Origin of the sequence: Bythopirellula goksoeyrii (genome assembly GCF_008065115.1) — a bacterium.
Classification (GTDB): domain Bacteria; phylum Planctomycetota; class Planctomycetia; order Pirellulales; family Lacipirellulaceae; genus Bythopirellula; species Bythopirellula goksoeyrii.
In genome coordinates this window covers 4071386-4129056 of sequence record NZ_CP042913.1, presented here as the reverse complement: position 1 = coordinate 4129056, position 57671 = coordinate 4071386, and the positions used below count along the sequence as shown (strand labels likewise).

Below are 57671 nucleotides of genomic sequence, written 5' to 3'. Positions count from 1 at the left end.
CCGGAGCGCCTAGCGCGGCGGCATTGGCCAACATCTCCTGGATGCCGTTCGCTTCCGAAGTGTCGGTGCCCGGCGTGTAGCGGAAATGGAACGCCGACGGACGTCCGTAGCGCCCGGTAAGCCGCTGAATCTCGAATACCTCCCGGGCCGAGACCCCGTCGCGCATATAGCCGAGCGTCGAGCCCATGCCGATGGCCCCGGCCGCAAGCCCCGCGTCGATTATCCGCAGGATCTCGTTTCCCCTCGCCAAGTCCGGCCGCGTCAGGGACCAGCCGTTTTTATTCGAACCGCGATGGTTCATTGCTTCCGGCGTGTCAATTGTCGTGATACCGTCTAGGACCCGTGCCCGCGCGAATTCATGGGCGGACGCGCAACCGAAGTTGATGGGGTTCTTGCCTTCGCGCTCTGCGTACCAGTCGGCCACATGCTCGCCCAAGGTACCCATCTCGAGGTCCATGACCGTGGTGCGACCGTCGAGAAGGGCCAGCTTGTTCCCCATCGGCCGCGGCCAGTGGAAGTGGGTATCGATGAAGCCTGGTGCCACGACATGGCCGGACGCGTCAATCTCGCGGGCGCCGGTAATCGCATCGCCCGTGATCGCGACGATCCGTCCGTCCTTCACCCCCACGTTGGCGACCTGGTCGAATCCTGTTTCGGGGTCCATGACCCGACCGTTTTTGATTACGAGATCCAGAGAGTCGTCCGCTGCATTGGCATAAAGCAATGAAGGAGCAACGACACTCGCCGCCGTAACCATGGCAGCCTCTTTTGTGAACTGTCGTCGTGTTACGGACTCGCCCAATTTGTCTGTTACCTGGGATTTCATCAGCGTTATCCTGTTCTGGGAAAAGCGTTTATCGAGATTCGTGCCGTACAAAACGCCCGCACGAGATCTGTTCCGCCAAAATGCGGCACTAGTCAATTCGATTTGGTTCAGAGACTGCGTTAGATCATAGCGCTCACCATCACCGAGTTCGCGATAGCCCGCGTCGTCCATGTAGCTCAGGTGGTAGCTGCTATCTGCGTAACGTCATTCATAGGCGAGGCTTTTTAAAAAATATTTTCACGCCTGTGATTATACGCTTGCCGTCTCCTTGTTGACAGCGGTGGTGATGCTGTCCATGATCCGGTCGGTGTCCAACTGCCAGGCGGCCCTATCCCGCACACTTTGGCGATCCATCGCCTGGGCTTGTTCGATGGCCGCCATGAAGACCGCCAGAGCCCGCACGTCATCGTCCGATTCCGCACACTGACGCCTGTTTCACCTGTCCGTACGAACGAGGCTCCCGTCCGCACCCCGACGGTCGGGCAGCCCGCCAGCAAAATCTCCTGGAGCGCAAGCGGGCCGTGGTCATCGTCCGCCAGGTACGCACACGCCCGTGAGCGACTTGCTGCTTCGAACAATTCCTAGCGCAGGTACTGACCGTAGTGAATCTGAATGTGGCTCGGGAAGACTTCAGCAAGATGCTCAAGCAACTGCGGCCGGTGCTCATTCTTGGCATGAATGAGCAAGTCATACTCATCCGGCAGCGCCTCGCCTGGCCAAGGATCGATCGGGTATGGCCACAGGATGATGGGCCACTGGTTGGCTCGCCCGCGGTGCTTTCGGATCAAGTCCGCGTACCATTCGGTGTGGCAGAATATCGCTCGGCAGTTGGCTGCATCCAGCAGAGCTCATTCTTCGGCATCAATCCGTGGCGATCCGGAATGCTTGAACAGCATGTTCGGACCATGCACGAACGGCAGCCCTTCCGAATCCCACCAAGCCGCGTAACGACGGTCGGCCCTGTCCAACCTTGAATATTCAGGCGTCGCGGTAGCACGTGCCGACCGAAGCGTCTTGCACTTGAACGATTTGGGAGCGCTATTAGCGCACCGAAGGTCGATTGCGCGTTTTGCATATTGATTTCTCGGCTTCAAGCCTTCCGCTGAATGGCGCGGGCATTTCCTCGGTTTTTGCGGCGTTTTCCAGCCAGGGGTTTCCAATTCGCCTCCGCCGACAAATCCCAGTTAAGGATGATTTGAACGTTTTTTTCTGTTGCGTGGACTGCCGTCTCGCGGACCAATCTTGTACGCTGTGTAGTGGTCTCCGCACAGCGAAGAACGAAGGAGTAAGCGATGTGGTTACGAGCACTCTACCACTAACAAGCGTTCCTCAGCATCCAAAGCCATGAGGGTAGAGACTTGGCGCAGAAGGCCTCGGCGTGGTTTTGGGCGAGTGATATGGAGATGACGAATATGTTCGATGACGACGCGTCCAGCCTCGCGCGGCTGTGCGACACCGGCCTATCCCTAGACTCGCAGCGAGTCGCCCTCATCCAGGGCAAGCGGTCGATGACGTATGCAGAGCTCGAGCAGCGCATCAATCGGGTCGCCAATGGGCTGATCTCGCTCGGAGTCGAGCGGTTCGAGCGCGTCCTCGTCATCTTCGAGAACGACATCCGCTTCCCCGAAGTCCTGCTCGGTATCGTCAGGGCCGGCGCCGTAGCGGTCCCGGTCAACTTCAAGTTCAAGCCGCCGCAGCACATCGACCTGGCTCGAGACTGTGGGAGTCGCATCGTCTTCGGCAGCGCCGGGACGGTCGAATCCGTCGTCGCCTGCCTGGCCGACGGGGTTGCCGAGGTCGGTATCGTCGTCGATGCCGACCGGGGTCCGCTTCGAGGCTATGACGACTGGCTGGCCTCATCTTCGCCCGAACGCTGCGATCATGGGTCGGCCGGCAGCGACGTCTGCATCCAGGCGTACACCTCGGGCTCGACCGGACGGCCCAAGGGGGTTCTTCTCTCGCACCGTGGCCTACTGCGTAACGTTCAGCTCCAAGCGGAGTCCAACCGGATCGACGAGAACTCACGGGTCTTGTTGTCGACGCCGCTCTTCCACATGAACGCCACTGCCGCGGGGCTCTTCCCGTGCCTGAGCCAGGGCGGCTCGGTGGTCATTCTCAAGGAGTTCGACGCGGAGCGCGTGATCGATGCGATTGAGACGCATGGCTGCACGTACACCACCGGTGTACCGGCCACCTACAAGCTGATTCTTGCTGCCGCGCGGCAAAGAACGCACGTGGATGCCTCCAGCCTCGAGTTCATCGCAGTGGGATCTGCTCCCATGACACGCGCGCTTCTCGACGAACTGGTCCAGACCATGCCTGGTGTCGATGTGATCGAAGGGTACGGGCTGACGGAGTCTGGGCCCATCATCACCCTCAACCCACGCGGCCGAAACAAGCTGGGCACGATCGGTCCCGCTCTTCCGGGCTTCGAGTGCAAGGTCATCGACTCCGACGGGAACATTTTGCCACAGGGAGAGGCGGGGGAACTTGTCGTGCGGAGCGAGTGCAACGCCCTCGGCTATTACAACCGGCCGGACGCCCAGGCGGAGCGCTTCCGGGACGGCTGGGTCTATACCGGGGATATGGTGTCGTGCGACCCCGACGGCTGGTTCACCTTCAGGGGGCGCGTCGACGACCAGATGAACGTGGGAGGCGAGAACGTCTTCCCGGCCGAAGTCGAGAGCATCCTCGCCACTCATCCGGAAGTGCGGGACGTCTGTGTCGTTCCTGTCCCCCACGAGGTGAAGGGCCAGGTTCCGGTGGCCTTCGTCGTGCGCAACGTCGGGTCGAACCTCAGCGAGAAGGAACTCATCGACTACTACATAGCGCGCGGACCCGCATACTCCCATCCGCGCCATATCTACTTCATCGACGAGATGCCGCTCTTGGCGACCGGGAAAAACGACCTGCAGGCTCTTGAAAGGCAGGCTCGCGAGCTAGGCCCGTAAAATTTACGGCGTTTCAGAGCGTCATGTCTTGGTGCTTACCGAGGCGGGACGTAAATAGCGTCGTGATGATTTCACTTTTAAAAACTAGGAGAAGAACATGGCAAACAAAATCGTACCTAAAGATGAGCTAGTCAATTACATTGGGACCAAGGTTGAACCAACCGGATGGTATGAAGTTACGCAGGAACGCATCAACGAATTCGCCCACTGCACAGGCGATAACTACTTCATGCATGTTGATGTCGAAAAAGCGAAAAAAACTGATTTGGGTGGAACCATTGCTCACGGCTTGTTGACGCTGTCGTTGACACCTTATCTGATGCATAACTTTCCAGTACCCGAGAATATGCCTCATGGTCTGAACTATGGGTATGACAAGGTTCGTTTCCTGGCGCCGGTGCGCACAGGTAAGCGGGTACGCATGCACGGCGTGGTTCAGGATGTCCATTGGAAGGATGAGCACAACTGCAAGTTCAAGGTTGGTGTGACCGTTGAAATTGAAGGTGAGGAAAAGCCAGCGCTCTACGCCGAATGGATACTTTACTACGAAACCGTCGACTAAGATTACCGCTGAATCTGCTCGCTAACCCGATATTACAGGGTGATCTAACCATCATCTAAGGAGACGTACATGACCGATACTTCCAACCTTCCGTTAGACGGAATTCGCGTTATAGATTTCACACAGGCTGAGCAGGGCCCCGTTGGCACTCTACAGCTCGCTGATTTCGGTGCCGATGTGATCAAAATCGAGCGCCCGGGCGTGGGTGATCTGAGTCGGCATACGGTTGGCGGGACTTCTATAGAGGCGACGAACAATCCAACCTATGTAGCCATGAATCGCAACAAGCGTTCGATGGAACTTGATACGAGAACTGAAGAAGGAAAGAAGGTTATTTATGAACTCGTCAAAGTGTCAGATGTGGTCGTAAACAATTTTCGCCCCGGCGTAATGGATAAAATGGGCTTCAGTTATGAGAAGCTCAAGGAGATTAATCCACGCATTATTTTTGCGTCCGCAACTGGCTACGGACCTGAAGGACCAAATGTCAAAAAACCTGGGCAGGACATGGTGGCCCAAGCTGTAACGGGCTTTATGTATGAGACCGCGGACCCTTCAATTCCACAATCGATAGTTCCAACAGCTATCTGCGATTATACCGGCGGAATGCATCTCTGTCAGGGCATTATGGCCGCGTTGATTGGACGGGAAAAAACCGGTGCCGGTCGAAAAGTAGATGTGTGTCTTTATGATTCGATGATTCATACGCAACTGCAGGAAGCGGCCTACTGGAGCAAATACAAACAAGTGCTGAACTGGGCGGCAATGCCACTCGCTATTCACTCCGAGGCCAAGGATGGACCAATTGTGGTGATTGGAGCGTTCATGCCCAACCCGCTGAAGGCCATGTGCGCTGCATTCGAAATAGATGATCTTACCATACCCTATCCGGATATGGCTTCTCAGATCAAAAACAAGGCGCTTATACAGGACACACTGCGCAAGGAAATTGCCAAATACACCATGGACGAAGCTTTGGCACGTCTTGAAGGGCAGGATGTACTTTGTTCCAAGGTCCGGAAATTAAGCGAAGTAATGGAAGACCCACAAACAAAGATCAACAATATGATACTAGATATAGATCACCCGATTCTTGGTAAAATTACGACTATCGGTTGCCCCGTTCATATCAGTGACGCCCCTTGTACTACAAGGATAATGGCGCCACAGCTCGGTGAACACACCGAAGAGATCCTTAGCGAACTTGGTTTGGCCGCAGATGGCAGTAAGAGCGCCGAATGAGTGCGCTGTTTGACATAAGTCACGGCGTAGCACTCGGGTCACGATTGATCGCTCAACGAGGGTGAATGCAATTGATACCTCCAGCCGCAGACGCGGCTGGAGGAAATCCGAGACGGGCTTAAGCCAGCAGAAAAACAAACAATTAGCCAAACAATAAAGAAAGACGGAAAGACATGAGCACTAGCTACAAAACAATCAATACATATGAAAAAGATGATATTTTCTATCTGGAAGTAAACAGGCCTGACAAGCTGAATGCACTAAATAAAACGGTGTTGGATGAAATGTTGGATGCGATAAAAAGTATCGATGTTTCAAAATACAAAGGCGCTATTCTGACAAGTGTTGGAGAAAAGGCTTTTATGGCAGGTGCAGATATAGCTGCGATGTCTGAAATGACTCCGGAAGAAACACAAGTCTTTGCTGAAACAGGACAGGCCGTCACCTTGGCCATGGAAGACTTGGCCCTGCCTCTTATTGCCTGTGTTCAAGGCTTTGCACTCGGCGGTGGATGTGAAATGGCAATGTCTTGCGATTTCATTTATGCTTCGAAGCAAGCAGTTTTTGGACAGCCTGAGGTTAAATGGGGTGTGTTACCTGCTTTTGGTGGAACCCAAAGACTTCCAAAATACATTGGTCGAAACCGGGCAAAAGAGCTTATCTATTCGGGCACTTTTATAGATGTTGATAAAGCCTATGAGTGGGGATTGGTGAATAAAGTATCAGATGATAAAGCAAGCTGCCTGGAAGCAGCAGTTGAGTGTTTAAAGGTTATAGGAAGAAATGGTCCACTTGCCGTTGCAAGTGCAAAGCAGGTCATGAATGCTGGAAATGACATGTCAAATAAAGATGGTATCCACCAGGAAGCGTCAGTCTTTGGAGTAGTTGCTAATTCTAATGACAAGGCGGAAGGGACCAAAGCATTTGTAGAGAAAAGACACCCAGTGTTCACAAGAAGCTAGAACGATCAGCGTGTAGCTCACATACGACTTATATCTACTAGAGGAAGAAAAAAATGAGTGACCAAAAAGTACGCGTGGAGATCGATGGCGGCGTAGCAACCGTGTTCCTGGTTAACCCGCCGATGAACGTGATGACACTGGACATGCGACGAGAGTTGGACGAGGCCCTGACCAGCCTGGAGGCTGACCCAGCGATAGGGTCGATTGTACTCACAGGCGACGGTGACCGCGCTTTCGGTACTGGCTCCGACATCAAGGAATTTCCTGGACTTCTGGCGGACGGTACCGTCGTGTCTACCAAGCTCGGTCCTGAGAACGAAACATTCACCAAATTCGCCAATTTCACGAAACCCACAGTCGTGGCCATTGAAGGCTATGTGCTAGGCGGCGGCATGGAACTCGCAGCCGGCGCCGACATCATCGTAGTCGCCGAAAATTCAAAATTTGGCGTACCCGAAATAAACCTTGGCGCCATACCCGGCAGTGGAGGCTCAGTGCGTATAACACGGCGTATCGGTTTTGGCCGCGCCAGTGAGTTGTTTTTGCTGGGCGATATGATCGATGCACAGCAAGCGCTCGCGTGGGGCTACGCCAATCACATTAAGCCTAAGGGCGAGGTGCTCGCACACGCGCAAGTAATTGCTGCAAGGCTTGCAAGCGCTCCGAAGCAGGCCATTTGTGCCGCCAAGCAGGCGTTGCGGTATGGCATCTACTTGCCCGAGGAGCAGGCAATCGCGAAGCTGCTTGACGTGCTCGATGTGCTACAGCGTACACAGGACCTCCGCGAGGGAGCCGACGCCTTCATGAATAAGCGCCCACCGAATTTTAGCGACCCGCTGGACACCTCAAAATTCGTGGGCTGCATTTTTCCAAAATAAACTCGCCAGTCCCGCCTGGTTGACGAATATGGACCTCGCAAGCATCGCTATCCTGTTGCTCGCTACCATTGGGCCGACTCGCGCTGCGATCGTTTTCGTGGGGATGACGAAGTCCGCCGATGCCGAGCTGAAGCGAAAGATCGCCCTCAGAACGGTGCTCGTTTCCGCCATCGTCTGCTGCATCTTTGTCGTGCTGGGATCCGTCATTCTTGGCGCGTTGAAGATTTCTATTCCCGCACTATTGATCGCCGGTGGACTCATTCTGTTTTCGGAAGATTGGAATAATCAAGCAACGCGGTATTGGCTACGTCAATTTGAAAGCCGCTCTAGTAGCCGCGTCGGTCTGTTTCACCGCCAGCAGATAGCCAGATCGCTTCGAGACTTCGGTTGCATCAACCGACCGCTCGGACGGTTTTTCCCATGGCGCAGCGGTGTCAAATCTCGAAGTACACCTCTGCGAGTTGGCGTCGAGCGTAACTCCAGTCGGGTGGTCCAACTTCAGCAGCTTGAGCGTTGGCCGAACTGCACGAGGAGTCCCCGCCAAAAAGAGACCGGTGCCGAACGTCACGCATCACCGGGTTGCCGCCAGCGATGCTCAATTTCAGAAAACGGCACCAGCGGCAACTCAGGTGCATGCGATTGTTATGCCCCGATTTTTGGTGCACAACATAGATCGGGGCGACCATGCCATTCATGAACAATATCTCGCATTAACAAAGCGCAGTCAAATTCAACCGAACCATTTGGGAAGCGTGATTCGTCCTCGAAATAGCTGGATTGGATCTTGTCGACGTTTAAGGATGCGACGTGCCAGTTTTCGCATTGCAATTCAAGACCATCGAATTTGCCATTAGTGCTGGTATCTGAATACCCAAGCGAGCCCAATTCAAAAAAGCTGGAGGCGGATTCGAGGGAGTCGAAAACTGATGATTCCGATATCGCGGGGACGACCGTGCCAGAAACATGAACCTTGGCACCGCCATCATCGCTTGCCATCGTGACGGAATAGTGATCACCAATTTCTTCTACAGTGAACTTTGCGTGATGATGAATTCCGGGAAAGATCCTGCCACCGGCCAACGAATTGAGCATTGAATTGGTATCTCGGCGAGGAATGTAGACACCATTCATCGTTTGACCGTTTGCTTCCCATTCGACAGCAATTCTGTGCGCAGCGTTCTCCGACCCGATACCCCAAGGAATTGGAAACATTTTTGGCCGAACCCGTTTCAGGCGAATAAGGCAGATGCCGCCGATCGCGTAACCATCGACCAATTGTGGCCGGAATGGCGAAGGTAACGCGGCCGCCATGCACTCGGGATCGATGCGATAGTTCGCGAGAATACGTCGATCAATCACACCGCTAATTGCTGGTAAACGCATTGGAGTTGAGGGGCATAACGTCCGGGTTCACCGGGCCGCGGCGAACTCGCTAAACATTGAAACCCGCGCGACCCGCGGCTCCGTGTGCAACCCTTTGTTATCTCGCGATCGTCGTGCTTCAGCGGCTTATTCAATGGTTCCACTCGAATCAACCGCAAAGCTCTCCCGCTCGTCGTCCCAGATTCCCATGTAGCCCTTGTGTTTGAACGAATCGTCGTAGGCCTCCATGGAATCTATCGATGATTTGATGATCGCATTGTGGGAATTGTAAACGATTAGCCTCAAACCGGAATCATCAACAGTAATTGAATCGGGCAATTCTCCGAAAACCCATTGCATTTTGTTGTGCGGATCATCAACGAATCTCGTTGCGTAACCATAGCGAAACTCGAATTTTGTGGCGATGTACGATTCTCCGTTTGGTTTATTCCCGATGTATTTCGGGGCAGGGAAAACGAACCAATAGAGAAAGACCGGCGCCGTCACCAAGATAAACAGTGCCAATGCACATGAACGAAGGCAAGATTTCGACGCTTTGCGAGTTGGGATCTGATCGGGTTCGTTCGTTTTTGTGCTAATCGTGTTGTCTAAGCTAAGCGAGATAACGTAAAAGGCTCAGTTGCCGGCCGCCCGCGGGAGCAGGCGTCAAACCGACCACACCATTCTACTCGCGGGCGTCGCCGGTCAACTGCAGCCGGTGGTTAGGGGCCGCCGCGGTCGTTCTTGCCCTTGTTGTATATCCAGAGGATCAGCAATCCGAGCAGTCCACCGATCAAGAACAGAAGTATTGCTCCGCCAATATCTATGTGGGCGCTGCCGCCTAGCAGTAGAGCGATCACTGCAAAACCAGCGAAGGCAAGCAAGCAGCCACAACCACCTTTTGTAAATGCACTTGCCTTTTCACCCATCCGGTAGAGGCCCCTAACGTTTGCATCACATGCGCGCGGAGCGCGACTTGTGCATGCACTGGTTAGATGTCTTCTCCATGGTGGCTCAGCATGGAAAAGGCCGCTCCGAGCGCAGTACCACTCCCGAGACCAATTGCAATACCGACACCGATGTTGTCGAGCGCAAGACCGAGTGCAACTCCAACTGCTGCACCCAGGGCAACACCCATGCTTACGACGTGAGGCTTCAGGCCACCGCTCTCGCACCGAGAGGTCCTGGTTCTTTTAGGCATCATGAATCCTCCTCAATCTAACGTAAAAGGCTCAGTTGCCGGCCGCCCGCGGGAGCAGGCGTCCAACCGACCACAACATTCTACTCGCGGGCGCTGCCGGTCAACTGCAGCCGGTGGTTAGGCGACTGTTTGCCTCAGCGGTGAACTGGTCTAAAAGGTCCCATTGCCGAATCCCGCAGCGGGGGCAGGTTTCGTATCGGTGATACCACGTCTCCGAAGACGAGCCGATTGCGACCTGGAACCAATAGATACAGTGCTTACAAGCCGCTGCAGGGAGCATGCTTTTGACTTCTTCTTTAGTGCGGATGGCATGTGTGCCGTACCAGCTCATTTCTGAAGTCGCCTAACTTGGTTATAGGAAGTTTCTGCCTATCACCTGTAGACCGCAAATGTGCGGCCTAACGCGCAGGCAGTGGTTTGTTGTAAATTCTATTGTAGCAGTGGCTTGCTTCGATGGCGCCCCTGGTTTTGCGTGATAGGCCGCCCCTGTCTAGCGCTCATCGAGTCCGGTGGCGCAGCCCGTCGGCGGGGCTCCGGACGCCGCGTCCGCCGCGATTCAGGACGTGCGTGTAGATCATTGTCGTCCGCACGTCCTTATGCCCAAGAAGTTCTTGAACCGTGCGTATGTCGTACCCGTCCGTCAGCAGGTGTGTGGCGAACGAGTGGCGGAACGTGTGGCTCGTGACTCGTTTCGTCAGCCCAGCTTGTCGAACAGCCTGCTTGATGGCCTTTTGGACGAGTGACTCGTGAACGTGATGTCTTCCTTGGTCGCCGGTTTTCGCATTGCTCCAGCGATGCGATTGAGGAAACACGTACTGCCAAACCCATTCGCGGTTGGCATTAGGGTACTTGCGGGCCAGCGCGTGAGGAAGCTCCACGCGGCCGAAGCCGTCGGCCACGTCTTGCTGGTGAATTGACTTGACTTGCTCCAGGTGTTCCTGCAAAGGATGCGCGATAGCCCGCGGCATCGTCGTTACGCGGTCCTTGTCTCCCTTTCCCTCGCGAACGGTGATCTCACCACGCTCGAAGTCCAAGTCCTTGACTCGCAGTCGGAGTGCTTCGAGCAGTCGCAGCCCACCCCCGTAGAGTAGCATCGCGATCAACCACTTCTCGCCCGCCAGATGCGTCATCACGCGCGAGACTTCATCGACCGTCAGAACGACGGGCAACCGCTTGGGGCGACGGGCGCGAACGACGCCTTCGATTCGGTCGAGCGGTTGCCGCAGAACATGCTCGTAGAGAAAGAGTATCGCCGAGAGCGCCTGATTCTGCGTTGACGCAGCGACGTGCTCATTGACGGCCAGGTGTGTTAGAAAACGGTTGACCTCGTCTTCGGCAAGTTCGCGTGGGTGGCGCCAACTGTGAAAGTCGATGTATCTGCGAACCCAGTGGACGTAGGCTTGCTCCGTGCGGCGACTATAGTGCCGGACACGGAGTACCTCGACCATGTAATCATAGAGCCGGGGCGCTGGCTTGTCGGCGAACAAACCCAAAGGTGTGCGGCGATGCTGCGACGAGTTGGTCACGGCAAGTTTCCATCAGGTACTCGGATAGCACCCAATAGTAGAGCCGCGGGACACTGCGAAATCAAACAATGGCGGTCGATACGAGCAAATGGGCAGAACACGAGGTGGTTGAGACCGATGCGACAGGGGACGTTTGCTTCGTGCTGGCGGTTGCATCATCTTCGTTGAGATCGAGTCTCACGGAACTCGCAGAGGTGTCAGATCTCGGACAAGACCGCTGCGCCGTAGCTGGCGGGCTAAGAAGCCGAAGATGGTCCAACTCATCGTTCCACACAAGTCTCGCATGCACTGCTATACCAGCGTCTCGTGATAGTATTGCTATCGACCTTGCCCAGATCAGCTTGGCTGCGAATGATTCTTTGGCTTGTCATTTTCGAGGGACTGTGTTGAGAAGCACGTTACTTTTCTTTGCTTCTTTCATGGAGGTCCCCGATGTCCGTTTCGCTACGAGACGAAGTTCGCGGTGCCAAGCTTGGCGACCATCGGTTGACCATACGGCTGGGCAAGGTCATTGAATCGCTCGGCGCGAAGCCCAACATGAGCGTCCCCGCCGCCACCCATGGTCGAGCGGAAATGGAAGCCGCTTATCGTTTCTTCGACAATGACAAGGTCTCGCCCGAAAGAATCCTCAAGCCGCATATCGAGGCCACACGGGAAAGAGTTTCTCAAGCCGAGGTTGCCTTGTTAGTCCAGGATACGACAGATCTCGACTTGACCCGACCGAAGCAGCAAGTCCGCGGGGCTGGCCCTCTGGAATACCATACTCGTCTTGGCGCTTTCTTTCACCCGTTGGTTGCCTTTAATGAACACGGCTTGCCCCTCGGCATCGCCTGGCAGAAATGTTGGACTCGTAGCAAGATCAAGAAAATGACCACGAACGAAAAGGGGCGCTGGGTACGAAAGACACCCATCGAAGAAAAAGAAACTTATAGGTGGATCGAAGGCCTGCGGGCAGCGCGCGAAGTTGCCGACACCTGTCCCCAGACGATTTGTGTCTGCATTGCCGACAGTGAAGCGGACGTTTATGAACTGTACTGCGAACCACGAACAACTTCAAGTGGCGAGGTGCACTTATTAGTGCGTGCCTGCAAGAAGCGGATTACGGTGGACACGGAGGTGACGTGGCTAGAAGCGGCTCGCGCTACAAAGTGTCTGTATCAATGTAGCGTGAACGTCAGTGGTCGCACCACGAAACGGCCCACGAATAAGCGCAAACGTCACGAATCACGCGAGGCACGCCTTGCGGAACTAGAAGTCCGAGCCACCACCGTGACGGTGCGTCCTCCGTATCGAGCAGGTCGCAATCGCAAACTGTCCGACGTCACGTTAAACCTCGTCCTCGCCGAAGAATCCAATCCCCCAAATGGCGTTGCACCGATCCAATGGTTGCTCGCGACAACACTTCCGATCGAAGAGGTCCAGCAAGTGCGGCAAATCATTGCTTACTACTGCATTCGTTGGCAAATTGAAATCTATTTTCGAACGCTGAAGAGCGGCTGTCGGATAGAAGATCGTCAGTTGGAGACACTAGAGCGAATCCTCAATTGTTTGGCAGTCTACGCCATTATCGCTTGGAAGGTGATGTATCTATCGCGACTGGGAAGCGAGTGTCCAGAACTAAGTTGTGAGCTGATCTTCGAACCGAGCGAGTGGAAGTCGGTGTGGATGACGATTCGCAAAGCGAATCCGCCATCTACCCCACCGCCATTGAATGAGATGATCCGCATGATTGCTTCGCTAGGAGGCTACGTCATCCGACAATCGACACGCCCGGGTACGCAAACACTATGGTTCGGGCTGCAGCGAGTTTACGACCTGTCCACCGCCTGGCAGACATTCGGACCGGACTAGTTCTCTTTTTTTTGACGATGACTTATGTGGAACGATGAGATGGTCCAACCTCGGCAGCTTCGCCATCGGCTTAGATCGAGTCCTCGCGAAAAACAATTTCACTCAGATTCGCGACTACGTTCGTCCTTCGGCAGAATGGGGCAAATACTTTGCCGGCCAATTCCTCGACGTCGATTCGGTCTTCCGTCGCGATCGTATAATCCGGAGCAGGCGGCTTTTGGTAGATGACGTCCACTCCGGGAAACCCTTCAATCTGCCCGTTATCAGCGGCGACGTAGCGGCCGGTGGTGTCACGGGCGCGACACGCGGCAACTGAAGCGTCGAGGTGGACATGGACCACGTGATGGCTTCCAACGATCTCGACGAATTTCTGTCGCATGGCCTCTTCGGGCGCGCAGAACGCAGCGATGCAGAACTGTCCAGAATCGTTTAGCAGCTTGGCCACTTCCGCGCCGCGACGGAGGTTCTCGGATCGTTCTTCGGTCGAGAAGCCGAGGCCCTTGCTGATTCCCTGCCGCATCGCCTCGCCGTCGATAAACATACCGATGGCGCCAAGATCGAAAAGCCGTTGCTCCAGTTGCTTGGCGATGGTTGTCTTCCCTGACGCTGGCAGCCCGGTCAGCAGGACGGTGAAGGGTTCGTGCCCGTACCTTTGCGACCGAAGCTCGGGAGCAACCTGGCTCTTGATTTTGCGAGCGGGCAGAAAGCTCGCTGGTCCTTCGCCTGACTCGCCCGACATGTCGTGTTCGAGGAACATCCCCGCGGCAAGCGTCTCGTGGGTAATACGATCCACGAGAATGAAGGCGCCGGTCTTGCGATTCCTGTCGTACGCGTCGTAGACGACCGGCTCGTGGAAACTCATCGAGCAGCGGCCGATCGCGTTGAGGCCGAGCTTCTGGGCATGCGTGCGGTGAAGCGAGTTGACATCGATCTCGTACCGGAGCGACTCGACCTCACAAATCGCTCGGCCTGCCACGTTCTTAAACCAGAGGGGACGGCCAAGCTGCAGCGGCTGTTCCGACATCCACACGAGCATTGCCTCGCCGCTGCGTGAGACGTGCGGTTGATTGCCGGGGCGGCAGATCATGTCTCCGCGGGTGACATCGATCTCGTCTTCAAGCGTAAGCGTGACCGACTTCGGTGCGGTCGCCTCTTCTAGCGGACCGTCCATAGTAACGATGCTACGGACCCGCGAGCGTTTGCCCGAAGGCAGGGCAACGATCTCTTCGCCCGCACGGATACCTCCTGAGGCGATCGTACCGCTGAACCCCCGAAAGGTCTCGTCCGGGCGATTGACCCACTGCACCGGAAAGCGGAAGTCGCGCAGATTTCGGTCCGACCCGGTGTAGACGGTTTCGAGTTGATGCAGAAGCGACCCGTCCGCGTGCCACAGCATCTTAGCACTCGGCTCGGCGACGTTCTCCCCGTGCCGCGCCGAGAGCGGCACAAAGCGCAGGTCCGTGATTTCGAGCTTCGCCGCAAAGCGTTTGAATTCTTGGCAAATGGTCTCGAACGTCCCCTCGTCGTAGTCAACAAGGTCCATCTTGTTCACCGCCAGGACAACGTGCTTGATCCCGAGGAGCGAGACGATGAACGCGTGCCTCTTAGTTTGCGTCAGCACCCCCTTGGTGGCGTCGACAAGGAGGATGGCGAGGTCGACGTTTGACGCGCCGGTGGCCATATTACGGGTGAATTGCTCGTGACCGGGCGTGTCGGCGATGATGAATTTGCGCTTCTTGGTTGCGAAGTACCGGTAGGCGACGTCGATGGTGATCCCCTGCTGCTGCTCGTCTTCGAGCCCGTCTAGCAGGAGGGCTGTATCGATTTCACCGCCGTTCGTGCCGTGCTTTTCCGATTCCACCTGAAGCGAGACCAACTGGTCGCTGTACACCGCTCCCGCATCGAGCATCAGCCGACCGATCAGTGTGCTTTTGCCATCGTCGACGCTCCCGCATGCGATGAAGCGCAAGAGGCCCTTCTCGACTGGTTTGACGGCTAGATCGTTCCTTGTGGTGGGGGTTGTAATCGATGTCATGCGGATTTTCTTTTTCTCAAGAGCGTGAGATGCGACCCAGTCCTTCAATGTGTCACCGAGTCTTGCCTACTCACAGGAATGGTGTTTAGAAATAGCCTTCTCGTTTCTTGCGTTCCATCGCGCACGCCTCATCACGATCGATCGCACGCCCCTGACGCTCCGAGTTTCGCGTCTCGACCAATTCCTGAACGACCTGTTCGATCGTCGACGCCTCGGACTCGATTGCCCCAGTAACCGGGTAGCATCCAAGGGTTCGGAAGCGGACCGACCGGACTTCGGGCCGTTCACCATCTTCCAATCGCATCCGCTCGTCGTCGACAACAATCAGGTCGCCGCCACGCTTAACGACCGGTCGGGGTTTGGCGAGGTAGAGGTCAGGAAGCGGAACTTGCTCCCTCGCGATGTACTGCCAGACGTCCAACTCGGTCCAGTTTGAGAGAGGAAAGACACGCAGACATTCGCCTGTTCGGCGCCATGTGTTGTAGATGTTCCACAATTCCGGGCGTTGGTTGCGCGGGTCCCAGCGGTGGCTTCGATCGCGGAATGAGAAAACCCGTTCCTTCGCTCGCGAGCGTTCTTCGTCACGCCGGCCGCCGCCAATGGCCGCGTCAAAACCATTCTCAGTGAGAGCCTCTTTCAAGGGCTGGGTGCGCATCACTTCGGTGTAGGCGTTGCTACCGTAATCGAACGGATTCACACCAGTCTGCCGTCCTTCCTCGCTGATCTTAACGATCACACGCAAGCCAAGCGCTTGGCGTGCGTAACGCTCTCGGAAGTCCGTCATTTCACGGAACTCCCATGTCGAGTCGATGTGCAGTAGCGGGATCGGCGGCTTGCCGGGAAAAAACGCCTTACGCATCAAGTGCAAGATGACCGAAGAGTCTTTGCCGATCGAGTATAGCAAGACCGGGTTCTCAAACGCGGCGGCAACCTCACGCAGGATGTGGATCGCCTCGGATTCCAGCACGTCAAGGTGGGGCGTCGTTGCTGAAGCCACGCCACGCGCTCGGGTGCTTTCCTTGGGGTCGATTGGCTGTGTGACCACTGTGCAGTCTCCTGACGAATTAAAGTGTAGTTAGCCTATTAGCGACCGAAAAGAACCATCCCGCGGATCGTAGAACGCGAACACCCCGCTTTCGGCGCGGTAGAACAAGCAGTGCAAAGCAAGAGAGCCAGTCATCAGACTGCCGCTTATCTCAGGGACGTTGATCATAGCCTGGACCTGCTGCGAGAAGTGCTCTGCGGCCAGACACCGCTTCCTCTCAGCCACGCGGACCGACGCGAGTATTTCATTCTCGCCTTCGCCCGCGGTGATCTGGCCTGACAGCATTGGTTCGCTTACCGATACAGCCGCTGCGGAGTTACCGACCAAAACCAGGGAAGTCATCGGAAGTTCTTCGATCGACCAAAGAACAGCGTCTTTGAGCGTGTCTTCTCCGCCACTCCACAGATATTGGGGCGTCGGGATGATTGCGGCAGACTCTTTCTTAAGGGCCTCGCGAAGCTGTCGGAGCATCACGGGGTCGTCGTCTGCGAATACGACCCAAGAAAGTTGGCGATCCGCCTGTTGGCTTACCTTCTTAAGATCTTGTATGTGCCGGTTGCACTCTAGGGGTTTGCTTACTGTGATCATTTCTGACTCTCCGTTTCGTGATTGAGGAAAATCTTGTTTTCTCTTGGTTTGTGACACGAAAGCTAATAAACAAGAGATGGGATCGGGGCCTCGGAGACCCTTGGCTCTTCGATCTGGACGCCATTTAGTGCTAGATCCAAATCGATCGCCTGCCACGTCTTCTGAGGAGTGAACCGATAGAACTTTCCGCCGTCGAGCGCGACCAAGTGAATCCACCCGTTCGCGGCAAGCTGTTCGACCCCGCTATATAGGCTGAGGATTCTGGCGATCTGAGCGCGGGGGGCGGCGACCACCGACAACAGCCGCACAGGGTCGTGTTGGTAGCGGTCGCTGTCGCGGATCGATTCCCACGGCAGGCCCGTCGTGAGGTCCCCCCCGTTACCCGAGAAGGCGCCGAAGCGGCCTACGACGTTATGAATCGTCTTGCTCCCGCTACCGAAGTGGCGGGGGTCGACCGTCGATGCGTAGTACTGGAGGTTGATCCAACTCCCTACGACCATCGGAGCGGTCAGGATCCCTTCGAGCACCTTTCCTTCGGGGTCGTTACGATGGTCGTAGCTGTGCAGGAATGCCCGCCCGCCTAGGTCGATCGACTCGGTCAGTCTACGCGGCGCAACGATGAACGCCGCATTGCCGGTGAGCCCCCATTCGGGCCGCACCTCGGACCAGTCGAGGGCGCGCCTGAAGGGATCGCTCGCCTTGTTGGTTGAAAGCAGTGGGAGCCGCTCAAGTCTTGTTTGATTGGCTGCTGTTTTGGCCGCCGCGCGAAGTTGCTCAAAGTCCTCCCGATGAGACGACGGAATCAGGTCAAGATCGAAGAAGCTAATCTCGTCCGTAGTCGTGTTGTGCAAGCAGGCAAGAAAGTGAACGTTGGCGGAGATTTCAATTCCCTTCGCGAGCAGCCGGAAGCGAACCTCGGAGCTGTTGAGCAACTGGGCGGCCAGCCGCGCATTCGGCTCGCCGGAATGGCCTCCGCAAGCGCCACAATCGAGCCCCGCTGCGAGTGGGTTATTCTCGGTCTGGCTCCCGTGACCGCAGAAGACGACGAGGCGAGCGAAGTCCTTTAGCAGCCCCATTCCGGTAAGAATCGACAATGCTAAGTCGGCCTGCCGATCAAGATTCAGTCCCTGCGTATCGAGAGCCGCCAGATCGGGTCCCAACCGGTTGCGTTGCTCCTTAGCGACGCCGTCGCACCGCGGATCAAGCGAACCAGCCCGAATGGAAACGACCCGCCGGAGCAGCTTTAGCCCGAAGAACATGCCAGTGGCTTCGACGAAAGCGAAGGCGCTTGCCGATGCGGTTTGGAATCGCTTCCACGCTTTCCGCAGGCTTCGCACAAAGCCCCGCCGAACGGCGACGCCCTCTTGCTGATCGGCGGCTTCTGCTCGGACGCGTTCGACGACCTTGAACTGAGGCGGAACGAGCACCGGCAGTTGATTAGTTGCGGTCGATTCACCGAGTCGCTCGTAGGCGAACGGAATCCCGAAGAAGCCGGCGAAGCCGATCGTTTCGATCAGTTTGTTGGCCGACTCAAAGTGGCGACGAATCCGCTCGGAACGCACGTCGATGCAGAAGGCCACTTGGGCGAGTTTTTGTGGTTTGGAATCGAGACTGTCGGAATACCCATCGGCGTCGTCAGCATGCCGCGCCGCTGCAGACGGAGCCAATAGTTGGCGGAGGACGTGGTTGCGGTATCCGAGTTCGTTGGCTCGCAGCAAGGCGTATCGCACGAGCCCGCGATCCGCTGGGCACTGCTGAGCGGCCGCAGCCTCCTCGGCGCACAGCACTTGCGATTCGAGAACCCCCAAAACGTTCATTGAGAAGTTAAACTGTTTTGCCAGCGCGACATCGTAGGAGAGACGAATAGCTAGCAGCCCGATCAGGTCGTCGCCTTGCCCGTCGCCCACACGCGCCTCGCCCCCCTCGACCCAGGACGCCTGATATTGAGTCCATGCGCTCCAGCCGGGCAACTCGTACGCTAAGCAAAGCAGGTAGGCCCGCCAGAGTTCGGAGGGAACACGGGAGGCTTGCAACAACCGAGCGACGGCAGCCGCTGGCTCGTTCGGCAAACTCTTGGCAAGAATGCGTACTCCACGAAGCCCCATAACCTCCAATCGCCGGTCGTGCCGCATCGCCGATCGCCACGCGGAGTACAGAGGCTGAGCTTGCCAGGGGCTTGGCCAAAAAGCCTGTCCCCGGTCGTAATGAGCGGCGCAGTGCTTACCAATCTCTTCGTGAATCTTGGCGGTCCAGGACACGCACGCGGATTCGTCGTAAGCGGCAGAAATTGACTGAAGGCGAGATGGCTTTGGCGAGGGCTCGGTTGCTTCGGCATCGCATCCTACAGGCGACGGCTCCGAAAGCAGTTGCTCAAGACCTCTACCGGTCAGCAACTCGGCGCCATCGACTCCGGCATCGACCAATTCGTCGATCGCCGAGTAGATGTCAGCTCGGCCGAACTGCCCCTCTTTGAACCGCTGAGAGTAGTACGCGACCGGCATCAAGAGTTCGCAATCGGAGAAGCTTTGCAGGTGCTTGCGTGCTTTGATGAAACTTGTGGCTGTCAGGCCAAGGTAGGGATTGACAGCGACGTAGTCGGCGAGCGGCCAGACCGGCGCGACGGTTTGAGCCACGACGTAGCATGCCTCAGCGGCCAGTCGGGCGAGGTCACTTGTTTCACTAATTGGCGAGATCGGTCCGATGACCTCGTCCTGAGTTTCAGTAATCATGTTTATGTCCGATAGGGGTTGGAGGTGGCTTGGGTCTGGGGACTTACTTGCGAAGCGCGAGGAGGCCGGAGAGACGGTCGATGGCGGCGTCGGCGTAGAAACCGTTCAGGGCGTGGACGTAGAGGTATTCTTGCACTCTGCGAGCTGCCGGCGTCCGCAGCATGACCTGCAAGGCGGCGAGCCCCACAAAAGCGGCCACAACGAGCCATCCTGCGAAGACAGCTGTGGCGTTGCCTGGCGGGTGGGCTACGTAGCTTCCGACGAGACCGTCGATCGCCACATAGCCACCGATATAGAGCGCTGCGACGCCGCAGGCGGCCGTCACCGCTATGCCGCGAACCTCTCGACCTAGAATGGCCAAAGATTCCCACACTCCGATCGACAGCGCCAGGCAGAACACTGTGGCAAGAGCGTACCCACCAGGTTTGGCGGAGAGGTCGAAGCCTATCAGCCAGGCGATCGCTCCACAACCAATGAGCACTGACGCCGCGACGATGGGCAATTTGGCGAGGTTTGCTCTAGGAGACGCTTTGAGTGGTTTATCGAATCGAGTGGCTTGCTCTTCCTTGAGTACGTTGCCGCTGTTAAGGAAGGCGTAGGCCTTGTACAGCGAGTGGGCGACCAGGTGGAGCATCGCCGCCGAAAAGGCGCCCAGCCCACACTGCAGCATCATGAATCCCATCTGGGCGACCGTTGAGTAGGCAAGCGCCTTCTTCACGCTCGACTGGGTCATCATTACTATCCCCCCGTAAACGGCGGTCGTTGTCCCGACGATGGCAAGCAGTTCAAGGGAAGCCGGCGCGTGGACGACGAGCGGGCTCAGCCGAATGATCAGGTAGCCGCCGGCATTCACCACACCGGCGTGCATCAACGCCGAGACCGGCGTGGGAGTCTCCAGAGTCTCGGGGAGCCAACTGTGCAGAGGAAACTGGGCCGACTTGGTGATCCCGCCGAACACGATCAAACTGCCGATCCACCCTAGAGCGTTCGCTCGATCGGATGAAAGGTCTTGGACCGGCCCGATCGCGGCAAATATTTGTGAGAGATCGAAGGTCGAAAATTCAATGAAAACGAGCACCAGGGCTGCGACCAGGAAGACATCGCCCGCACGGCTGATGGCGAACTTCGTCCACGCGGCCCGCTGGGCGCCTGACCGCGATGAGAAGTGTAGGAGCAAGTGGTGTAGTGAAAGGCTGGTGGCGATCCAGGCGCCGACAAGCATCAACAAGTTACCTGACAGCACCAGCAGTGAGACGCTGCCGATCGTCGCGGCGACCCAGCGGAAGTAGTTGCCTTGGCCCGGGTCGCCGTCGAGGTAGCGAATCGAGTATCGGCAGACAACGAGCCCTACGAAACTGACCAGCACAAGAGTTAGGCTCGAAACACCGTCCAAGTAAGCTCCGCACGCCAGGGGGCCCACCGGCGGCCATCTCAGTTCGGCGATCGGATCGATGCCACCCAGCAGGCGGCCAAGAAGCGCGGCCGATGCAGTTCCAAACAGCCACCCGACCAGAAGCGTAACGGTAGACCGGACCGCCACCGGGTGGCGGTTGCAGGCAGGGGCGGACGCCGCACAGAAGGAAAACAGGGCAAAAGTCGAGGAAATCAGAATCAGGAGTACGAAGTTCGTCATGGGAATGCCGGCCGGAGGTTTCGGGGAAGCGGAGATAAAATGCGAAATATAATACCGGAATTTTATTTCGTCAATTGGGCTTCTGGTGTTTACCCCATTTTTTCTTTAAAATGATTTAAACTGATGAGGAGACAGCGTTGACTGCCGGCGTCGGTAGTTGTCGCCGCCGAACTGCCGCAAGCCGATTCCATTACTTTTTTGAAGTTCTGAGCTAACTAGATGCCAAAGAAGAATGCGACTAGCCGACCGCCCAAGGCGAGGAAGCAACCCAAGGATCGGGCGGGATCGACCGATCAATCGCTGCCGCCGCTTGCGGCTCCGCCGACTAAGGCTGGACCAGAGCCCCGCCACCGCTGGACGTTCCTGACCAACCACTCTCACGTTCTTATCCTGCTCCACGCCGAGCCGGACCTCGTGGTGCGAGAGATTGCCGCGCGGGTGGAGATCACCGAGCGGGCGATCCAGCAAATCATCGCCGACCTTGAAGTAGAGGGGTTCATCGAACGTGAGAAGATCGGGCGTCGCAACCACTACCGAGTGAAGTCCGATCATTACTTGCGCCACCCAATCGAGGCCCACTGCAAGATTGCCGACCTGCTCTCACTCATCGTCGACCATCCCAACGCTAAGCAGAACGCTTGGCTTTAATCCGCAACAGACCCCAAGAGAGGCGAGAAGGAAAAACGCCCTGGATGTCAAGCAATCACAGCAAGATTGCTTTGGTGATCTTGACCTCTGCGAGTTCATGCGATGCATCCGCAGCTGAGGGTGCATCACCCGGCGCGGACAAGCACTTCTGCAAAGTGTGAGCGGTATGTTTTGGCCAGTGACACCTCTGAGGATATGCAGGGTCGCAGGCAGTCGGGGTTACACAGCGAGCGCAACCAAGGATACAATCGGTGCGAAGACGGCGCCGGATGGGGAGAACGGAGCCGCCTTTCGCCATGACTCTCTCCTGTACCTGGCCCCGTCGCGCTGATTCGAGAAATCCACATGAGCAACGCTTCCTACAAAACACTCTCCGCATTGCCCTGGTTGACCGTCCACGCGGTTCGCTTTTGCCAGTTGGCCGGCCTAGCCCTCGCCATGACCGTAAGCTCGGTCGAAGCGGGTGAGGGCGACTGGGATCAATGGCGTGGCCCACAGCGGGATGGCGCCTGGCAGGGTAACCTGCCGGAAACGCTCGATGAGCTGGCCCTGGCGTGGGAGAAGAGCCTTGGGCCTTCTTACAGTGGGCCCGTGACCAACGGGCAAGCCGTTTTCACAACTGAGACCGTCGATGAGTCACTCGAGAGGGTGACTGCGTTCAACATGGAGACTGGGGCGGTGCTCTGGGAGTCGGAGTGGGACGGGGCGATCGTCGTCCCCCCCTATGCGGCAGAAAATGGCTCGTGTATCAAGTCGACGCCCGCCCTCGGGAGTGGCTCCCTGGTCGTCCTCGGGATGCGGGACGAGCTGGTGTGCCTCGACCAGACTTCTGGTGAGCAGCGATGGAAGGTAGACCTAGCGGACCGGTTCGCAGCGCGGAGACAGACGTTTGGCGGGGTTTGCTCACCGTTGATCGACGGCGACGCGGTCTACGTCATGGGCGGCGGCGGGACAGTCAAGCTTGCCATCGACGACGGATCGACGGTCTGGAGGACCCTAGCCGACGAGGGCGAGGACGATGACGCCCTCAGCAGCCCAATCATCGCTTCTATTGCGGGGATAAGGCAGTTGGTCGTGCAGACCCGGACCCGGCTGTGCGGGGTCGAACTCGAAAAAGGAAGCGTTTTGTGGCAGGTACCTATCCAGGCATATCGCAACATGAACATTCTCACCCCAACCGTGATCGGCGACCGGGTCTTCATGGCGGCTCACACCGGGAGGTCGCAATGTTTCGCGGTTACGTTCGCGGAAGGGTCGTGGACGGTCGAAGAGGTCTGGAATCAGAAAACCCAGGGGTACATGTCGTCGCCGGTTGCTGACGCACAAACGATCTATCTCCATTCGAAAGCTGAGCGACTGACCGCTTTGGACGTCGAGACCGGAGCGATCCGATGGACCAGCAAGCCGGTCGGCAAATACCAAAGCCTCGTTCGGAACCGGCACGCGATTCTCGGGCTCAGCTCTCGCGGCGAGCTGCTGCTCGTGAAGGCCGATCCTCAAAATCTTGTCATTCAATCCACGCGCCAAGTCGCTGACGACTCGTGGGGCTACCTGGGGGTTTTTGATGGCGGCCTGTTAGTTCGCGACCTCACTTCGCTGAAGGTTTTCCGTTATTGAGCGGGGTCGGTGGAATTGTCTACGCCTTGCTCAACAGTTGTACCTGGAAGACAACCTCCGCGAGAAACTCAGTCATCTGCTGAACCGTTCTGCTGATTGGGGGCTCGCTCACCCAAGTGCCTCAGGGGACGGTTGCTAAGTTCAGACGTGAAACAGACCGACTTCAACTAGGTTTAACTTGAACTCACTGAGGATGCATCAGCCGCGGCGGTTTAGGACTTTAGCAAACTGCTGGAGGTGTCTCGCGTCAGCAGACGCCTCAGCGAGTTCGGGTCAGTGAAAGGCGCAGTCAAAGCGATAGCGCCTGGCCACGTTTGGCGGCCTGCGAGCGACTGCTATCGTGACCCAGAACGAACCGCCATGTTGTGCAGTCGGCGTGAAAACCGCTGACGATAACTGCCTGTCGCCAAGTCCGGCGGATTTATCGACCGCCGCTACTTACGCCGCCCCTAAACTTGCGGCGGTTGGGAACATCGCTGTTAGTTGGAGAGCTGCACTAGCTGCATAACGTCCGCGATAACCGAGTCGCGGGAGTTGATTTTCCATTGTCAAGGCGCCCGGCTACCGCGACTTCGGTTGATCGCTTTGTTATGTTGCGGGATCTTTGAGCTGGCGGCGCACGCGTCGAGTCCAACACATATGGGAACCGACAACGAAAAGAGCGGCGAAAACAATCACTAGTGAAGTGTACACGTAATGTCGAAATACGTATGCATAGATTTCATAAGGATCTTCTCCAAGGCTCCCCAAGTTGATGATCACACCAATCACCGTGGCTATGAAAAGTTGAGCCATCGCAATCCAACGGAGTATTTTTTTAGCACTGCATCGAACTGCCAAGAGCGTTCCGACAACGAATCCTGCGGTGATGCTGCCAAAGTAGATTATTTCAGCAGTTGACGCCAATTCAACGGAAAACGCGTCTGGCGCGTAAGCTCCGATGAGCATTCCCGTCATGGAATGTCCGACGATAATCGCCCATTGCATTACAGGCGTCCGGGAAAAAGTCATCAAACAAGCAACATAACAAGTAATGGGTGGGGATTTCCTTCTTATAACGCAATCATACATATTCTTCTTTTTCGCTGCAAAGCTATGCTGCGATTTAGCCGAAGACGCGAGGGGGCTGAGCAACTAGGAACGAATATTGCACATTCTAATCTCGTGAACTTAAAGAGGCCGAAAACCCGGAGCCGGGTGGCTTGCGGCCGCGAAAAGTGTGCAGGATCGCACGCAAAGGAGACAGAAAGACATAAAAGACACAGCGGAGCCAATTCAGAAATCGCCGCCAAAAATTCGCAGAATAGATTTCGGGCAACGCGGTCTTTTCGGCAGTTACCCTATGAAGGCAGAAAACTTATTCTGGGGGAGGTGAACCATGCGATGGCTAACTTTAGATTCGGATGGATCGTCGCCTTCGATAATTCTGAGAAGCAAGAGGAACACATTGAATCGACTGATCACCCTCATTGTTTTGGCGTGCCTAAGCTTCCTGTTCATCATCGCGGCATGCGCAGCCCAGCAATCCGATCGACTGATAATCACGATGTGGCAGCACCACATGGTCTCAGGCGAACGAGAAGCAATCGACGCCGAAATTGGACGATTCCGCCAACTGCACCCAGAAATCGACGTGCGAGCGCTTTCGAAAAGTGGCTATGAGTCAGCAGCCCTGGATGGCATAGGTCCCGATCTTGTTTACGGCCCCTCCGATGCGGTGGAGCTTTTTCAAAGCAAGCGGATCATCCAGGACATGACACCATGGATCAGCAAAACACAACAGCAACAATTTGGCGAGGGCTCCTTGATCAAATTGCCAGGCCTAGATGACTCTTCCAAAGAGGAACTGCTTCTGGTGGGTGGTCGCGTCGGCAACCACCTTGCCCTTGTCTTTAACCAGAATTATGTCTCCGAGCCTCCCCAAACGACTGAGGACCTGATCCAGATCGCCAAGCAGCAGACGATTGATGAGGATCAGGACGGGCGTCCAGAACGCTATGGCCTAGTGTGGAACTGCTCGGAGCCGTTCTTCGCGGTCCCTTTCCTAACAGGTTGCGGCGCCTGGGTATTTGACGAAAACTCGCCCGGCGTTCCTAATTTGGATACTCCCGAAGCCATCGCAGCTTACGCGCTGATTCATCGTATCGTAAATAAAGAACTGGTGACACCGCCAAATTGCGATTACGCGATTGCCGACGCTCTGTTCAAAGATGGCAAAGCCGCCATGATCATCAACGGCGATTGGAGCTGGAGTGACTATCTGGGCAATCCCAAGCTAAACGCAGCCGTCGCCGTGTTGCCAGCGGTCAGTGGTACCGGCATACCAATGCGACCGATGGTGGCGCCCATTGGTTACTCGCTGAATGCCAATGCCAAGGGTGAGCGCGCAGATGCTGCGATGTTGTTTGTCCAGTACATGACTTCAGAGGAAGTGCAACGCCGTTTAGTAAAGCGATTGCGGATCGTCTCTTCGCTTCATGTACTGTACGAAGAAGCACTCTCCAGCAGCGACAAGATATTTACCGTCTCAGTCAAGCAAGTTGAGCGGGGTCGACCGATGCCGGTAGAATACGAACTGAGAGCAATCTTCGACTCCATGCGTCCCGCTCTTCGAGCGCTGCTTCAGGGAGAGCTCACCCCCGAAGAAGCTGGAAAGAGGATGCAAATCATGGCCGAGCGGAGAATTTCTGAGATGAAACTGCAATAACGTAACAGAGACTCGCTGAAACCTGACGCGCGGGCATTCGGCGGTGTTAGGGGACACGGCGAACTGACTGAGGTGTCTTGGCTGTGGGTAGAACTCCGCAGATAGCCACGAACCCCTCCTGTGGGTGGTTGGTCCAACCTCCGCGTGAAAGCAAACAGGCACAGTCGCTTCGGTGTACTCAACCGAAGCCGGTTTCGAGGTGCGTCATTGACACTAATCTGCTAAGCCTGCCATCGTATTTCTTCGATTGTCAGCGGGTGATGCACCTTCGGTAAACACAGCAAAGGGTCGCCCCGATTACGAGCAGCAAACTCGTAGGTTCAGGCACGGCAGCCGAAACGGCTAATGGCGGTGCAATCGCTCCGTAGTTGGTCTGCCAAGCGGTAAGGTCGTCTTGGCTGAGTGGGATGAGAGAACCGCCCCGTTGCCAAACGAGAAAATCGCGTCCATCGACATCGCCATCCAAGTCGAAGTCTCCAGCGAAGGTGGAAACTAATTCGACTGATGTGGCTGCGTAGTTCACAAACCAGACTAGGTTCCCCGGCAATGCGGGGACGGTCACCGTGTCGAATTCGCCCAACACGCTTGCTGCAGTCAGGATCTCAAATGTATCGCCGGCGGTTGGCGCGAATGTTCCGCTTCCGAGGTCAACGAAGGAAAGATTCAAGATTCCGTCGAGCATCGCTGTGCCAGTAACATCCAGGACATCGTACTCGGTTTCGGCCATGGTACCGCCAATTTCGATTTCCAGGGTTGCCGCTGTTTGGGGATTGAAGTCGCCAGTTATTGTCGTCAAACCGGGAGACTCGCCGGGAGCCAAGGTCCCGCCAACAACAGTTAAATCTCCCTCCACTGTTTCGACCTCCAGACGCCCGCCGGTCATGTTGAAAGTGCTGCCCGCTGCGGACACGTCGAGCGTGGCGATGTCGAGCGTACCTCCGCTGAAGTTCACGGTGCCTGTGCCCCAGACCTTCAGCTCGGTGGCGACGTTGATTTCCCCCTCCGGCTTCAGCTCGAGCATCCCCGTGCCGGCTTCTTCGGTGTTTGTTCCACCGACGTACATCGAACCGGCATTCCAGATTCCGGACGCATTGACAGTGGCGGTTCCGGTGCCGCCCGGCTTGCTGCCGAGCATGGCGCGCTGGTCGGTCTGAACCGTGCCGCCGTTGGCGATGGTCAAGTCGCCGATGCCCGAGGTCCCATTCCCGTCGCCAAGCATCGTGTGGCCGCCGGAGATGAGCTGCGACGAATTGCCGGTGACCAACACCGTGCCGTCGCCCTCGTCCCAGCCGCCGATCTGAATGTCCCCTACGGCTTCCACGATCGCCCCCGAGCTGACGGTCAGTACAGCGACGCTCTGGTCGCCGACAAAGAGATTTGAGCCCGCCTTAAGGTGAGAAGCGACTCCGTTGAAGCCGCTTACGGTGGTCTCGCTGTGAGAACCCGCGACGTCACTGAGCAGGATTCTCCCTTCGGCATCCAGCACCGCCCCGTCGAGGATGTCGAGGGTGATTGGATTGCCTGGGCTGCCTGCGGTGGTTCCGATCTGAAAGTCGCCAGTGCCGTGGGTCCACTGCGAGTCGGGGTTCTCGATGGTTACACTCGCGCCGTTGCCGGTAACGGAAAACTCTGAATTGTCCCAGTCGATTTCGCCGCCGCTTGACAGGGAAACGGAACCACCCACTGCGAGCGTAAGAACGCCTTGGTTGGTGAGCAATCCGCCGCCGACGACGCTCACGGCACTGGTGTCGTTGATCGAGCCGACGACGCGCAGCTCGCCGCCGGTGACTGACGTCGGGCCGCTGTAGGTGCTAACGCCTGACAGCCGGAGCGTTCCGTTACCGACTTTTGTCACGCCACCCACTCCGGTGAGGCTTCCGAGCAGAGTTTCATCCTGGGCGCCGGTGATCAGCCCGCCACTGGCGTCTGCCAAATTGAGTGTCCCACCAGTGAAGTTGAGAGTTCCACCGACGGAGTTATCCACAGTATTAACCGTCGTCGTACCATTTTTGACGGTCAAGGTGTCGTCGGCGTTGTTGACTATCAGGTTCGAAAACTCGTACGCCGCCGAGGCAGCCCCATCCAATGTCAACGTGCCGGATCCATTAGTGCCCACGCGCACGTCCCCAGCCAGGAATTGGGAAGTGCCCGTTAGAAGATTCACCGTACCGGATTGAAAATCGAAAGTCCCGCCTGCATTGACATCGAGATTGCCGGTCGAGATCGTGCCGCCGTCGAGTCTCAAGTTGCCGCCGGCCTGGACATGAACATCTCCACCACTCAATTGCCCATTGCCAGACACCGCCAGTATGCCGTCCCTTACTATGGTTCCACCCGTTTGAGAATTGATCCCTCGCAGGGTCAACATCGCAAATCCCCTCTTCTCCAGGCTGCCTGCTCCCGAGATATTGCCACTGAACGACCCGCCTCCAGGGATGCCATTATTGCCGAGGACCAGCTTGGCGTTAGAGAGTAATAAGACGCTCGCTGTAGAAGTGCCGTTCAGGCTTCGGATCGAGTCCGTCATACCAGTCATTCTCAAACTACCAAAATTGTCGATGGTCAAATCGGTGTCAGGGAGGCGACCGCTGCCTGTTAGTGCCAGTACGGCCCGGTCCGTGATGTGGGTGGGACCGCTGTAGTCATTGGTGCCAGTTAAGCTGAGTACGCCGCCCAGACTGTTTCCGAACAGATGACCAACTTTCAAAGAACCGCTACCCGAGATCCGCCCGCTGATGAGGATGTCCCCGCCGTCGAGTAATCTATCGGGAATGGCGTATAACTCGTTTCCCTTTAGATCGACATTTCCCGTAATGCGCAGTTGGCCTTCCGTGTACTGGGTTTGAAATTTGACGACAGAGTTCCCAAGATCTATCGGCGCATTGATGGTTTGGTCGGCTTCGTGCAGATCGGTGAAGCTGCCGAACAGATTTACGCCGTCCTCGGTGGTCAGCGTGATCTTCGCGCCGGCCGCTGCATTAACTACGAATTCCGGATCAACGCCGACGGAGCCGCGAAATGAGATCCAATCTATACTGATGATCGAGTCGACAGTGGAATGGCTTCTAAATCCAGGAGGAAGGGCCTCGGCAAAGATCACGTTATCTCCACCGATTAAGGTACCTGGACCCGCGTTAAGCTCCCAATTAAACGGGTTTGACCAATTCGCACTTCCAAATAATGGGTCCGACGCTCCTGTCCACGTTGCGGCTGGCGCGGCGGATTGAAAAAGGAGCAGGTGAACACCGCCGATCACAATGAACGTCCAAAGTACCCGGCGTGCGATCTTGCCAATTTGCTGCGAAAGAGACGATACTCCCGCAATTTTCAGTTGAGCGAAAGCATTCATGACCACTCCCAAAGCAAAGAGAAAATTGCGCCGCTGCTTCAACAGACAAGGCAATAACGCTTGAGGTTAATTGCAATCATAGAGGAGTGATCACCAAATTGACAGAAGATGTGGCCACAATTGCTTCGATTGGGTCGATATGTATCCGAAACCGCACGATTCGCCACCTACGGCGCAAGAATTCAGGAGCCGAATCGATTCTTCGATGCCCTGCCCCCCCCATTCTGGTTAGTCGGGATGGTGCTATACGCGGTCGGTTGTACTGCGGCACACGGTGGGCAGCCGCTCGACAAAATGGGGCAGATACCCCAACTTTGTAGACACCTCGTCATCGACCCGTTGCATCGGCAGCGATGTGACTAACCACTTGAACCGGTCCGTCGTTAAACCGGGAAATCGTCCACGAGCTACCGAGCGTCGGTTGCATCAACCGCGTTGAATTGGGGCTTCTCCGAAGTTGCAGAGGTGTCATTTCTCGAACAAGACCGCTGCAAGTTAGCCGACTGGCCAACTCGCTGAAACTGGTCCACCCGCTGCACTTTTGAGTTGTCTCCAATTGAACGAGGATGTGCACACCGCCGCGTGCAAAGAGTTGTTAAGCTGCGTCTCAGAAAACGGTCTGTTCCCGATAGTGTCAATCATCAATGAGTTCTTGAGACTATCGAGGCGATGAGCCGCCTTCTGGTCAAATTGCTCCACACTACAGCGAACGATAGCAGCACCACAGTCGATGGCTCCGGCAAGGCCACGCTTGTAGCCACGAGCAGAGACACTGAGTAATTGTTCTTCCAAGCAGCAAGGTCACTCGCACTCAGTGGGTCGAGAGAATTACCTCGCTGCCACTCAAGAAAATCATGGCCGTCCGCATCACCGTCGATGTCGAAGTCGCCGTTGAGAAGGGCAGTAGGAACCACTCTTCCACTTAGGAAAGGCTGGTCTTGGAAACCATTGCCACAGCACTCGAAGAAGCTTTGGGTTGGGTCCGTATCAATCGGCACAGACTGAGTGGGTGAGAGAGACTGTGAGAGAACGATTCTTATATCTAAGCCCATATCATGGTAGTTGCCGTTTCCAGAAATCTCGATGGCATTGGACTGTACATCCGTATTCAGATTACCAGCAGCAAAGCTGTATGCAGTGTATGGTATGTCTAGCGCAGTAAATGCCCCGCTCCCCCCCTCAAAGTCCCCCGCGCTAAAGGTCCAATCAAACGTGCCAGTGATCTGTCCACCGTCATCCAATAGGAGATTATCCAGCGTAAAATTCAGCGTATCTGCGTGAGCATTAGACACGATCATGATGATGACACTGTTGATCGTCCAAGACAACATTCGTTTCACAGTGATTACCATGAGCTTTCTTTCTAATTGGTGCGTCATCAGAGAACTCCCCTGGGCTAAATCGAATTTTCCTCAAAAAGGTCATTTTATGCCCAGCTATCATCTTATCAGATCTTATTTGGGATAATTCTGCTGAGGTATTTCAGTATGAATTCTTAACTTCATATAGTCTCTGTAATGGGGAGTAGATTTCGAGGTCCTAAGCCGCCAAAAGGGCTTTTTTCTGATAGTGTTTCAGATTACCAGCACAGTAGCAGGCGGAGTCAGACAAGTCATTATTCAGGACGAGCAATTGTGCCTCAGATCGGGGCAACCCATTCATCTGCCCACATCACGTGATTGTCACTGCATCACTCTGTGGAGTCCGCATAACGGTTGTTTGATCAACCAGCCGCCGTTCGTTCTTTTAGTTCGGTTGAGTTAAGTGTTGAATATCTTCTAACAATCTATTGAGAGCCTCATCGAAACGATTCATGAGCGATAAATCACCACCTGATGTTTCTGTGCAATACCTTCCGTCTGCAAGTCTGATAGCGAAGCACCAGACGGGACCACCATAGATTCCCCCATCGGCAGCAAACGGAAACGGGTTATCCAATTTGGCAAAGTGTAGTTCCATCACATGACCGGCCATCCAGATTCGGTAGAATTGTTCGCCCTCGCTCTTGAAGACCGCAATGTCGCGACTTGCGAAATAATCACAACATTGCTTTGCAACTTTGCGCAGTTCGTTTTCTTTGGTGTCAGCCATCGTTCACTTCTCTCAATTGGCGACTTTTGCCAGACTGGCGAGGAAGAACAACAGGTCCGGCAATGCGATTCTGAGAATGCCTAAGGGCATTCGATTCAGTCTCGCCAACGCAATTTTTCCTCCGGGCAAGTTTGTCTCCTATAACTGCTGCTAGACCCAGTATTATCCAGGTTGATGGTTCCGGCTCAGGCACGGCTACACTGCTCTCCAACGGAGGAACGGAGGTCCCGTAGTTCGCTTGCCAATCGCTGAGGTTGCCGATGCTGGGATTTCGTTGCCAGCCAAGCAAATCTTTTCCATCCACGTCGCTGTCGTTATCGTAGTCACCGGACAGAATTGCCGGTGTGAAGGACACCACTGCCCACTCCGGGTACTTGTTAATTGCCTGCACCAACAACGACGAATCCCCGTTTTCGTAATGCAACGGCGACTCCTCAGCGAGGGTAATAAACACAGCTGCGGGAAAGGGCCCCGCCGCCACATAGGGCACAAATGCGTTCCGTGTAAACCTCGTCCCGCTTGCCATCGACAAGTTCTGCTCAGCGATCACATCACTTATGGCACCAGCGGCGAAGATAGCATCCTGATGGCCCGTAATTGTCGGCCCGTCGGGACTATTTATCAGCCATTCTTGACCTGAGATGTCGTGTGTGAACGTCGCGGTGTACGCCACTTCGTCCAGCCAGACGTAAAATACCTTGTCGATCCGGAAATCCCCGTTAACGTCGTCCACAAACTGGATCGTAGACGCACCAGCTAGGCTGGAGCACAAAAGTGCAATGAGCAAGGAACATATTCTTAAAAAATGCTGAATCACGTGATCTCCACTTCGAGGTTCAACTTCTCGGCAACCAGATACTTTGACACAATGACTCACCCTCTGCGCCATTTCGCACGCGCAAACACACACTCTCAGCGTGTTGGCCGCGATTCCGGCTGGCTCATAAACGCCACAATGAAATAAGGTGCAAATCACATGCCCAAGGAAACGCTGGTATGTCGACAGACGAGAGTTTGGGCAACGAAAAAATAATGCGGAAAGTGCGATTGCTGAAATAGCCCCCCCGAGTGCGCTTTCCCATCGAAGCCCGTCCGGATTTTTTAGGTAGTTTGTTGGGAAGTCTCAAAAGCAGCACGAGTTGCACTTAGCCCGACCTATCGAACATTCTCTTTTCGACCGACCACATCCACGTGACCAATCACACGGCAACTTGCTCCGAAACAGCGAACGGCATACACTCGCGTTATTCAAAATGCCATGTATCGCGAGGTGCCTAATTATGAAGATCACTATCAATATCGACTGCACACCCACGGAAGCCCGCCAGTACATGGGACTGCCGGACGTAGCACCGATGCAGGAGGAAATGCTCAAGGATTTGCAGGAACGGATGATGTCCAATATCAGCTCATTGCAGCCCGCAGAGATGATCAAGGCAGGGTTCCCCGTGGGATTGGAGAGTTTGCTGACAATCCAAAAAGCGTTCTGGTCGCAGATGACCTCTCTTGGCACTCACAGCGACGACAAGTCCTAAGCTTCAATCAAATGAAAGGGGCAACAGCCCTTAGTCTTCCCATTGCACATCCATCACACAGTGTGTGCCCTCCTCTCCAAATCAGTCGGCCCTCTCCCAGTTTGGTTGCCTTTTCAACGATTCCTGCGTGTCCGAAGAATAGGTGATTTGATAACCCAGTTTGATCAATCGGAAGACATGCAATACTGAGTTGTTTGGGCTGCTGGGAGCGGACTTTCAGTTCGCATTGAGGATGATCACATCTTCTTGAATACCCTCTCTTCCTTTTTGACAAACGGTCGGAGTAGCTGCAGGAGCCTTCCGACTAGACATGGCTGCCCTGTGCGGAATCGTCATAGAGTGCGCTAGGTTGCTCGCTGGCTTAAACCGCTGTCACTACTATGACAGCATTGCCAACTAACTGGCTGTCAACACATTGCAAACGAACCAGGCATCGTCAACCTAAACGGTACACAACTTGCATTACATAACTTGTTTCACATAACTCACATTTTGAGTGCCATAGCATGAGTACAAACCCGCTTCGGGATAAGGGACAAAAATGCGTTCCTCAATCACTTCTGGTTCATGGAGGATAGGATTATGTTGGTACTTAGTAGAAAGGTCGGTGAGGCGATCCACATCGACGGGAAGATCAAAGTGAAGATCGTGAGGATCAATGGCAACCGCGTGAAGATTGGGATTGAAGCTCCGAAGGAAGTGCATGTTGTGCGATGCGAATTGGGCGAGTGGTCGGACATTTCTTTTCACCGGCACTCACCACCTGATTCGAGCCTCGGTTCGAACTTTATGGCTTCGATGATCTAGTGATGCTGTACTGATTTTAGATCATACAACGGTCAGTTCTTGGCAGTGCCACGTATTAATGAGATCTTGAAACTCGAAAACGCAACCGAGCCGACGACACTCGACCTGAATTGGGCTCGCATCATTCCCTCGAACCGGTACGTGCGTCCCCAAATGCAATTCGACCCTCACTCGAGACTAAGGACTACGCAGTTAACACAGTCCAGATGCGGACTGAGCGGCACCTCGCTGTTGGACCCGTTCAACGGCTTCGACTGCCAACTTCAATCAATAGTCCAACGGACATGGACAGGTTGGGGTGTCTTGATACGCGCAGTCCTCACAAATCTTGTCGTGTAGCTGTTGGATGTAAGGCTCCATCTGCACACTATCTGTAGTGCGACAGATTTTGACCAACTCGGGAATGTGCTGCTCAATGCCACACGCCTTGCCCTGTGGCGCACATGGCGGGCAACCCGGTTGCCGCTCAATGCAGTGGCTACAGACGTTCTCTCTCAACACCACAAGATAATCATCATATTCAGCCTTGGATTCCATGGTTTGATTCTCCTTGCTTTCAGCAACAAACGTGAGTGACAAGGGATTATGAGTGCAAATTAGGTGCCGGAGAATGTGATATCTCTACAGTGGCGTACGCCAAGATCTCGGAGCTGTGGCCGCAACTTCAACGCAAATTGGGAAATGTTCGTTCTAGCAGGCCGAGCGCTGCGATGCCTCACCATGCGGAATCGCTATGGGAGGCTCCGACTGTAGCATGCTGTGCAGTATTACTCCGGTCGCTAACCGTTAGGTGTGCAACAAAGTAACGCTACGAGCGGGTCTATGAGAAGATGTGTTCGATGTCTCGTGATTAGCTGCGCCACTACGGCGGTTCTCGCCTTGGACAAGCGGAGAACGTCGGTTGCAAGGAACATCGGGTGAGCAGGTCGATGGAAAAAGTTCTTCTAATACCACGTCGATAAACATAATTACTCCAACAACAAATCCAAGAAGTAGAATCGCTGGCAAGAACAGGAACACTATAGGAAACATGGCACACCTCGATTCCGATCTGGTCTGAAGGCAAAATGAATGCACTTCGTTGACACATCTCAATGAGATGCAAACAGTGTGCCTCTATCGCTGCCTCTCTCATCTGCGGGTGACCGATACGGAGCAGAAAGGCACTGGCGACGCCAATGACCAGGTGGCACTGCTCGATTCTGGTTCAAACACCCAGTATCGAGCTGGACGTTGGTCGCAGGGGTGTTCAGCGGTCCCACAATGTGGCGACCCCTCGACGTTTAGGCATGATTGTTGCGTCTTGCTTGATCGGACGAGACCTGAAACGACTTCGTCTGGCCGAGTGGTGATCGAATGTCAAGAGACGCTCCATTCATTGCGACTCGGCGGTTTCCCATGTCTTCGCAACCTCGTAGTGGGAAAACTAGCAGATGGCTGGTAACCGATGAGAGACCAGCGCTGCAAAAAGGTGGCGCGCAGACAGGAGACCCGTGTGAAATATTTGCAGGGCGCCTCGATGTTCAACAGACCGGGGGGCAACATGTCCCGCTGATGGTCTCAAACATAGGAGGAATCGAGTGATGAGATGCAAACATAGTTTAAGTTTGGCATGTGGGCTGATCGCTGCTTTTGCAGCTATTCAAGTTCAGGCACAAAGAGGGGTCGGCGATCCAGTTGGCGTCGCGCAGCAAGCGGTCCAACCTAAGGTGGTTTCTTTGTCAGGAACGGTGAAGGCGATCATCACTGAGCCATGCAAAATGACCACAGGCCGATCGGAGGAAGGGACGCACATCCTGCTAGAGCCGACAACAGGAGGCGAGTTGAATATTCACTTGGGGCCAACAGCATCGGTTGGATCGGTGGCGGATAAACTAGTTGTTGGCCAAACAGTGGCAGTCCAAGCATTTCGCACCGACAAGCTGCCCGAGGACAACTACGTGGCTCAATCAATATCCATCGGTGACGACGTGATCCCCTTGCGAGATGAAAACCTGCGTCCCAGATGGGCTGGTGGTCGCGGAAAGCAAAAGGGTCGCGACCAAAGTTCGACAGCGGTGGACGTCAGCGACCTGGGGCCTGGACAGGGAAATGGACCGGCTTACGGTCAAGGACAAGGTAGAGGTCGCAACTTTGCCAATGGGCAAGGACGTGGTGGTGGCCGGGGCCAAGGACAGGGGCTTGGAAGAGGCCGTGGCCAGGGACCCGGATTCAGCCAGGAACAAGGTTTCAGCCAGGAAAAAGGTTGCGGTAGGGGGCAAGGCCTCCGTTGCGAGCAGCAACTTGGTGCCATGCTCGACGCGCTTCCAAAAAGTGCGTTGAGTGAAGAGGAGCGTAAAGCCCTGCTCCTCATGCGAGAGGAAGAGAAACTGGCTCAAGACGTGTACGTCACGCTGGACAAGAAGTGGGAGCTTCGTCCGTTGGCGAATATCTCCCAGGCTGAATCGCGGCATATGGAGTTCGTCAAGTTGCTGCTCGACCGATATGGCCTAGACGATCCGATCGACGAGCAGGCCCTGGGCAAGTTTCCTAGCCCGACAATGCAAGACCTGTATGACCAATTCGTCACGCAGGGGGAGCAATCGGTCGAAGAAGCGATCAAAGTCGGTGCCGAAATCGAGGAACTCGACATCGCCGATCTGAGACGCCAAATCGACGAGACGGACAACGACGACATCAAAGTCGTCTACCAAAACCTGCTCAAGGGATCGCGCAACCACCTGCGCGCTTTCGCCCGGCAGCTCAGTCGATATAGCGTTATCTACTCGACAAAGCACCTGAGCCAAGCCGAATTTGACCGTATCGCAAATAGCGACCTCGAGCGATGCATGATGATTAGTGATCCGAACGATAAGTTCTGAGGAACAAAATTCACGTCCAATCTAGCCAAGGAGTGTAAATAAAACTGCTCAGGCCATAAGGAGAGGGTGGGCGAGCAGTCGTCGTAAAGTGATAATAGAATGCGTGCAAGCGACCCAAGTACTCTAAATATGCGGGTCGCTTGCAGCTATTTAACGTCGTGGACTTCATATGGAAAAGCCTGCCATGCGATGGCAACCTTGGTTAGTCACTGCATCTCTTACACTATCGCTGGCCGCGTTGGGTTGGTGGCAGCACCACGAATATCTCCAGGAGAGCAAACTAATTCGGGAGACGTTGCGCCGAGAGTCTCATGCCGTGATGAATGCCCTGGTCGGAGGTTTTCAAGCCCACCGTCGTCGCGGGAATTATTTTGCCGATCAGATCGCTGGCTTGCTCCAGGGTATTGTGCGGTCGGATGACATTCTCGCGATTGGTGTTGCGACCGAAGAGGGGCAACTCTGTCTCTCCGCCGGCAAGACAAAACTATTGAGTACAGTTTCCCTTACCGACGCAGGTGACTATTGGGATGCAGCCGGATTTCGCCTTGTTGAACGATTTGAGTTGCCACCGCCTCATGAGCAGGCTCGGGGCGGTCGGGGCGGAGGGCGAGGACCGCCCGCCGACGCGTTTGGCCCTGAGGAGTTCGAGAGCCCTCTCTCGGCTGACGGCAACTTTACTGCCGTCTTAATTTTAGATCGATCCCAGGTCGATGCTCGATGCCGTGACGCAGCCTGGTTGCGCGGCTCGGTCGCTGCCGCGAGTGGATTGCTACTGTTGGGATTATCCTTGGCTTGGTGGAAGACCGTTCAAATGGCAGGTCGGGCTCGACTGCTGGAAATCGAATCGCGGCATCTCCGCGACCTGAGTCAAGCTGCCGCGGGGTTGGCCCATGAAACCCGAAACCCGCTGGGCTTGATCCGTGGTTGGGCGCAGCGACTGGCCCAATCCGGCGGCCAATCGTCTCAGCAGCAAGATCAAGTCGAGGCGATTGTCGAGGAATGCGACCGCGTGACGGCGCGGATCAACCAGTTTTTGGCTTTCGCCCGGCCAACAGAACCCAAGCTAGTGCGGGTGTACGTCAAAGAATTGATCGATGAGTTAGCGATCCTCTTGGAACCCGACTTGAGTGAAAAAAAATTGACGCTAGATTGCCAATCGCTTGAGCTAATCAATCCCATTTGTGCGGACCGCGAGATGCTTCGCCAGGCCCTGTTCAACTTAGTTCAGAACGCCATTCACGCGTCTCCAGTTCAAGAAACGATTGAGATTCGCATGCGTATCCGGCAAAATGGCAAATGTCGAATCGAGGTCGTGAATCGAGGCTCTGCGATTCCCGATAAAGTGGTCAAGTCGCTGTTTACGCCTTACTTTACCACGAGATCGGACGGCACCGGCTTGGGACTGGCTATCGTTCAACATATTGCAAGCATGCATGGTTGGGAAGCCAGTTACTCGCCGCGCTCCAGCGGAGGCTCGATCTTCTGGTTGGATGGAATCCATGGGTAAAGACCAACGCACAATTATGGTGGTGGATGATGAGGCGGCCCAGCGCCGGCTGATGGGTGATTTTATCAGCTCTCTCGGATACACGGCCCTTGAAATGCCGTGCGCGGAAGATGCGCTCGAAGCCATTCGCCGCAAACGCCCCGAGATGGTACTGCTCGATGTCCGCCTGCCAGGTATGAGCGGCATCGACGCACTGAGAGAAATCCGTGAGTTCGCTGGTAATCTACCGGTGCTGCTCGTGACCGCCTATGCTGATTTGCGCCAGGCCGTCGACGCAATGAAAGGTGGCGCGGACGACTACCTGTCTAAACCGGTCGATCTGGATGAGTTAGCCGCCGCCATCGCCGATGCGATGGGTTCGACCTCTGTCGGTCTTTCAGGCGGCAAACAGGCAATGCCTGAGCTGCCTGAAGATTTCATCTGCGAGAGCTCGGCCATGCGCCATGTGGTGAAGACAGCAGCGGTAGTTGCACCGTCCGACGTTCCCTTGTTGATCATGGGCGCTAGCGGCACCGGCAAGGAAGTCATCGCACAGTTGATCCATCGCTGGAGCGGACGGGCCAAAGAGACGCTGATCGTCGCAAATTGCGCCGGCTTGCCGGAGTCGCTCATCGAAAGTGAGCTATTTGGACACAAGAAAGGAGCATTCACCGACGCATCCGCTGACCGTCTGGGCTTCTTTCGCGCAGCCCATCACGGCACGCTTTTTCTGGACGAGATCGGGGAGTTGCCTTTGCACCTGCAACCCAAACTGTTGCGAGCCCTGGAGTCTGGCCAGATCACACCACTTGGCAGCGACGAACCAGTGGAGGTCGATGTGCGGTTATTAGCGGCCACCAATTGCGACCTTGCCAGCGCGGTCCGCGATGGCCGATTTCGTGAAGACCTTTACTATCGCATCAATGTCGTGGAACTTATCGTGCCATCACTTAGTGAACGCCGAGAGGATATACCAAAGCTGGCCCGAATGTTCGCTACTCAATTCGCCGGCGGCCCGGTGCGTCTCTCGCCGCAAGCGATGAATTGCCTGCTGGCAAACACATGGACCGGGAATGTGCGAGAACTTCGCAATGCCGTACAGCGTGCATGTCTGCTATGTCGAGGCGATGTCATTATGCCGGAGCATTTGCCAGCAAAGATTGCCGGTCTCGTATCCCAAGACAGTTTGCAGAACGCCGATGCCGGTCGACTTTCTCAAGTCGAACGCGCAACGATCTTAGCCACACTCGATGAATGCGATGGCAACCGCACACACGCCGCGAAGAAACTGGGCATCAGCCGCCGTGCACTAATCTACAAACTGCGCTCTCTTGAGGCCGAGGCTCCCTAGCTAATTCTTCCAGTTCAGATTACACCAAGGTTATTGCGTCCGTCTCAGAGTATGTTGTTAGCTAGGACTGACCAAGTGTTCCAATGAACATTCAGTCAAGGCTTTACGGCACCACCCGATCGGGGCATCCCCACTTGAGCTTATCACATCTCTTAAGCGGTCGAACGTCAATAACTATGTCTCGTGACTTGCAATTCGCGAATTGAGCATTGTGCGAATGTTGCCAAAGGCATTATCATTAGGCTTGTTGTCAGAAGCAGCGCGAACCAAAATGAATCAGCGCTAGGTACTGACTCGTGAATGGAGTTTCACTGAGGATTACAGATTTCGCAAACCGGTAGTTTGCCGGTTCCGCTTTTCCAATGAACGTACACATGAACGCCATGACTTCGAAAATCGAAGAGATCTTATCTGCGAAAAACAAATCCGGCGAGAACGCCTATCTCTGGCTCCAGGCCGCCGTCGGTGACTGCATACTTTGGCCCACCCAGGACGCCAGCGAGAATGAAGACAGCGCGGATGAGATCGGCCGCTGGCAGCTTACGGTCGACGAGGCAAATGCTCTGATTGAGACGGGCGAAGTCGACGAGGTTGAGTGACCTAACCGTTGCTCATTACCACCGATTCTACCGCCATTGCACTGGCGATGGATCAGCCCTCAACTCGGGGAATTGGCTGCTTCAAGATGGGGCTCGGCCTTGTGTTTCAGAAACCTTCGTTTGACGGCACCAAACGATATAAGTCTATTCGCAGCAATACCTTCACAGCATTTGTGTTTAAACTTATGTCGGAAATCATAGTGCCGGACTGCCATCGAATCGGCGACGCGTGAGACATCTACCGAGGCGATGCCACTCTCTATCGATCCGTTTCCGATCATCATTTGTTTCGCCCCCTTGCGCGCAGCGGGGAATCTGACTTCGTTCACTTTGGCAACTGGCCAACTCGCTGAGGATGCATCAGCCTGTGCGGCTAGGGCTCTCAGCGAACTGACAGAGGTGTCCTCGCGGAAAGGAGACCTCTGCGCTTACGCCGACTCTCCAAGCTGCAGCGAGTGGTCCAACCTCAGCATATTTGATCTACGCGCAACTGCCAGAGGTGTGCTCACAACCGGGAGATGAACGTAGGTAGTCAGTTATTCGCGTTTGGTAGTCTTGATGCCTGACGCCAACAGTATCCAACCGCCAACTAGTGTCCCGGTCAATGGCCAGGGAGTACCCACGACGATTCCCGGGGCAAGAGCTATTAACGCAGCTTTCCAAAGCGAGTCTCCGGCGAACCATTTTTGGAAAACCAGAGTGCCACTGGCTCCCAGTACGAAACCAATGCTAACGACAAGCGGCGTTGCTAGGCCGGCCGTCATGAGATTCGATGAAAAAAGTAGCCAATCGAGCGCGAGAATCCAGATCCCCGTGAGCGGTAGCAACTGACCACGCTTCGGATCCACGAGCCAATTCGTCGGTTCGCTCTTGGTCATATTTATTAGTTCCGACTCGGCAATGGTGGACTTCCAGTGCGATTGCGTATTAGGGATCGGTCTCTTTGGAGGCGCCTTCTTCGAGGATGACCTTCTCGGGGTCAACGTCGTAGATCCAGGGCGCCGAGTTCTTCCAGCCGTTCCGCATCCTTTTGCCAAAGAAGACGCTGCCGGGATCTTCAACTTTGTCTCCTTCGAACCCGTCAGTAATGTTGTAGACGTTCTTGAAACCGGCAGCCGCGAGTTGGTTGATGGCCATCGCGGAACGACCTCCCGATCGGCACATAAGCAGTAGACTGTCGTTTGGTCCGACCAACTTCTTGACCTCGGCAACAAAATTCGGATTGGGTCTCGCGCCGTATGCGGTTTTACCGTCTTTTCGTTGATACTCCACAAAGGCAACGGGAATGTTCCATGCCATCTCCGCGTGGCCGACAAACGCGTACTCTTCTGGTGTTCTCACGTCGATCACCTTTACTTTTTCCGGAGCGGCCTTCCACTTTTCATAGGCCTGTACGGGGGTGACATAAAGACCAAGGGTCGTTTGTTTTGCCTCAGGGATTTCGGCTTTGGTTTCTTGAGCACAGGCAACCGGCGTCACGACACCCACAGCAATAATGACAGCCAAGCCGAATAGCATGTTAACTGCGGCAGTTTGGTCAAGGAACATCCCAAGGTGAATTGTTGTTTGCATTATGTTCTCCTTCAAGTTTAGGATCCGCAAAGCCAAGCTACGATTCCACGGCTGACTTGCGGCGAGCGGTAATCGAACGAGCACATGCCCGCCATCAGGCCCCTGGGCTGACGGGCGGCGCTTGTCGAATTGTTTGGTTAGCAATCAGGCGTTCTTTTCACGTGGTCTCAACGCCAGGTCACATTTAGCGGCTTTCGCGCCGGAATCTTCATGAACGGCTCGGCGGGGTATCCGAGCAGAATGGTTCCGTAAGAGACGATCCCCTCCGGCAACTCCAGGAGTTCAATTAACGGAGGGTATGCCTGCGCGGCGGTGTTGATGCCGCCGCTCCAACTGCTGCCGAGGCCGAGACCATGCGCGGCCAATTGCGCATAGGCCAAGGCGATTGTCGCGCCTTGGGGCGCGGTGCGTTCGTCCTTGGGTGCCCATGCCTGGATGAAGCAGGGTGCGCCTCGGGAAATCTGATCCTCACCCTCGTCCCACGCGCTGGTGAAAAGCTCGAGTTTGGCCTCCTTGTACATCCCCGGGTTCGACTCCCCGACGCTCTTCATCCACTCGATGGACATTTCAGCCACACGATGAACTTGGGCGGGGTCGCTGATGACTACCCAGTGCAAATGATCGCCTTGCCGGTTCCCTCCCCATGGAGCAAAGCGGGCGACGTCCAGGACCTGCAGAATCTTATCCTTTTCGACGGGCCTGTTGACGTAGACGCGTGTCGAACGCCTCGAGACCAGAAACTGTCGTGCTTCCTCCCATCTGGGAATCAGGTGAATATCTATCGGATCGCAATCCTCCGGCCCCATCACGCGTTGATGCAGAGCTCCGGTGGGGCAGACGGCCACGCAATGGCCGCAGTCAATACAAAGATCCCACGCGTTGTCGATGGGAAGGGGGAACTCCTTCTTCGTGATCAAACCAGCCGGGCAGGTGCGGATGCAATTGCCGCAGGTAATGCAGAGATTCTCTTCGACCTTGATGATCGTATCCATCGTGTAGGCGTTGCTCATTCTCTCTTTGCTCTTGGTTGGGTGATTTGTTGAGTCCGACAAATCATTCCTCAAAAGTCCGGATCCGGAAACATCGGCTCCCGGTCTTCGGTGAAGGCTCGGATGCCCTCGACGCGGTCGGGGTGAACCACCGAGCGCCAGTGCTCATCCATCATGATCGCAACCGCCTGTTCCACTGGCTCACCCTGTCCCATTTGAACGGCACGCTTGACCGCCTGCACGGCTGTCGGTGAGTTGTTGGCAATCCGCTCCGCGATGCGGAGGACCGCCTCCATGAGTTTGTCTCTGGGGTGGAGTTCGTTAACCATGCCCAACCGGTGCGCCTCCTGAGCCGTGATCGGATCGCCGGTCATGAGCATCTGCATGGCCTTGCCCGGAGGGAGCACGCGGGGAAGCAGCACTGGCGAGCCGCCGCCGGCCGACAGGCCAACCATCGCCTCGGGTTGGCCAAAGACGGCATCATCGGAGGCGATGATGAAGTCTGTGCTGATGGCCATCTCGCAGCCGCCGCCGTATGCCATCCCGTGGACGGCTGCGATAATGGGCCGACGCAACTGGCGCAGCGTGTAAAGCACGCGATCAAAAACCTGGCGTTGCCGCAACCATTGTTCTTTGGTCATATCCTTACGCTGGTACAGGTCGCCGCCCACCGAGAAGGCCCGGTCTCCCGCTCCGGTCAGGATGGCGACACGCACGGAGGAACGGGCTGCGATCGTCTCGAGGACCTCGATCAGTTGCGCGGCCAGTTCCGTGGTGATGGCGTTATCGGCATGCGGCCGATTGAGGGTGATGATCGCCACGCGCCCATCAGACACGAACTCGACCAGGACGAGTTCATCGGGCTCCGCGACTTCGGCCGGCTGGCGATAACCGAGTCGCTGCATCCGCGTGGTATTGTGGTCAGTCATAACATTCGTCCACCCACCTTGCGCGGGTTGTTCTTTGTTCCGATTTCGCCGGCAGAACTTGCTGTCGGGTCTCCACTTTTGTCTGTTTCGTCAGACATCGTTGTGGCTTTCGGTTGATTCATTGCCCATCACCGGACCGGCGGTGATGGCGCTTGGTTCGCGAATCAGGCCCGGTCGCCTTTGGTGGTATGGTGCGGACGGAAACCAAGCGGCGCCCTCCCGGGTGGGAGGGCGCCTCATGGTTGCGGGTTTGTCAGCCGAGCTTTCCTCCGCCTGCAAGCGGGCTCGCAGCTTTGGGAAGCTTGGCGGTGCTCCGCTTCTTCCATTCCTCCTCCAGCAGTTCCCGGCTGGCTTGTTCCAAGAACTCGGGCGCGGCCCATTCGTTCACATCGAAGTCGTTCTTGATGTAGCCGTGGCTGACCATGAACTCCTTGCCGATGTTGACGGAGGCCAGGTTCAGGAGGGACAGGTTCGGCACAAGGTCCACGTCCCGGATGCCCTGCCAGGTGTGCTCGATGTCTCGGTAGAAGGTCTGCTGGTCGAGAATCTCCGCTGCGGCGCGCTTGTTCTCGTTGGCCCAGCGACCGGCTCGGATCATGCCCTTCATGAAGGTGACGGCGAGTTCGGGATGCTTGTCGGCCATAACCTTAGTGCAGGTGATGGCAGCGGGAATGTTGGCCACCTGCAGGCGCCAGTCCGGGGAGCGGGAGAGGTCCTCGATCGCCGCGAACTTGCCTGTATCCTCGGAGAGCTGCTGGAGCGGCTTGGTCTGCGTATACATTGCGTCGATGACTCCTTTTTCCAGTGCGCTTTCCAGCGGGCGGAAGGCAAGATCGTGCTTGTGGTCGCGCTTGAGCCACAGATCGATGGAGAGTTCCATTTCAGGTCCCACCATCTTCGGATCGTTGTACCAGTCGTCGGCATACGGGAACTCGACGAGCTCGATGTCGTCCATGGTCATTCCATTCATCCGGAGCATGAGCTCGATCCCCTGGTGCTCCTGAATGCGCCACCAGTCGTTCTTGATCTGGTTCATGCTCTTGGAAAGACCGATTTTCTTGCCTTTCAGATCGGACATCCGGTAGATGTCGTCTCCAGAACGCACCATCATCACACCGCCTTCGGCCGGCATCTGCGTGACTCCCAGAAGGCAGGTCCGGCGGTAGTCGGCGTGGGCGTCGATGGCCGGGAACAGTCCGCCGAAGCGGATCAGGTTGTCCAGGTTGTGGATGTAGTGCGGATACCAGTCGTTTTCGGGAGTGGAACGCAGGTAGCGATAGTTCACCCCGATCTTCTTGAACTCCTTCTTGGTCAAGCCAACGCCTTCGTCGACATTCGACGCCGAGACTAGCGGACAGTTGGTGTAGTACACCTCTTTCCAATCAAGCTTTACCGTATTTAGTTTTGTGTTCTCAAACGTCGTAGCTTTGACTTCGTTGGCCATCATTGCGATGCTCCTTTTTTTTTGCCGGACCGGCAGAAATGGACTTTCCACTTGTAACAGACCCAGTCGACAGCATAGTACTGATTCACTGATTTGTCGACACTTGCACATTGACCGTATCATGTGCCGGAAGTGGATCCCATTCGTAGAACTACGGCATCGGCAGTGCGATATGCGCAACGGCAACCTTCCCGGCTAATTGCTCTTCACGGCGCCTTTTCACATCACAAAGGAATAGACAAGCACCAATTCGACCACCCCCTTGCCTTCATGCTTTCCATGCCCCGGACCGTCATGAAGGCTCGCAATAAGAGTTTCGGAGCAGAACGTCGGTAAGGTATTCAAAAGTCTGTAGGCGACGGGCGGCTTCAAACCTGCCGAGCGATCCACGACCGCCACGACTTACAGCATTTGGTATGTGCGATCGGTTGCATCAACCGACCGCTGGAAGAGATTTTGCTAAAGCGCAGCGGTGTCACATCTCGAACTAGACCGCTGCGAGTTAGCCGACTGGCTAACTCACTGGTGTTTGTCCATCTTCGGGCAGTTTGAGACATCTCAGATGCAACGAGGATATGCTCACCTCCCTAGCTTGGCAATCGATGACTCAGAAACCTGAAAGACGGCGACTTGCCAAGGCGAGTAAACACCCCAGACCGAGCAGAGCCACACTATACGGCTCGGGCACTGCTGGCGACCCGGCTGGCAGACTGGCCGAAGTCGCCCCGAAGTTGTTTCTCCAGACCATGTAGTCGCTCTGAGTGTACAACCCGCCCAGGTTGTCGCGCCATACGGTGTAGTCGGCGGCGTTAACGGTGCCATCGACGTTGAAGTCGCCGCCCAGCGCCGCGGCGAACTCGAGCAACACGCGGCTGCTGTCGGCGGTCAGCGATAAGCTGCCAAAGTCCAAAACCGGCAGCAGCACGCTGTCGAATGCCCCGTCCAATACACCGCCCGCGCCGTCGACCAAGCCAATCAGTTCGAACTGCTCACCGTCGATCGTACTGAATCCCGCGCCAAGCAGCACTTCGAGCACTCCGCCGAGCGTCGCGGAGCCGACCGTCAGCCTGCCGTGCCCCTCGCCGCCGAGCTCGATGAGCGTCTGCGACGTCGCGGAGAGCGACAAGTCGCCGTAGATCTCCAAGCCGTCGGCGTCGGGCGCTAGGATGCCGGTCTGAACATCCACATCGCCGTAGATCTCGCCCTTGCCGCGGAGCCGGCCCGCCTGGCTCCCGCCGGGTAAGAAGCTAGACGTGTCGGTCACGATCACCAGCGGGGTCTCAAGCACGCCATCGACACGCAACGCGGTGTCATCGAACGAGATCGCGATTTCCACCCGGTCGCTGGCCGCCACGTAGCCCTGTTCCCCAATGTGGGTGTCGTTGTAGGCAAAGAAGACCTCGGTAATTAGCTTGCCGCCGCCATCGACGAGCACCTGTGCGCTGTCGAACGCGAGGAAGAGGTCGGTCTCGGTGGCGAAGCCGAGTTCGGGGGACAGGATGTTGCTGTCGATCGCCAGCTCGAATCCGCCGAGGATCTCGATCGCGTTCGAAGAGCCCTGCACTGAACCGATCGAGTGGATCGCGGGAAAGTGCACAGTGGCGCCGTCGAGGATCAGCCGCCCATCCCCAAAGCGAGCAATCCGGTCCACCGCACCGAGGTCGACGACCGCGGGCCGAACCACCTCTTCCTGCGTTACCGGGTCGATCTCGACGCTCTCTCGCACGGTCCAGTCGCCCAGCAGCACATATCCTTCGCTCTGGCCGTCGAACAGCGAGAGCGATGCCTCGGGCCCGAGCGTCAGCTCGCCGCCGACGATCTCCATTGCGAACTGCGTGAAATCGTGCACGAGCCGCGCCTCGTCCTCGGCCTCCAGCCCGCTTCTGCCATCGACGCGCAGCGACCCGCCCGGTTCGATCCGCAGGTCGCCATTCACGATCAACTGGGCGCCATTCTCGACGTTGATCTCGCCCGAGTTGGTGAGGTTCCCCTCGGTGGAGAAGCGGATCCCCTCGCGTAGGTTGATCACGCCCCGGTTCTCTCGGACCGTGTTGAAGTAGGGGAAGTAGGCGGCGCCACTCAGCGTGACCTTCGACGCGTTGATCGCGAGCGTCGTGTCGAAATCCTCGAACTGGTAGCCGGAGCCGGGGACCGCCGGGTCAAAGCCCGGCTCATCGTCGAACTCGAACTCCCCAAGATAGTTGTCCGCGGCGGTCACCCCCGTGATGGTGATCCCGAGAGACGCCTTGTCTTCGCCGCCCGCGCTGAAGAAGTCGCGGGTGTCAAACAAAGCGGGGTTGCCGATGATCTGCCACTCGCCCGCGTCGAACGTCGCACCGCCGCCAGAGTAGTCCTCGATTGTCGCGGAGATGAAGAATCGGGCGTCCGCTTCGATCCGCACAGTCCCCTCGTTGTTGTCGAGATTCACCGGCACGATTGTGCCGCCGCCGGGATCGGAGATGGTGTTAGTCCCCGATGCGACCAGCAGCAGCCCGCGGTTGACGATGTCTATTTTTCCCTGGTCGAAGACATCGACCCCGTTGAGAATCAGCGTTCCGCCGTCGTCGATCAAGAAGTTGGCCGTACCCGGCACACTAAAACCATTTCGGAGGTCGACGACGCCACCCGACTCGGCGTGGAACAGCATCTCTTCGCCAGGCTTCAACTGCGCCGCAAAGGTGCGAAGAGTCCCGCCAGGCCCCGCGGCGTAGACGCCCTTGCCGGTGGGCGAGCCGAGGTTGGACGGCAAAACGAGCTCCGCCGTGCCAATCTGGCTGGCGACGCGAACGAGCCCGTCGTTGACAATACCGCCGCTACTCAGGATTGTCGCGGAACTCGACACGTGAAACTCGCCGCTGTTGCGGAACTCGCCTGTGAGCGCAACCGGCGAGGTGAGTGCACCGACGTTCAGAATCCCCGCGTTATCGATCGCTTGCGTGATATCGAGCTCACCGATGCTGAACGACAACTCGTGGCCCTCGCCGTTGATGAGCACAGCCGCCTCGATGCGCGACGCAGGTGCCTTGACGGAGATGGACCCGTTGCCGTCGATCCGCAGCAAGCCGACGGGCCCCGCCGCGAATGTCGTGGGTCCGCCCAGGCTGCTATAGGTCCCGTCGTTCTGAATCCGATCGAGCGTCCATTCCCGCTGCGTACTGGAGCCGAACGATAGAGAGCTCCCCTCGAGAATCTGCAGCTCGCTGGCGGTGACGTGCTGAAACGACGTCGAGTTGTCGATCACGGTGGTCGGGAGTAGGTCGTCGACATGCGTAGCCGAGGCATCGCCGAGGCCAATCACCAGCGTGTTGCCGGCAAACGAGGCGGGCGTTGTGGTCGTGCCGAGAATCCGCCAGGACGACAACTCGTCGAGATCCGACGTAGTCGCCGGCAGATAGAGCAACTGGTTCGGCGCGGCTTGCAGTGTGAAACTGCCCGTTTCGTTGATCTCCGCCTCAACCAGAAAGATGTCTTTGTTCTCAAATAGGTCGATCTCGATCTCGCCGAGCAGGCCACCCAGTATGCTAGTTCGCTCATGGATCGCGGGGCCAAGGCCGGCCAGTTCCACCGAGAACGGCCCGATGTTCAGATTCGCGGTAATCGCCAGGGCCTGAAACTCCAGATAGTCGCCGATGGTGAGCGCCCCGCGGTCGGTGCGGCGAGCCTCGTAACGGTCGAATGTCACGTCGACATCGACCTGATTGCTGCCCAGCACAGCGATCTGCGGCAAGTCGTGCCAACTGCCTGATACCGTGTCGGTAATCTGCAACGTGCCGTCCGAGGCGATCACTGCCACGTCTTCGCTGAACGTGAGCGTCGCATCAAACTTAGCATCGATCGATGACTCGTACTTGTAGCCCAGTTCGGGGCCGTACTTCAGGTCCAAGATCGTGCCATCGATTGACCCGTTGATGTCGCTGTCTGGCTGCCCGATTGTCTTCGAGAAATCAGTGTAAGATGCCCCGGCGGCGATCGTCGAGGCGATGCCGTCGATGTCGACCCCCAACCGCAGGATGTTCGAATCGATCGTGTAGCCGATACCGCGGTCGCTGGTGAGCGACGTGTTGACGAACAGCGTGTCGCCCAAGGTTGGCTTCACAATCTCGATCCGCCCCACATCGCGATTAAACAGTGGCGGGTCGGTCTCTTGCGCGCCCGGCGCGTCGAGACTGATGTCGTACCCGAAGACCGTATCGTTGTCGCCCGGGTTGATGCCGATCGCCTGCCCGGCGACGGTGAGCGTCGCGAAGTCGTTTGTGTTGTCGAGGTCCACCCCCACGCCGAACAACGTCCAGTTACCGTCGTCGTCGGTCGGCTGAGGGACCACGTTCCAGTCGAATGGCTGCGAGTTGTACGGCACAACTCCGACAAAGCCGTAGTCGACCTTGCCAGCCGCGTTCACGTCGAAAATCACATCCGCGCTAAACGACGCCGAAGGGAGATCGATCTGTCCTGCTCCAAATGCGCCGCTCGTATCGAGCCCCGACGTCCCGCGCAGCGAGAAGAATTGCCCACTGCGAATCACATCCGGAACGACGAGCGTGGGACTATAATTGAAGATTGCGTCCGCCTCGAGTCCGCCGAGGCTCAATCCGGCGTTGAGTTCGAGCCCTGCACGGCCCGTGATATTCGCCTCGAGCCGCGCACCGGTCCGCGTATCGGCGCGTACCTCGGGAATTCCTAGCAATGGAATCGCCGGAAAGATCAACGCATCAGGCGAACCGACGATCGTGCCGCCGCGGATTGTTTTGTCAAACTCCGTGCCGAGAAAGAGCGGGTCCATGACGAAGTCGCCCACCCCGGCGCCATCTAGTGCGGCTCCCAGTTCGATTGGGTTAGCGAAGTTGAAGGTGAACTCCGCTGCTTGACTGAGGCCTCCGCCCACGCTGCTTATGATGCACGCCACGAGCAGCCGCCAAAGACTTTGCGAGCCATTTCTTCGAAGCTGCTGTCGCATGGTAGGTCTCTCGCGTGGAAGTTTTGATCAGTGGTAGTTAGCCCGTTACCGTCTGCCAGCAGCAACGCGGCTATGGCGGGCACCGCGCCGGTGGTCGAAGTTGTGCCGAAATTGTTCTTCCAGATCGTGTAGTCGTACTGGTTGTATGTGCTGCCGAGACCGTTGCGCCATACGGTGTTAACGGCCGATCGTGGCCCAGTCGAAGATGACGCCGCCGCCAGCCCGCGCACTGAGGTGCAGGAGGAGTGTGAGTGCCAAAGCGGCGGTAGCCTTCTTTAGTGGATCCTCTCGTGGGTGCGGAACGTAGCCTGCGGTTTTCCGAGGGAGCTTCCCACTATATCACCCCGTTATAGAAGTAGTAGTAGATTTTTGGGGGAAATTCTTGGGGCGCGAAGAATTGGCGCATTTTGCCCCGCTCGGACGCTGGATTGCGGTGCTAACTGCCGCGTTGCAGCTAGGCCGCGGCATCGATGCTCTGTGCAGGAATCGCGACTCTGGAACTCGCGTCGGTTGCATCAATTGCGCCAAGCAAAGCTTGGGAAAGGGGAATGAAATGTAATTTGCAGATCTGAAACCTTTCAGCGGAACCTTGCGGGTGCGAACCCCGTCCAGTAGAGCCTGACCAGCAACTGGAAGCGAGTTTTGCGTGGTACTGAGGTAACTCACTCCACGAAGATGTACCGATGATTGTCAATGGGCGTCGGGCGTGATGACGCCATTTCTCGGTGGAGCATTACGGGCCCCTCTTCTCTATTCCTTTGATCTGAAGGTTAAACGTTTCGGCGAGCGAAAGAGAACGAGTGCAACCGAGGTATCGCCAACGCGATAGCACAAACCCCACGCTCGTCAGCTAGCAGGGGATTTCTAATTGTCGCGGAGAGGGAAAACTAATTGTCGCTAGACAGTTGGGGCCCGGGTGAAACTCCCGGGCCTACACCACTGTTTGCCGGCAACGACCGGGCCGGTGCGAACCACGCGCGGCTGTGGAGTCTGATCGCCAGTTGCGAACGGCACGGTGTCGATCCGCAGCGGTATCTGACCAGCGTGCTGGCCAAGATCGGCCAGACGTCGGCAGCCGAGCTCGCGCAGTTCCTACCCGACGTCTGGAAGGCCGACGACGAGGCCGAGCCGGTGGCGGGGCAGTAACGCGGCTGGGGTTCACTGAGCGCACACCATTCGGTGGTCCAACCTCGGCGTCAAGTTGTGCAGACGTGCCTGTTGAGTGGGTACATACGCTACGGTGCATCAACCCCCTCAGTGACACGTGATAGCTTGTCCAGTAGACCCGTCCGCCTCAGATCGTAAGGCCCCACCCGCGAGCCATCTACCAGGCTCGTTTTCGAAGAACAAGGCAAACACTGCAGACGAGAGCGATGCACGCAGATGCTGGCTCGGGTACAGCGAAGCCATCATTGAGGGCGAGCATCTGGAAGCCACCGCTGAGGGGGTCGCGAGATATCTCAAATTCGAATCCGGGAAGCAAACCGCGGACCTCGTAGTCGACTCCTGTCAGGTCGGCAAACTCGCCCACTTGAAGGTACTTGAGCACATCTCCCTGAGAGGGAGCAAAACCCTCGACGAATTGCAGCACGACGAAACCGTCGATCACGGCTTCGCCGGTAATTTCCAGGACGTCATGTTCAACGCCCGGCAGGAGTCCTGCGATCTCGATCTCGATGATGCCGGTCTCTTCCTGGACGAAGTCGCCTTCGATGGTGAGTTTTCCGGGCGACGCACCCGCTGCAACCAAGCCCTGGTTGAAGAAAGCGTTGCCAGCGAGGCGTGTCTCTCCCGCGTCGATCACGCCGCCGTTGCCATCGATCCGCCCCCCCTGTTCGACGACGACCCGTTCCGCTGCAACCAGTCCGTTCTGGTTGATGGTGAGTCGGCCGGACACGGCCATCGCGCCAGCGAGGAGGGTTTCATCGGCTGCGGGTCCGTTCGACAGCGAGGCGTCGAGGATCAACTGCGACCCCTCGCCGGTGACAAGGAACTCACCTCCCTGATCGATTGAGAGTCTGGCGGTTCGGACGGCGCCCCCTTCTGTGACGTTAGCTACACCTTGCGACTCGATCGTTAGGGGCTGTCCTCCTTTGACCGTCGCGAGTCCCTCGGAGACGCTCAGGGTTCCATCGAGAGTCAGTCCGAAGTCTGATAGGAGTGTTGAGTTAGCATCTTTGATGAAGATGTCTCCGCCGTTGACATCGATCGTCTTCGCAATAAGCGAGGCACCCGACTCGACCTCCAGCACGCCTTGATTGCCGATTCTCACTCGGCCATCCGTGTCATCGGGTTCAAGAATTGTCGCCTGGGCACCCTCGGATAGCGTCATCCGAGCGCTGCCGGTCTGCTGGGTATCCCCACCGATGGTGAGCTGGAGCTCTGATAGGAAGCGCGTCTCGGCACCGGTAATACTCAACAATCCCAGGCTTCCATCTAGCTCTCCGATCACCGCAATTTGGTTTTCAACCACAGCGCCGTCCATCACCTTCATCTCGCCCGCGCCCTTACTCCCAACGTTGAGCACCACACCTTTTAAGCGGGTTCCCGCGCCACCGATATTAACGATGCCTTGCTGTGGGCCTTCGTCAGAGTTTGCGGCGAGTTGAATCGAGGCTTCCACATGCGCCCCCTCGGTAATCGTAAGCTCTCCACGACCTCGGTCTCCTACGATGATGCTTGCGAAGTCGCGACCGAACGATCGAAGAATCGTCCCCGTCCCGCTGATGTTCGCCTGGCCGTACGACTCGGTCCCGACATTGAGGTTTCTGCTTTGCCCCAGGACTAGCTTGTCGACTTCCATCAAGGCACCCTCGCCCAAATCGAACCGCCCGCGTCCCGAGTTACCGATGATGATTATGGTAGCTTCGATTTCGCTCACTGCAGTGTCGCCTCCTGAGGTCGCTACTCCTGAGAGAAGCAGCGAACCCTGGAGGGTGGCGTCGCCCGAATCAACAACAATCTGTAGGGCAACATCGGGACTAGTGATCTTGCCGCCATTGGTCACTTCAAGACGTCCCGCGGTGCCAGGACCCCCGCCACTCACCATTGGTTGTCCGACGTTGATATAGCCGGCCTTCATGGCCGATCCGAATCCCCGCACCTGGGCAAGCGCCACACCGTTGCTGGGTCCTGGGCCGGTGATACTGAGGCTCAAGACCTCCATCTTTCCCCCTTGCTCGACGCGGACAAACTCCCTGGCGTTGACCAGAGGATTGTTGGGGTCGCTCTCGAACAACTGATCGAAGTCACCGGTTCTTAAGGTGCTGTTCGCACCGACCACGATCTCCCGAGCGAAAATCCCCTGTTGGGCCGTCGATTCCACATTGGCACGGTCCACGGTCAACAAAGCTGTTTGCCCAGGCGCGGCAATGACATTGAGTTGGTCAACTTCGTATTTGGAGTCTTCAACGCTGAGTTTTACGGCGCCATTCTGGACCTTCGCCATGCTGTTGCGAACGTCCGAGCTCAAATCAACGGTGTAAACTGCCGGTATGTTGAATATGGCTGCTTCGCCGCTGGTTGGCGACGCCCCGTTGCTCCAGTTGGCTCCTGTCTGAAAGGCGCCTCCGTCAGGATTGATCCAGCCCTCGGGAATATCTTGCACGATGGGACTCAGGGTGATGTTCATCAAGCTCGTCCCGCCAAAGAAACCGTTCCCTTGCAACACCGGAAGCTCCGTAAAGAAATTACGGACCGTTATCGGGACGGTTGGGGCCCAGTTGATCGTGATCGGAATATCTTGACCGCTTTGGAGACTCACAGGAGAAAAAGTCTCACCACCCACGCCTTCGATGATCGTGCTCAAGGTAAACAAATCGTCGATTTCAAGGTCATTTATCGTTGATAGTACTGGAGGGCCGTTTAGGTCGACCGTGAACGATCCCCACGGAAGCGTTACGCTCATTGCCTGCTCCGCCTCAAGTGTTAGCGATACGTTATCGATCGGCGTGTCAGCAACAAAGGTGCTAGATAGCAGATTCGTAAAGCTTGCACTGACCTGGACCCCAATCAGCTCGCCTTCGAAAGAGAAGCCTTCCTGAATGAGCGTGGTTGTGGTTATCGGTGTTTGCCCAGCGAAAGTGAAAGTGTGGAGTTTCTCCACCGCGTAGGTCGGAGAGATAAGCGTCGCCCAAAACAAGAACTGTGCAAAGCGGAAAAGCTTATCGAATTTGCGGTCAGGTAGTAAGCGTTTCACGAGACTACTCCGCATGGTGATCAAGGGACTAACGAGGCCGGGATTAGTTCGATATCTTGCCGTGGCTAAATGCAACTTAGAATAGGTCTGGGAATCTGTTTTACGGCTTGGTGAGTTGCCTTGCCGTGAGTCGGATCAGGGAAAGGTATTGGACATACGCACGCTGCGGGAATTCGCATTCCTGTGAGTATAACAAGCGGCCCTTCCCCGTGGTAATCACGTCGGGAAGATTTTGGGGCGTTTTTAGGGGAACCTAGCGTCAAGAAGAAAGCCGGAATCGGCCCGTAAGCCGTTTTGCTGAAAGTGGTTGGGGAAACCTTTGGTCGCTGCTACAAGTACCCGCCACCTCCCGGAGCGGTCTTCGCACTGCTGTCAGTTCGACATCGCTCTAAATCAAGGCGGTTGCATCACCCGACCGCTGGAAGAACTTCTGCCAAGGTGCAGCGGTGTCACTTCTCGAACAAGACCGCTGCGACTTAGCCGACCGGCCAACTCGCTGGTGTTGGTCCAACTTCGGGCACCAACGCAGCACAAACCGGCACTCATTTGCTTGGTTAAGGCAGTATTGCGTAGTTCTCTGTGACGTGTCGCGTTTTTCGCGAATCTCCCACAATGGCCGATTTACCAGGTCGCCAACCAAAACCGGCCGTAGTTAAATAGACTTGCTCTTCGATCGAGCTTGTCGCCGATTGCTTCTATCTAGTAAACGGATTGCGAAGTACAAGGGCCATCAGCTCGGCGCGGCTGTGTACCTTTAAGCTGCGGTAGATTGCCTTCACGTATTGATTGACCGTCTGAGGCGAAAGGCCGAGCCGCAGGGCCGTTTGCTTCTCGGCCTCTCCTTCTAGCAGGCAATCGAGCACTTCCCTCAAACGGGGCGTCAGGCTAGAAACCGGATTGCTTTCTGGCGGGGCCAACTCGGTTTGAAGATATGGCCTCAGCTCGTCGTGAAACAAGTTTAGCAGTTGGAGATCCCGATCGGAGAATCTCTTCTCGCCGGGTGGGCGACAGAGCAGAATTGCGTGCCACTGCCCGTCGGGCAGCCTGGCGACGGACATCATAGAATCGTCCGTTCCCGATTTCCGTCGGTAGTCGCAATATGCTTGGCTATTGTACCAACTGCGATCACTGGCAAGCTGCGAGCGGCTGCGTGTGAGGAGATTGTGGCTCCGCGACAGGCTGGCAATCTGTTTGCCAAAGGAAGTCAAAGATGGATCGTGTTGATGCACGCCGTGCTGGAGGAACTGCTCGAACACGCCACGTTCGCGTTCGCCATTCCATCCAAGATCGACCAGCGGCGCGGGGTCGGGCTGCAGTTGATTGCCCCGCAGCGCGGCGGGTCCCCCCATGGCGACCTGCCCGCCAGTGAGCCCCGCGAGTTCGACAAGCATGTGTCGCCGCCAGATGGTCGAGTCGAGCCGCAACTCACGACACTGCCCCACGAGTTGAAAGATGGCCCGCATGTCGCTCAGGCGTAAGCTGCTTGGTTCACCCATCGGCTCACAACTGGGCTAGAGGATTGGTGATGTGAGGCGCTACATTCGCCGGAGAATCGCGGTACCCGTGTTTACGAGTATGGCGGCCGGCCCGGTGGCGGTCAATAATCTAGCGGTCACTTTCAAGCCTATTTTTAACGATAAATTTGGGCGCTCTAGCGAGAACTGTTTTGCGGCCAAGTTTTCATGTGTTCGCCGAAACCACAGTGAAACGAGAAGTGGAATGACTTTCCCGCATCGATTCTGCGAAGGCGCAATTGCGAGACGGAGCATTGTCGCCCTTTTGCAAACAACGCTGCTGCTCGTCACCATGGAAATCGCGTCGGCGCAGGGGCGCCAAGAAATCGTCGTGAAGCAAGGGGACGCGGCCGCGGGGGGCGGGCAGATTAGCCAAGTCATTGGACCAATATTGGTCGACGATTTCGGCGCCCTCACCTACCAAGTCGAGCTCAACGGCGCCGGGATCGACGCCACCAACAACCGCGCGATCTTGCAACTCTCCAGCGGAACAACCAGCGAGCTCGTCCGCAGCGGCGCCACGTTTGGCAGCGGGACCGACACCCTCGGGCCGTTTGAGCTTAGGGGGCTCAACACGAATGGCGAAGCTCATTTCACTAGCCAGGTGGTCGATGGCTCGAGCGTGGTTCCGTCCCTTCTTCGATTCGATTCAGGGCAAGTTGCTGAGATCGCCCGCGAGGGCGTCGGGGAGGTCTTCCCAGAGTTAGGCGATATCTCCGATCAATCGAACCTGGCGGGCGAAGTCGTCTTCACAGCGAACTCGGGCATCGTTGAACAAAGCCTCCTGGTCGGCGATGGAGCGACGCTCAGGGTCGTTGCCACGCAAGGGCAGTCGCTTCCCACCGGGGGTGAAATTTTTACCTTTATCGGCACCGATCAATTCACGACGTTCTCGCACGCCAATGAATCGGGGAACGTGGCTTTCGGAGTCGTCGCCGACATCTCACAAGGAAGTCGGAGGCAATACTTCCTCGCCGTTCCCAACGGGACCTCCTTCGATTTGATTCGCCTAGCCGATCTCCCGAATCTAGCGTTCGGCTCGGCGACCCCGGCGATCAACAATCTTGACCAGGTCGCAATGCAGGCGTACGACCCAATCACCTTCGAGCAGAATATCCTCGTTCATACTTCAGCGGGCATCGAGGTCATTAGTGAATTCGGAGATACCAGTGCAACAGGGTTCCACCACGGCTTTGAGCGCGAGGTGCTGATTAACGACACACAGAATGTCGCGTTCATAGCGCAATTAGATGGCAACTCCGATCCCAATCAGGCTATCATCCTCTCGGCCTATGCCAATGAGCCCAACGCCGGGGTGTTGCGCCCTGTTGCCGCGACTGGCGATCTAACTCCTGCAGGGGACTATGTGCTAGACGAATTGGCCCTGTCCACGTTCACCGACTCCAACATTGTTGGCTTCGAAAGCACGTTGTTCCCCACAGCGGGTGGTGGGGCGGGTCGCGGCTATTTTCTGGGTGACGGCATCGACTTAGTGCAGGTTGTGACAAGCAGTCCCAGCGCGGCGAGCGCCGAAGTGGCCGACTTCTCCGTCGCCGCCAACGCGTTTAACAGCGGCAGCGGCCAGGTTGCCTACCTGGCCGTCATGGGTGACGGTTCGACCCAGGCCCG

Annotated in this window: 46 protein-coding genes (2 of these 46 running past the window's edge); 20 read left to right on the top strand and 26 right to left on the bottom strand. The window is 56.4% G+C overall.

The features are described 5' to 3' along the window. Both Pr1d_RS16390 and Pr1d_RS25820 read right to left on the bottom strand, forming a co-directional pair. Positions 1-997, bottom strand: the 5' portion of a protein-coding gene (locus Pr1d_RS16390) for an amidohydrolase family protein (protein ID WP_210417740.1). The gene continues 881 nt to the left of window position 1, outside the view; the window shows 997 of its 1878 coding nt (coding positions 1-997); it begins with the start codon at positions 995-997; its stop codon lies off the left edge, out of view. Positions 998-1075: 78 nt separating this feature from the next. Beyond that, a complete protein-coding gene (locus tag Pr1d_RS25820) occupies positions 1076-1228 on the bottom strand; it encodes a hypothetical protein (RefSeq protein ID WP_168205282.1) in 153 nt (50 codons plus the stop codon). Positions 1229-1440: 212 nt separating this feature from the next. On the opposite strand from Pr1d_RS25820, the gene Pr1d_RS16385 reads away from it, so the two are divergent. The 7 genes from Pr1d_RS16385 to Pr1d_RS16355 all read left to right on the top strand — a co-directional run bounded on the left by Pr1d_RS16385 (position 1441) and on the right by Pr1d_RS16355 (position 8118). Next, positions 1441-1800, top strand: a complete 360-nt coding sequence (locus Pr1d_RS16385) for a hypothetical protein (protein WP_210417739.1) — start codon at positions 1441-1443, stop codon at positions 1798-1800. 384 nt (positions 1801-2184) lie between these two features. Then, on the top strand, positions 2185-3777 hold the full coding sequence (locus Pr1d_RS16380) for a class I adenylate-forming enzyme family protein (RefSeq protein ID WP_148074532.1): 1593 nt from the start codon (positions 2185-2187) through the stop codon (positions 3775-3777). Between the two features lie 97 nt (positions 3778-3874). Continuing rightward, positions 3875-4339, top strand: coding sequence for a MaoC family dehydratase (locus Pr1d_RS16375; RefSeq protein ID WP_148074531.1), 465 nt, complete (start codon positions 3875-3877; stop codon positions 4337-4339). Positions 4340-4408: 69 nt separating this feature from the next. Then, positions 4409-5581 (top strand): CaiB/BaiF CoA transferase family protein, encoded by a 1173-nt coding sequence (locus tag Pr1d_RS16370; RefSeq protein ID WP_148074530.1) that lies wholly within the window; start codon positions 4409-4411, stop codon positions 5579-5581. Positions 5582-5754: 173 nt separating this feature from the next. Continuing rightward, positions 5755-6543, top strand: a complete 789-nt coding sequence (locus tag Pr1d_RS16365; RefSeq protein ID WP_148074529.1) for an enoyl-CoA hydratase/isomerase family protein — start codon at positions 5755-5757, stop codon at positions 6541-6543. Between the two features lie 53 nt (positions 6544-6596). Continuing rightward, positions 6597-7421, top strand: coding sequence for an enoyl-CoA hydratase/isomerase family protein (locus Pr1d_RS16360; protein ID WP_148074528.1), 825 nt, complete (start codon positions 6597-6599; stop codon positions 7419-7421). A 28-nt stretch (positions 7422-7449) separates the two neighbouring features. Then, positions 7450-8118, top strand: a complete 669-nt coding sequence (locus Pr1d_RS16355) for a MarC family protein (protein WP_148074527.1) — start codon at positions 7450-7452, stop codon at positions 8116-8118. Here the strand turns inward: Pr1d_RS16355 and Pr1d_RS16350 are convergent. The 5 genes from Pr1d_RS16350 to Pr1d_RS16330 form a co-directional block, all read right to left on the bottom strand. After that, the gene (locus Pr1d_RS16350) at positions 8064-8780 is read right to left on the bottom strand and encodes a DUF2071 domain-containing protein (protein WP_238476522.1); all 717 of its coding nucleotides are present in this window, start codon (positions 8778-8780) and stop codon (positions 8064-8066) included. The two genes, Pr1d_RS16355 and Pr1d_RS16350, sit on opposite strands and share 55 nt — an antisense overlap. 150 nt (positions 8781-8930) lie before the next feature. Next, positions 8931-9308, bottom strand: a complete 378-nt coding sequence (locus Pr1d_RS16345; RefSeq protein WP_148073079.1) for a hypothetical protein — start codon at positions 9306-9308, stop codon at positions 8931-8933. A 197-nt stretch (positions 9309-9505) separates the two neighbouring features. Beyond that, complete coding sequence (locus Pr1d_RS16340; protein ID WP_148073078.1) at positions 9506-9712, bottom strand: hypothetical protein; 207 nt, start codon at positions 9710-9712, stop codon at positions 9506-9508. Between the two features lie 62 nt (positions 9713-9774). After that, positions 9775-9987 carry a hypothetical protein gene (locus Pr1d_RS16335; protein WP_148073077.1) on the bottom strand — a complete coding sequence of 71 codons (213 nt, stop codon included), beginning with the start codon at positions 9985-9987 and terminating at the stop codon, positions 9775-9777. A gap of 494 nt (positions 9988-10481) precedes the next feature. Further along, a complete protein-coding gene (locus Pr1d_RS16330; protein WP_449240576.1) occupies positions 10482-11510 on the bottom strand; it encodes an integron integrase in 1029 nt (342 codons plus the stop codon). 432 nt (positions 11511-11942) lie between these two features. Here Pr1d_RS16330 and Pr1d_RS16325 point away from each other — a divergent pair, with 432 nt between their 5' ends. Next, a complete protein-coding gene (locus Pr1d_RS16325) occupies positions 11943-13361 on the top strand; it encodes an IS4 family transposase (protein WP_148074404.1) in 1419 nt (472 codons plus the stop codon). Between the two features lie 70 nt (positions 13362-13431). Here the strand turns inward: Pr1d_RS16325 and cysN are convergent, their stop codons facing one another. From cysN to Pr1d_RS16300, 5 genes are all read right to left on the bottom strand, one after another. Next, entirely contained in the window at positions 13432-15396 is a 1965-nt protein-coding gene (cysN, locus tag Pr1d_RS16320) for a sulfate adenylyltransferase subunit CysN (protein ID WP_148074526.1), read from the bottom strand. 85 nt (positions 15397-15481) lie between these two features. After that, positions 15482-16441, bottom strand: a complete 960-nt coding sequence (cysD, locus tag Pr1d_RS16315) for a sulfate adenylyltransferase subunit CysD (RefSeq protein ID WP_238476521.1) — start codon at positions 16439-16441, stop codon at positions 15482-15484. 30 nt (positions 16442-16471) lie between these two features. Continuing rightward, a complete protein-coding gene (locus Pr1d_RS16310; protein WP_148074525.1) occupies positions 16472-17029 on the bottom strand; it encodes a hypothetical protein in 558 nt (185 codons plus the stop codon). Positions 17030-17091: 62 nt separating this feature from the next. Beyond that, positions 17092-19758, bottom strand: coding sequence for a YbcC family protein (locus Pr1d_RS16305; RefSeq protein ID WP_148074524.1), 2667 nt, complete (start codon positions 19756-19758; stop codon positions 17092-17094). A gap of 43 nt (positions 19759-19801) precedes the next feature. After that, positions 19802-21391, bottom strand: coding sequence for a proton-conducting transporter transmembrane domain-containing protein (locus Pr1d_RS16300; protein WP_148074523.1), 1590 nt, complete (start codon positions 21389-21391; stop codon positions 19802-19804). A 219-nt stretch (positions 21392-21610) separates the two neighbouring features. Between Pr1d_RS16300 and Pr1d_RS16295 the strand changes: the two genes are divergently transcribed. Both Pr1d_RS16295 and Pr1d_RS16290 read left to right on the top strand, forming a co-directional pair. After that, on the top strand, positions 21611-22039 hold the full coding sequence (locus Pr1d_RS16295; protein WP_148074522.1) for a helix-turn-helix transcriptional regulator: 429 nt from the start codon (positions 21611-21613) through the stop codon (positions 22037-22039). Between the two features lie 345 nt (positions 22040-22384). Continuing rightward, positions 22385-23656, top strand: a complete 1272-nt coding sequence (locus Pr1d_RS16290; protein ID WP_148074521.1) for a PQQ-binding-like beta-propeller repeat protein — start codon at positions 22385-22387, stop codon at positions 23654-23656. A gap of 588 nt (positions 23657-24244) precedes the next feature. Here Pr1d_RS16290 and Pr1d_RS16285 read toward each other — a convergent pair. Next, positions 24245-24643 (bottom strand): hypothetical protein, encoded by a 399-nt coding sequence (locus tag Pr1d_RS16285; protein ID WP_148074520.1) that lies wholly within the window; start codon positions 24641-24643, stop codon positions 24245-24247. A gap of 391 nt (positions 24644-25034) precedes the next feature. On the opposite strand from Pr1d_RS16285, the gene Pr1d_RS16280 reads away from it, so the two are divergent. Continuing rightward, positions 25035-26363 (top strand): extracellular solute-binding protein, encoded by a 1329-nt coding sequence (locus Pr1d_RS16280; RefSeq protein WP_148074519.1) that lies wholly within the window; start codon positions 25035-25037, stop codon positions 26361-26363. A gap of 250 nt (positions 26364-26613) precedes the next feature. Here Pr1d_RS16280 and Pr1d_RS16275 read toward each other — a convergent pair whose 3' ends face one another. From Pr1d_RS16275 to Pr1d_RS16260, 4 genes are all read right to left on the bottom strand, one after another. Next, complete coding sequence (locus Pr1d_RS16275) at positions 26614-29712, bottom strand: beta strand repeat-containing protein (protein WP_148074518.1); 3099 nt, start codon at positions 29710-29712, stop codon at positions 26614-26616. 641 nt (positions 29713-30353) lie between these two features. After that, positions 30354-31091 (bottom strand): PEP-CTERM sorting domain-containing protein, encoded by a 738-nt coding sequence (locus Pr1d_RS16270; RefSeq protein WP_148074517.1) that lies wholly within the window; start codon positions 31089-31091, stop codon positions 30354-30356. 367 nt (positions 31092-31458) lie between these two features. Continuing rightward, positions 31459-31803 (bottom strand): hypothetical protein, encoded by a 345-nt coding sequence (locus tag Pr1d_RS16265; protein WP_148074516.1) that lies wholly within the window; start codon positions 31801-31803, stop codon positions 31459-31461. Then, positions 31796-32590 (bottom strand): hypothetical protein, encoded by a 795-nt coding sequence (locus Pr1d_RS16260; protein WP_168205279.1) that lies wholly within the window; start codon positions 32588-32590, stop codon positions 31796-31798. The genes Pr1d_RS16265 and Pr1d_RS16260 overlap by 8 nt, the downstream gene beginning before the upstream one ends. A gap of 493 nt (positions 32591-33083) precedes the next feature. Between Pr1d_RS16260 and Pr1d_RS16255 the strand changes: the two genes are divergently transcribed. The 7 genes from Pr1d_RS16255 to Pr1d_RS16220 all read left to right on the top strand — a co-directional run bounded on the left by Pr1d_RS16255 (position 33084) and on the right by Pr1d_RS16220 (position 40442). Next, positions 33084-33338 carry a DUF6489 family protein gene (locus Pr1d_RS16255; protein ID WP_148074514.1) on the top strand — a complete coding sequence of 85 codons (255 nt, stop codon included), beginning with the start codon at positions 33084-33086 and terminating at the stop codon, positions 33336-33338. A gap of 567 nt (positions 33339-33905) precedes the next feature. Then, positions 33906-34145: a carbon storage regulator gene (locus Pr1d_RS16250; RefSeq protein ID WP_315853071.1), complete on the top strand. Its 240-nt coding sequence runs from the start codon at positions 33906-33908 to the stop codon at positions 34143-34145. Positions 34146-35226: 1081 nt separating this feature from the next. After that, complete coding sequence (locus Pr1d_RS16240; protein ID WP_148074511.1) at positions 35227-35589, top strand: hypothetical protein; 363 nt, start codon at positions 35227-35229, stop codon at positions 35587-35589. A gap of 139 nt (positions 35590-35728) precedes the next feature. Beyond that, the gene (locus Pr1d_RS16235; RefSeq protein ID WP_148074510.1) at positions 35729-37006 is read left to right on the top strand and encodes a DUF2202 domain-containing protein; all 1278 of its coding nucleotides are present in this window, start codon (positions 35729-35731) and stop codon (positions 37004-37006) included. Positions 37007-37190: 184 nt separating this feature from the next. Continuing rightward, on the top strand, positions 37191-38513 hold the full coding sequence (locus Pr1d_RS16230) for a sensor histidine kinase (protein WP_168205278.1): 1323 nt from the start codon (positions 37191-37193) through the stop codon (positions 38511-38513). After that, positions 38506-39843, top strand: a complete 1338-nt coding sequence (locus Pr1d_RS16225; RefSeq protein WP_168205277.1) for a sigma-54-dependent transcriptional regulator — start codon at positions 38506-38508, stop codon at positions 39841-39843. The genes Pr1d_RS16230 and Pr1d_RS16225 overlap by 8 nt, the downstream gene beginning before the upstream one ends. Positions 39844-40217: 374 nt before the next feature. After that, positions 40218-40442 carry a hypothetical protein gene (locus Pr1d_RS16220; protein ID WP_148074507.1) on the top strand — a complete coding sequence of 75 codons (225 nt, stop codon included), beginning with the start codon at positions 40218-40220 and terminating at the stop codon, positions 40440-40442. A gap of 59 nt (positions 40443-40501) precedes the next feature. On the opposite strand, the gene Pr1d_RS16215 is transcribed toward Pr1d_RS16220, so the two are convergent. The 7 genes from Pr1d_RS16215 to Pr1d_RS16185 all read right to left on the bottom strand — a co-directional run bounded on the left by Pr1d_RS16215 (position 40502) and on the right by Pr1d_RS16185 (position 50330). After that, a complete protein-coding gene (locus Pr1d_RS16215) occupies positions 40502-40726 on the bottom strand; it encodes a hypothetical protein (protein WP_148074506.1) in 225 nt (74 codons plus the stop codon). A 252-nt stretch (positions 40727-40978) separates the two neighbouring features. After that, positions 40979-41320 (bottom strand): phosphoribosylaminoimidazole carboxylase, encoded by a 342-nt coding sequence (locus tag Pr1d_RS16210; protein WP_148074505.1) that lies wholly within the window; start codon positions 41318-41320, stop codon positions 40979-40981. A 49-nt stretch (positions 41321-41369) separates the two neighbouring features. Further along, complete coding sequence (locus Pr1d_RS16205; RefSeq protein ID WP_210417738.1) at positions 41370-42014, bottom strand: rhodanese-like domain-containing protein; 645 nt, start codon at positions 42012-42014, stop codon at positions 41370-41372. Between the two features lie 167 nt (positions 42015-42181). Beyond that, on the bottom strand, positions 42182-43024 hold the full coding sequence (locus Pr1d_RS16200; protein ID WP_148074504.1) for a nitroreductase family protein: 843 nt from the start codon (positions 43022-43024) through the stop codon (positions 42182-42184). Between the two features lie 50 nt (positions 43025-43074). Then, positions 43075-43932: an enoyl-CoA hydratase/isomerase family protein gene (locus Pr1d_RS16195; RefSeq protein WP_148074503.1), complete on the bottom strand. Its 858-nt coding sequence runs from the start codon at positions 43930-43932 to the stop codon at positions 43075-43077. 253 nt (positions 43933-44185) lie between these two features. After that, the gene (locus Pr1d_RS16190) at positions 44186-45379 is read right to left on the bottom strand and encodes an ABC transporter substrate-binding protein (RefSeq protein ID WP_148074502.1); all 1194 of its coding nucleotides are present in this window, start codon (positions 45377-45379) and stop codon (positions 44186-44188) included. Positions 45380-45983: 604 nt separating this feature from the next. Then, positions 45984-50330 carry a PEP-CTERM sorting domain-containing protein gene (locus tag Pr1d_RS16185; protein WP_148074501.1) on the bottom strand — a complete coding sequence of 1449 codons (4347 nt, stop codon included), beginning with the start codon at positions 50328-50330 and terminating at the stop codon, positions 45984-45986. 891 nt (positions 50331-51221) lie between these two features. Here Pr1d_RS16185 and Pr1d_RS16180 point away from each other — a divergent pair. Continuing rightward, positions 51222-51476, top strand: coding sequence for a transposase domain-containing protein (locus Pr1d_RS16180; protein ID WP_148074500.1), 255 nt, complete (start codon positions 51222-51224; stop codon positions 51474-51476). Positions 51477-51654: 178 nt separating this feature from the next. On the opposite strand, the gene Pr1d_RS16175 is transcribed toward Pr1d_RS16180, so the two are convergent. Together Pr1d_RS16175 and Pr1d_RS16170 are read right to left on the bottom strand one after the other, a co-directional pair. Then, entirely contained in the window at positions 51655-54528 is a 2874-nt protein-coding gene (locus Pr1d_RS16175; protein ID WP_168205276.1) for a hypothetical protein, read from the bottom strand. 695 nt (positions 54529-55223) lie between these two features. Further along, the gene (locus Pr1d_RS16170) at positions 55224-56024 is read right to left on the bottom strand and encodes a helix-turn-helix transcriptional regulator (protein WP_148074498.1); all 801 of its coding nucleotides are present in this window, start codon (positions 56022-56024) and stop codon (positions 55224-55226) included. Positions 56025-56247: 223 nt separating this feature from the next. On the opposite strand from Pr1d_RS16170, the gene Pr1d_RS16165 reads away from it, so the two are divergent. Continuing rightward, a protein-coding gene (locus tag Pr1d_RS16165; RefSeq protein WP_148074497.1) for a beta strand repeat-containing protein crosses the window boundary here: on the top strand, positions 56248-57671 show its 5' end (the start). 3463 nt of this gene lie beyond the right edge of the window; 1424 of the gene's 4887 nt are visible here — the first part of the coding sequence; it begins with the start codon at positions 56248-56250; the stop codon falls past the right edge of the window.

Excerpts from the sequence above, each read along its gene's own strand:
- Pr1d_RS16375 (WP_148074531.1), top strand. The coding sequence starts at position 3,875 with ATGGCAAACAAAATCGTACCTAAAGATGAGCTAGTCAATTACATTGGG.
- Pr1d_RS16370 (WP_148074530.1), top strand. The coding sequence starts at position 4,409 with ATGACCGATACTTCCAACCTTCCGTTAGACGGAATTCGCGTTATAGAT.
- Pr1d_RS16365 (WP_148074529.1), top strand. The coding sequence starts at position 5,755 with ATGAGCACTAGCTACAAAACAATCAATACATATGAAAAAGATGATATT.
- Pr1d_RS16360 (WP_148074528.1), top strand. The coding sequence starts at position 6,597 with ATGAGTGACCAAAAAGTACGCGTGGAGATCGATGGCGGCGTAGCAACC.
- Pr1d_RS16355 (WP_148074527.1), top strand. The coding sequence starts at position 7,450 with ATGGACCTCGCAAGCATCGCTATCCTGTTGCTCGCTACCATTGGGCCG.
- Pr1d_RS16340 (WP_148073078.1), bottom strand. The coding sequence starts at position 9,712 with ATGGGTGAAAAGGCAAGTGCATTTACAAAAGGTGGTTGTGGCTGCTTG.
- Pr1d_RS16335 (WP_148073077.1), bottom strand. The coding sequence starts at position 9,987 with ATGATGCCTAAAAGAACCAGGACCTCTCGGTGCGAGAGCGGTGGCCTG.
- Pr1d_RS16325 (WP_148074404.1), top strand. The coding sequence starts at position 11,943 with ATGTCCGTTTCGCTACGAGACGAAGTTCGCGGTGCCAAGCTTGGCGAC.
- cysN (WP_148074526.1), bottom strand. The coding sequence starts at position 15,396 with ATGACATCGATTACAACCCCCACCACAAGGAACGATCTAGCCGTCAAA.
- Pr1d_RS16310 (WP_148074525.1), bottom strand. The coding sequence starts at position 17,029 with ATGATCACAGTAAGCAAACCCCTAGAGTGCAACCGGCACATACAAGAT.
- Pr1d_RS16305 (WP_148074524.1), bottom strand. The coding sequence starts at position 19,758 with ATGATTACTGAAACTCAGGACGAGGTCATCGGACCGATCTCGCCAATT.
- Pr1d_RS16300 (WP_148074523.1), bottom strand. The coding sequence starts at position 21,391 with ATGACGAACTTCGTACTCCTGATTCTGATTTCCTCGACTTTTGCCCTG.
- Pr1d_RS16295 (WP_148074522.1), top strand. The coding sequence starts at position 21,611 with ATGCCAAAGAAGAATGCGACTAGCCGACCGCCCAAGGCGAGGAAGCAA.
- Pr1d_RS16290 (WP_148074521.1), top strand. The coding sequence starts at position 22,385 with ATGAGCAACGCTTCCTACAAAACACTCTCCGCATTGCCCTGGTTGACC.
- Pr1d_RS16285 (WP_148074520.1), bottom strand. The coding sequence starts at position 24,643 with ATGCAATGGGCGATTATCGTCGGACATTCCATGACGGGAATGCTCATC.
- Pr1d_RS16280 (WP_148074519.1), top strand. The coding sequence starts at position 25,035 with ATGCGATGGCTAACTTTAGATTCGGATGGATCGTCGCCTTCGATAATT.
- Pr1d_RS16275 (WP_148074518.1), bottom strand. The coding sequence starts at position 29,712 with ATGAATGCTTTCGCTCAACTGAAAATTGCGGGAGTATCGTCTCTTTCG.
- Pr1d_RS16270 (WP_148074517.1), bottom strand. The coding sequence starts at position 31,091 with ATGACGCACCAATTAGAAAGAAAGCTCATGGTAATCACTGTGAAACGA.
- Pr1d_RS16265 (WP_148074516.1), bottom strand. The coding sequence starts at position 31,803 with ATGGCTGACACCAAAGAAAACGAACTGCGCAAAGTTGCAAAGCAATGT.
- Pr1d_RS16255 (WP_148074514.1), top strand. The coding sequence starts at position 33,084 with ATGAAGATCACTATCAATATCGACTGCACACCCACGGAAGCCCGCCAG.
- Pr1d_RS16250 (WP_315853071.1), top strand. The coding sequence starts at position 33,906 with ATGGAGGATAGGATTATGTTGGTACTTAGTAGAAAGGTCGGTGAGGCG.
- Pr1d_RS16235 (WP_148074510.1), top strand. The coding sequence starts at position 35,729 with ATGAGATGCAAACATAGTTTAAGTTTGGCATGTGGGCTGATCGCTGCT.
- Pr1d_RS16230 (WP_168205278.1), top strand. The coding sequence starts at position 37,191 with ATGCGATGGCAACCTTGGTTAGTCACTGCATCTCTTACACTATCGCTG.
- Pr1d_RS16225 (WP_168205277.1), top strand. The coding sequence starts at position 38,506 with ATGGGTAAAGACCAACGCACAATTATGGTGGTGGATGATGAGGCGGCC.
- Pr1d_RS16220 (WP_148074507.1), top strand. The coding sequence starts at position 40,218 with ATGAACGCCATGACTTCGAAAATCGAAGAGATCTTATCTGCGAAAAAC.
- Pr1d_RS16215 (WP_148074506.1), bottom strand. The coding sequence starts at position 40,726 with ATGATGATCGGAAACGGATCGATAGAGAGTGGCATCGCCTCGGTAGAT.
- Pr1d_RS16210 (WP_148074505.1), bottom strand. The coding sequence starts at position 41,320 with ATGACCAAGAGCGAACCGACGAATTGGCTCGTGGATCCGAAGCGTGGT.
- Pr1d_RS16205 (WP_210417738.1), bottom strand. The coding sequence starts at position 42,014 with ATGCAAACAACAATTCACCTTGGGATGTTCCTTGACCAAACTGCCGCA.
- Pr1d_RS16200 (WP_148074504.1), bottom strand. The coding sequence starts at position 43,024 with ATGAGCAACGCCTACACGATGGATACGATCATCAAGGTCGAAGAGAAT.
- Pr1d_RS16195 (WP_148074503.1), bottom strand. The coding sequence starts at position 43,932 with ATGACTGACCACAATACCACGCGGATGCAGCGACTCGGTTATCGCCAG.
- Pr1d_RS16190 (WP_148074502.1), bottom strand. The coding sequence starts at position 45,379 with ATGATGGCCAACGAAGTCAAAGCTACGACGTTTGAGAACACAAAACTA.
- Pr1d_RS16185 (WP_148074501.1), bottom strand. The coding sequence starts at position 50,330 with ATGCGACAGCAGCTTCGAAGAAATGGCTCGCAAAGTCTTTGGCGGCTG.
- Pr1d_RS16170 (WP_148074498.1), bottom strand. The coding sequence starts at position 56,024 with ATGGGTGAACCAAGCAGCTTACGCCTGAGCGACATGCGGGCCATCTTT.